The organism is Gilvibacter sediminis (assembly GCF_028561565.1).
GTDB lineage: Bacteria > Bacteroidota > Bacteroidia > Flavobacteriales > Flavobacteriaceae > Gilvibacter > Gilvibacter sediminis.
The window spans coordinates 141,017-198,687 of sequence record NZ_JAQQTE010000004.1; the positions used below are offsets into that span (position 1 = coordinate 141,017).

The 57,671-nt window shown below is 44.0% G+C and carries 55 protein-coding genes and 1 tRNA gene (1 of these 56 cut by a window edge); 30 read left to right on the plus strand and 26 right to left on the minus strand.

Annotation, left to right across the window (positions count from 1 at the left end; translation table 11 throughout):
• The 13 genes from POW22_RS07855 to POW22_RS07915 all read right to left on the minus strand — a co-directional run.
• A partial coding sequence (locus POW22_RS07855; RefSeq protein ID WP_336407714.1) for a DUF4421 family protein occupies nucleotides 1-932 on the minus strand: 932 nt, incomplete at its 3' end.
• A 9-nt stretch (nucleotides 933-941) separates the two neighbouring features.
• Nucleotides 942-1,928, minus strand: coding sequence for a hypothetical protein (locus tag POW22_RS07860; RefSeq protein ID WP_272832087.1), 987 nt, complete (start codon nucleotides 1,926-1,928; stop codon nucleotides 942-944).
• Between the two features lie 54 nt (nucleotides 1,929-1,982).
• A complete protein-coding gene (locus tag POW22_RS07865) occupies nucleotides 1,983-2,861 on the minus strand; it encodes a pirin family protein (RefSeq protein WP_272832088.1) in 879 nt (292 codons plus the stop codon).
• A gap of 2 nt (nucleotides 2,862-2,863) precedes the next feature.
• Nucleotides 2,864-3,220, minus strand: a complete 357-nt coding sequence (locus POW22_RS07870; RefSeq protein WP_272832089.1) for a hypothetical protein — start codon at nucleotides 3,218-3,220, stop codon at nucleotides 2,864-2,866.
• 78 nt (nucleotides 3,221-3,298) lie between these two features.
• Entirely contained in the window at nucleotides 3,299-4,012 is a 714-nt protein-coding gene (locus POW22_RS07875; protein WP_272832090.1) for a methyltransferase domain-containing protein, read from the minus strand.
• 11 nt (nucleotides 4,013-4,023) lie between these two features.
• Nucleotides 4,024-4,740: a membrane or secreted protein gene (locus POW22_RS07880; protein WP_272832091.1), complete on the minus strand. Its 717-nt coding sequence runs from the start codon at nucleotides 4,738-4,740 to the stop codon at nucleotides 4,024-4,026.
• 11 nt (nucleotides 4,741-4,751) lie between these two features.
• Entirely contained in the window at nucleotides 4,752-5,624 is an 873-nt protein-coding gene (locus POW22_RS07885; protein WP_272832092.1) for a YitT family protein, read from the minus strand.
• Between the two features lie 6 nt (nucleotides 5,625-5,630).
• A complete protein-coding gene (locus POW22_RS07890) occupies nucleotides 5,631-6,161 on the minus strand; it encodes a hypothetical protein (RefSeq protein ID WP_272832093.1) in 531 nt (176 codons plus the stop codon).
• Nucleotides 6,151-6,396, minus strand: a complete 246-nt coding sequence (locus POW22_RS07895) for a putative signal transducing protein (protein ID WP_272832094.1) — start codon at nucleotides 6,394-6,396, stop codon at nucleotides 6,151-6,153. Before POW22_RS07895 ends, POW22_RS07890 begins: the two co-directional genes overlap by 11 nt.
• A 10-nt stretch (nucleotides 6,397-6,406) precedes the next feature.
• Nucleotides 6,407-7,417 (minus strand): SAM-dependent methyltransferase, encoded by a 1,011-nt coding sequence (locus POW22_RS07900; RefSeq protein WP_272832095.1) that lies wholly within the window; start codon nucleotides 7,415-7,417, stop codon nucleotides 6,407-6,409.
• Nucleotides 7,418-7,505: 88 nt separating this feature from the next.
• The gene (locus POW22_RS07905; protein ID WP_272832096.1) at nucleotides 7,506-8,366 is read right to left on the minus strand and encodes an OmpA/MotB family protein; all 861 of its coding nucleotides are present in this window, start codon (nucleotides 8,364-8,366) and stop codon (nucleotides 7,506-7,508) included.
• Between the two features lie 79 nt (nucleotides 8,367-8,445).
• Complete coding sequence (locus tag POW22_RS07910) at nucleotides 8,446-9,438, minus strand: glycosyltransferase family 2 protein (RefSeq protein WP_272832097.1); 993 nt, start codon at nucleotides 9,436-9,438, stop codon at nucleotides 8,446-8,448.
• 10 nt (nucleotides 9,439-9,448) lie between these two features.
• Entirely contained in the window at nucleotides 9,449-9,892 is a 444-nt protein-coding gene (locus tag POW22_RS07915; protein ID WP_272832099.1) for a type I restriction enzyme HsdR N-terminal domain-containing protein, read from the minus strand.
• Nucleotides 9,893-9,919: 27 nt separating this feature from the next.
• Here POW22_RS07915 and holA point away from each other — a divergent pair, with 27 nt between their 5' ends.
• Nucleotides 9,920-10,918: a DNA polymerase III subunit delta gene (gene holA / locus POW22_RS07920; RefSeq protein ID WP_272832100.1), complete on the plus strand. Its 999-nt coding sequence runs from the start codon at nucleotides 9,920-9,922 to the stop codon at nucleotides 10,916-10,918.
• Between the two features lie 6 nt (nucleotides 10,919-10,924).
• On the opposite strand, the gene POW22_RS07925 is transcribed toward holA, so the two are convergent.
• Nucleotides 10,925-11,623, minus strand: a complete 699-nt coding sequence (locus POW22_RS07925) for a DUF6090 family protein (RefSeq protein WP_272832101.1) — start codon at nucleotides 11,621-11,623, stop codon at nucleotides 10,925-10,927.
• 42 nt (nucleotides 11,624-11,665) lie between these two features.
• Entirely contained in the window at nucleotides 11,666-12,046 is a 381-nt protein-coding gene (locus POW22_RS07930; protein ID WP_272832102.1) for a DoxX family protein, read from the minus strand.
• A 198-nt stretch (nucleotides 12,047-12,244) separates the two neighbouring features.
• On the opposite strand from POW22_RS07930, the gene POW22_RS07935 reads away from it, so the two are divergent.
• The 10 genes from POW22_RS07935 (at nucleotide 12,245) to POW22_RS07980 (ending at nucleotide 27,331) form a co-directional block, all read left to right on the plus strand.
• Nucleotides 12,245-15,043, plus strand: a complete 2,799-nt coding sequence (locus tag POW22_RS07935) for a choice-of-anchor I family protein (RefSeq protein WP_272832103.1) — start codon at nucleotides 12,245-12,247, stop codon at nucleotides 15,041-15,043.
• An 87-nt stretch (nucleotides 15,044-15,130) separates the two neighbouring features.
• The gene (gene menA / locus POW22_RS07940; RefSeq protein ID WP_272832104.1) at nucleotides 15,131-16,042 is read left to right on the plus strand and encodes a 1,4-dihydroxy-2-naphthoate octaprenyltransferase; all 912 of its coding nucleotides are present in this window, start codon (nucleotides 15,131-15,133) and stop codon (nucleotides 16,040-16,042) included.
• Nucleotides 16,043-16,081: 39 nt separating this feature from the next.
• Entirely contained in the window at nucleotides 16,082-16,762 is a 681-nt protein-coding gene (locus POW22_RS07945; RefSeq protein ID WP_272832105.1) for a metal-dependent hydrolase, read from the plus strand.
• Complete coding sequence (locus tag POW22_RS07950) at nucleotides 16,763-17,815, plus strand: o-succinylbenzoate synthase (protein ID WP_272832106.1); 1,053 nt, start codon at nucleotides 16,763-16,765, stop codon at nucleotides 17,813-17,815.
• Nucleotides 17,816-17,818: 3 nt separating this feature from the next.
• Complete coding sequence (locus POW22_RS07955) at nucleotides 17,819-18,772, plus strand: CPBP family intramembrane glutamic endopeptidase (RefSeq protein ID WP_272832107.1); 954 nt, start codon at nucleotides 17,819-17,821, stop codon at nucleotides 18,770-18,772.
• Between the two features lie 21 nt (nucleotides 18,773-18,793).
• On the plus strand, nucleotides 18,794-19,873 hold the full coding sequence (locus POW22_RS07960) for an AMP-binding protein (protein ID WP_272832108.1): 1,080 nt from the start codon (nucleotides 18,794-18,796) through the stop codon (nucleotides 19,871-19,873).
• Between the two features lie 66 nt (nucleotides 19,874-19,939).
• Complete coding sequence (locus tag POW22_RS07965) at nucleotides 19,940-20,389, plus strand: hypothetical protein (protein ID WP_272832109.1); 450 nt, start codon at nucleotides 19,940-19,942, stop codon at nucleotides 20,387-20,389.
• A 211-nt stretch (nucleotides 20,390-20,600) separates the two neighbouring features.
• Nucleotides 20,601-22,808, plus strand: coding sequence for a carboxypeptidase-like regulatory domain-containing protein (locus POW22_RS07970; protein ID WP_272832110.1), 2,208 nt, complete (start codon nucleotides 20,601-20,603; stop codon nucleotides 22,806-22,808).
• 67 nt (nucleotides 22,809-22,875) lie between these two features.
• Nucleotides 22,876-25,974 (plus strand): hypothetical protein, encoded by a 3,099-nt coding sequence (locus POW22_RS07975; protein WP_272832111.1) that lies wholly within the window; start codon nucleotides 22,876-22,878, stop codon nucleotides 25,972-25,974.
• A 34-nt stretch (nucleotides 25,975-26,008) separates the two neighbouring features.
• Entirely contained in the window at nucleotides 26,009-27,331 is a 1,323-nt protein-coding gene (locus POW22_RS07980; RefSeq protein WP_272832112.1) for a M24 family metallopeptidase, read from the plus strand.
• On the opposite strand, the gene POW22_RS07985 is transcribed toward POW22_RS07980, so the two are convergent.
• The 4 genes from POW22_RS07985 to POW22_RS08000 all read right to left on the minus strand — a co-directional run bounded on the left by POW22_RS07985 (nucleotide 27,328) and on the right by POW22_RS08000 (nucleotide 32,936).
• Nucleotides 27,328-28,884: an amidohydrolase family protein gene (locus POW22_RS07985; protein ID WP_272832587.1), complete on the minus strand. Its 1,557-nt coding sequence runs from the start codon at nucleotides 28,882-28,884 to the stop codon at nucleotides 27,328-27,330. The genes POW22_RS07980 and POW22_RS07985 overlap by 4 nt on opposite strands.
• A 69-nt stretch (nucleotides 28,885-28,953) precedes the next feature.
• On the minus strand, nucleotides 28,954-30,213 hold the full coding sequence (locus tag POW22_RS07990; RefSeq protein WP_272832113.1) for an MFS transporter: 1,260 nt from the start codon (nucleotides 30,211-30,213) through the stop codon (nucleotides 28,954-28,956).
• Between the two features lies 1 nt (nucleotide 30,214).
• Complete coding sequence (locus tag POW22_RS07995) at nucleotides 30,215-31,276, minus strand: AhpC/TSA family protein (RefSeq protein ID WP_272832114.1); 1,062 nt, start codon at nucleotides 31,274-31,276, stop codon at nucleotides 30,215-30,217.
• A gap of 31 nt (nucleotides 31,277-31,307) precedes the next feature.
• A complete protein-coding gene (locus POW22_RS08000; RefSeq protein ID WP_272832115.1) occupies nucleotides 31,308-32,936 on the minus strand; it encodes an acyl-CoA carboxylase subunit beta in 1,629 nt (542 codons plus the stop codon).
• A 147-nt stretch (nucleotides 32,937-33,083) separates the two neighbouring features.
• Between POW22_RS08000 and POW22_RS08005 the strand changes: the two genes are divergently transcribed.
• The 6 genes from POW22_RS08005 (at nucleotide 33,084) to POW22_RS08030 (ending at nucleotide 37,627) form a co-directional block, all read left to right on the plus strand.
• Nucleotides 33,084-33,620 carry an NADPH-dependent FMN reductase gene (locus tag POW22_RS08005; protein WP_272832116.1) on the plus strand — a complete coding sequence of 179 codons (537 nt, stop codon included), beginning with the start codon at nucleotides 33,084-33,086 and terminating at the stop codon, nucleotides 33,618-33,620.
• 3 nt (nucleotides 33,621-33,623) lie between these two features.
• Nucleotides 33,624-34,061 (plus strand): MarR family winged helix-turn-helix transcriptional regulator, encoded by a 438-nt coding sequence (locus tag POW22_RS08010; protein WP_272832117.1) that lies wholly within the window; start codon nucleotides 33,624-33,626, stop codon nucleotides 34,059-34,061.
• Between the two features lie 15 nt (nucleotides 34,062-34,076).
• On the plus strand, nucleotides 34,077-34,955 hold the full coding sequence (locus POW22_RS08015) for a pirin family protein (protein WP_272832118.1): 879 nt from the start codon (nucleotides 34,077-34,079) through the stop codon (nucleotides 34,953-34,955).
• Nucleotides 34,956-35,048: 93 nt separating this feature from the next.
• Nucleotides 35,049-35,231, plus strand: a complete 183-nt coding sequence (locus POW22_RS08020; protein ID WP_272832119.1) for a CAL67264 family membrane protein — start codon at nucleotides 35,049-35,051, stop codon at nucleotides 35,229-35,231.
• A gap of 12 nt (nucleotides 35,232-35,243) precedes the next feature.
• Nucleotides 35,244-36,935 (plus strand): energy-dependent translational throttle protein EttA, encoded by a 1,692-nt coding sequence (gene ettA / locus POW22_RS08025; RefSeq protein ID WP_272832120.1) that lies wholly within the window; start codon nucleotides 35,244-35,246, stop codon nucleotides 36,933-36,935.
• Nucleotides 36,935-37,627, plus strand: coding sequence for an HAD family hydrolase (locus POW22_RS08030; protein ID WP_272832121.1), 693 nt, complete (start codon nucleotides 36,935-36,937; stop codon nucleotides 37,625-37,627). Before ettA ends, POW22_RS08030 begins: the two co-directional genes overlap by 1 nt.
• A 2-nt stretch (nucleotides 37,628-37,629) precedes the next feature.
• On the opposite strand, the gene POW22_RS08035 is transcribed toward POW22_RS08030, so the two are convergent.
• Both POW22_RS08035 and POW22_RS08040 read right to left on the minus strand, forming a co-directional pair.
• On the minus strand, nucleotides 37,630-38,400 hold the full coding sequence (locus tag POW22_RS08035) for a hypothetical protein (RefSeq protein ID WP_272832122.1): 771 nt from the start codon (nucleotides 38,398-38,400) through the stop codon (nucleotides 37,630-37,632).
• Nucleotides 38,401-38,471: 71 nt separating this feature from the next.
• Nucleotides 38,472-40,988, minus strand: a complete 2,517-nt coding sequence (locus POW22_RS08040; protein WP_272832123.1) for a VPS10 domain-containing protein — start codon at nucleotides 40,986-40,988, stop codon at nucleotides 38,472-38,474.
• A gap of 92 nt (nucleotides 40,989-41,080) precedes the next feature.
• Here POW22_RS08040 and POW22_RS08045 point away from each other — a divergent pair, with 92 nt between their 5' ends.
• The gene (locus POW22_RS08045) at nucleotides 41,081-43,102 is read left to right on the plus strand and encodes a S9 family peptidase (protein WP_272832124.1); all 2,022 of its coding nucleotides are present in this window, start codon (nucleotides 41,081-41,083) and stop codon (nucleotides 43,100-43,102) included.
• On the opposite strand, the gene POW22_RS08050 is transcribed toward POW22_RS08045, so the two are convergent.
• Genes POW22_RS08050 through hutI form a run of 5 tightly spaced genes read right to left on the minus strand, consistent with a single transcriptional unit; the run spans nucleotide 43,095 to nucleotide 47,761 of the window.
• On the minus strand, nucleotides 43,095-43,523 hold the full coding sequence (locus POW22_RS08050) for a hypothetical protein (protein ID WP_272832125.1): 429 nt from the start codon (nucleotides 43,521-43,523) through the stop codon (nucleotides 43,095-43,097). The two genes, POW22_RS08045 and POW22_RS08050, sit on opposite strands and share 8 nt — an antisense overlap.
• Entirely contained in the window at nucleotides 43,513-44,283 is a 771-nt protein-coding gene (locus tag POW22_RS08055) for an MBL fold metallo-hydrolase (RefSeq protein ID WP_272832126.1), read from the minus strand. Before POW22_RS08055 ends, POW22_RS08050 begins: the two co-directional genes overlap by 11 nt.
• A gap of 57 nt (nucleotides 44,284-44,340) precedes the next feature.
• On the minus strand, nucleotides 44,341-44,811 hold the full coding sequence (locus POW22_RS08060; protein ID WP_272832127.1) for a GNAT family N-acetyltransferase: 471 nt from the start codon (nucleotides 44,809-44,811) through the stop codon (nucleotides 44,341-44,343).
• Nucleotides 44,812-44,823: 12 nt separating this feature from the next.
• Nucleotides 44,824-46,518, minus strand: a complete 1,695-nt coding sequence (ftcD, locus tag POW22_RS08065; RefSeq protein ID WP_272832128.1) for a glutamate formimidoyltransferase — start codon at nucleotides 46,516-46,518, stop codon at nucleotides 44,824-44,826.
• Nucleotide 46,519: 1 nt separating this feature from the next.
• Complete coding sequence (hutI, locus tag POW22_RS08070) at nucleotides 46,520-47,761, minus strand: imidazolonepropionase (RefSeq protein ID WP_272832130.1); 1,242 nt, start codon at nucleotides 47,759-47,761, stop codon at nucleotides 46,520-46,522.
• Nucleotides 47,762-47,857: 96 nt separating this feature from the next.
• On the opposite strand from hutI, the gene POW22_RS08075 reads away from it, so the two are divergent.
• The 12 genes from POW22_RS08075 to POW22_RS08130 form a co-directional block, all read left to right on the plus strand.
• Nucleotides 47,858-49,027 carry a trans-sulfuration enzyme family protein gene (locus POW22_RS08075; RefSeq protein WP_272832131.1) on the plus strand — a complete coding sequence of 390 codons (1,170 nt, stop codon included), beginning with the start codon at nucleotides 47,858-47,860 and terminating at the stop codon, nucleotides 49,025-49,027.
• Nucleotides 49,028-49,032: 5 nt separating this feature from the next.
• Nucleotides 49,033-49,749, plus strand: coding sequence for a bacillithiol biosynthesis deacetylase BshB1 (gene bshB1, locus POW22_RS08080; protein WP_272832132.1), 717 nt, complete (start codon nucleotides 49,033-49,035; stop codon nucleotides 49,747-49,749).
• An 88-nt stretch (nucleotides 49,750-49,837) separates the two neighbouring features.
• A tRNA-His gene (locus tag POW22_RS08085) sits at nucleotides 49,838-49,913 on the plus strand.
• Nucleotides 49,914-50,067: 154 nt separating this feature from the next.
• Entirely contained in the window at nucleotides 50,068-50,205 is a 138-nt protein-coding gene (locus tag POW22_RS08090; RefSeq protein ID WP_272832133.1) for a hypothetical protein, read from the plus strand.
• Between the two features lie 317 nt (nucleotides 50,206-50,522).
• Nucleotides 50,523-50,975, plus strand: coding sequence for a hypothetical protein (locus tag POW22_RS08095; protein ID WP_272832134.1), 453 nt, complete (start codon nucleotides 50,523-50,525; stop codon nucleotides 50,973-50,975).
• A 163-nt stretch (nucleotides 50,976-51,138) separates the two neighbouring features.
• Nucleotides 51,139-52,071: a 5'-nucleotidase gene (locus POW22_RS08100; RefSeq protein WP_272832135.1), complete on the plus strand. Its 933-nt coding sequence runs from the start codon at nucleotides 51,139-51,141 to the stop codon at nucleotides 52,069-52,071.
• Nucleotides 52,072-52,738: 667 nt separating this feature from the next.
• Nucleotides 52,739-53,911 (plus strand): restriction endonuclease, encoded by a 1,173-nt coding sequence (locus tag POW22_RS08105; protein ID WP_272832137.1) that lies wholly within the window; start codon nucleotides 52,739-52,741, stop codon nucleotides 53,909-53,911.
• A gap of 177 nt (nucleotides 53,912-54,088) precedes the next feature.
• Nucleotides 54,089-54,532: a hypothetical protein gene (locus POW22_RS08110; protein WP_272832138.1), complete on the plus strand. Its 444-nt coding sequence runs from the start codon at nucleotides 54,089-54,091 to the stop codon at nucleotides 54,530-54,532.
• Between the two features lie 152 nt (nucleotides 54,533-54,684).
• Nucleotides 54,685-55,419 (plus strand): hypothetical protein, encoded by a 735-nt coding sequence (locus POW22_RS08115; RefSeq protein WP_272832139.1) that lies wholly within the window; start codon nucleotides 54,685-54,687, stop codon nucleotides 55,417-55,419.
• Between the two features lie 190 nt (nucleotides 55,420-55,609).
• Nucleotides 55,610-56,131, plus strand: coding sequence for a GNAT family N-acetyltransferase (locus POW22_RS08120; RefSeq protein WP_272832140.1), 522 nt, complete (start codon nucleotides 55,610-55,612; stop codon nucleotides 56,129-56,131).
• Nucleotides 56,132-56,201: 70 nt separating this feature from the next.
• Nucleotides 56,202-56,897: a hypothetical protein gene (locus POW22_RS08125; RefSeq protein WP_272832141.1), complete on the plus strand. Its 696-nt coding sequence runs from the start codon at nucleotides 56,202-56,204 to the stop codon at nucleotides 56,895-56,897.
• 172 nt (nucleotides 56,898-57,069) lie between these two features.
• Nucleotides 57,070-57,671: the 5' portion of a hypothetical protein gene (locus POW22_RS08130; RefSeq protein WP_272832142.1), read on the plus strand. Its footprint extends 148 nt past the window's final position; 602 of the gene's 750 nt are visible here — the first part of the coding sequence; its start codon is at nucleotides 57,070-57,072; the stop codon falls past the right edge of the window.

Below are 57,671 nucleotides of genomic sequence, written 5' to 3' on the forward strand. Positions count from 1 at the left end.
TGATCGTTCAAAAGAGAACTGCCGCCACCAGTATCCGTAAAGGTGGACTCAAAGTTTAAAAAAGCACCAGCAATAAAGCGTTCTGAGCTGTATCCCAATTGCAAGCCGCCATCCAAGGCAATAGGGTAGCGGGTATCTGTCTCTCTAGCGCCGGTTTGCTCTAGTGTGGATTCGCTGAATTGTATTCCAAACCCCGGAGATAACTGCGGAGAAATAAACCAATGGGTATCAATCACCCAGGTGTAGTAGTAGGCTGCCAAAAGTTCAAATTCAAAATTATTCTCTACCTCTTTGCCCTGATCAAAGGTTGCAGATACTCTTCTATAGCCGTAGCGAAAGGTCGGTACAAAACTCCCTGCACTTTTAAGTTGCCACTGGGTATTATAAACTATGTTGCGTAGTGAGAATCTATCGTTCAAGACATAAGCGGTAGAGGCTCCCCAGTAAATGGTCTTGAGGTCGGGGAATTGAACAAAAGGGTCTGTATCAGGGTTCCAGTCGGTGATGAAATCTTCTGTGTTGGTTACATAAAAACCTTGATTTCTTTGATAGGTGAGCTCCTGAGCCCATTTCCCCAAAAAGAATCGAAAGCTAAAGTCGGTAAGATCACTTGCTCCTTTACGGGCGTCGTCTTTGTTGGAATTGAAAAAACGCGGAGCAAAGCCAGCGCTAAATCCTAAAAATTCATAATCTAAAGAAAGCGCTACTCGCAAACTGCTGTTGGTGCTTAGGAAAATATCCGGATTACCTCGGTCAAAGACTTGAAAATCCTCATTCTGTGTATCCAGGTTAAGCTTTAGAATGATTTTGTCTACATAGGATTTTATATACAGGCTGTCAGCTTCTTGAGCCTTTGCATTACTGCATGCCGCTAGCGCAATTGTTAGCAGTACACTTTTGATAAGGTTTGGATATGTAGTTGATTTAAAGATACAGTTCGATTAATTGAAACGAATAGATTCCAAGGTGGCTTTGTACTGTGGCAGTCGTTGTAGCGGGTCATCAAAGGCGCTTGAAATAAATACCAAGGCGCTGTTGCTTCCATTGAGAATAGCTGCAAAGAACACGCCGCTTCGGTCTCCAGAAACCACCGTAGTTTCTAGAACTGTGGCAGGCATTCCATTGATAACCAGCTGCTGTGTTGCGGCAGCGGTGATCTTTAATTGTCCCTGCTGACTTTCTTCAACCAACTGCTCAAAATACTTTTCTTGGGCCTCTACCGGCAGTACGGGGATCGGAGCAAAATTCATTGAGGTAGGAAGGCTTTTTTCTGCTTCTGGATCTCCATCCTTGTTGTAGATGTCTACTTGCTTGCTTAAAACGGCAGGTTTAAAACCGGTGATGTTTGGATCAAAGGTGTAAAACGGTCCGGAGAGGTCCTCCGCACTTTGCTCCTTATCATGAACCATGGTCTTAAATATTTCCAATACTTCATTGCGCGCCGTTGGGCTGTCACTGGGATATTCTCCGAAGATCAAACAAACAAAATCATCATCGCCAAAGACCATGGAGGCCTTTCGCTGCGTGGGTAAATTAGAAGGGCCGTCCAAAAAGATCCCGTCATAAGGGCCAAAGCGAATGTCACGTACAATATCAACCTGAGTGCCTCCAGCTTCTATATTTTCCCGACTAAAGGCTTTTTTCGCGTTCTCAAATTTGGCCGACGGCGTTTCGACGATTTGAATAAAAGTATTTTGGTCTTTTTGAATTTGATTCTGCGCTCGAACAAACTTAAACTGCTCCGGTAATAAGGCATAAACCTTGGAGCCGGGAATGCGTTTGTGAGCCTCTGTGAGTCTGGAGTTTATAGTATCGGGAAATCGTGTGGGATCTGCCTTGGTAGTTGCAGCAGCTTGCTTCTCTTCTTTACAAGCAGTAGTAACCGCAAAGGAAGCTATAAGCAATAGCATAAAAAAATTGATACGCATAGTAGTTCTGAGTTGCACCTCAAAACTAAAGAAAAATGCGCAAACCTCTTGTGTTTATTGCTTTAGTTGAGGAATGGGGATATAAGTGGAATCTCCAGGAACTTTCGGAAACTTCTTAGCCTCCCAATCTACCTTGGCTTGCGCCAATCGATCCTTATCTGAAGACACAAAATTCCAAAGTAAATAGTGCTCTTGTCCTAAAGGCTCCCCGCCAAATAGCATTAATTGGGTATCGGCACCCATACAGATCTCACATTGTTCATCGGTCTTGCTGATCAGCATTTGTCCGGCATCTACCTTTTGCCCGTCTAAATTGATCTGTCCCTTGACAATCACAAAGGCAACCTCTCCGCGCAATTGGCCCGCGAGTGAGAGCGTAGTTTCTTCCGCAGTGAATACATCCACCATAAATAAAGGCGAATAACCCTGCAATGGCGCTTTTCTACCAAATGCTTCTCCGGCGGCCAGTTTAAAGTGGATTGGGCCCTCTTGCCAATTTGGAATTTGATCCGCAGGATAATAATCAAAGCGAGGTTCCATGGTCTCTTTTTCTGGAGGCAATGCCACCCAGATCTGGTACCCATGCATGTCAAATTCTCGACCGTCTCGCAATTCTTGAGGGGTACGCTCCGTATGTGTAACTGCGCGACCTGAAGTCATAAAACCCACATCTCCCGGAGAAATCACTTGAACACTCCCCACACTGTCTCGGTGTTCAATTTGTCCTTTAAACAGATAGGTCAAGGTACTGAGGCCAATGTGAGGATGCTGGTCCACGTCCATATACCGCCCGGGACCCAGTGTTGCTGGTCCCATATGATCAATAAAAGTAAATGGACCTACCTGACGTTTTTTACGGAAAGGCAGCAAACGCCCAACCATAAAATTGCCCAGATCTGCTTGCCGCTCGTTGACTAAGAGGTCGTTGTTCATGTTTATTCTTTTTTCACTGGCCTGTAAGATACGGCAGCCTTGGCAATTACGTCGGTATCAAAATAGATCTCTAGACCTTTAGAAATGATAAGCTCTTGAGTTTGCTCGGGTTTAACGGCAAATTCCTGAAGGATCTCGCCCTCTTTTTGAACGCGAATGGAGAAGTCGCCTTTACCAATATTAGACACTACGATAATACTGTCCACATGCACAAAAGGGTTGATCGTTGCATCTTGCCCAGGGCCTTTCCCGGTGATGGACATGCTTTGATTTGGATCCAAATCAATAATTGCAGCCTCTTGGGCAGTTGCGCTCAGCATAAAACCAAATAAGGCGATCAGTGTAATTTTTATATTCATGATTGAAGTTTTTTTAAAGATAGTTTGGTTCTACAGGCCTGATTGCCAACAATATCACAATTCTTTTATAAAAGCCTCTTAATTCGCTTTGGCAAATACCATACAGTGTTGCCAAGGGAGGTTATCTATGTTTTCCACCAATTTAAAACCAGCAGCCTCCATTTCTTTCACGGCTTGAGCTTCGGTCATTTTATGAGTTTCTTTGATCGGTACCGTGGGATCCTCTCCGCGATATTCGATGAGGTATAATTTGGCATCAGGCCGCATAGCTTGATAAATAGAGGCCATCATCTCCACAGGAAAGCTAAACTCGTGATATACGTCTACGATAAGTACTTTATCTACGGAGTTCGCAGGCAAATTAGCAGTCTTCTCTGTAGATTTCACCAAATTAACGTTGCTAGCCTCTAGCGCTTCTTTGCGGTATTCCATAGCCGCCAACATCTCATTTTGAATGTCTACACCATAAACGGTTCCTTGACTGGCTAAAGGAGCCATTCTAAAAACGTGATAGCCGGAGCCGGCTCCTATGTCTGCAATATCGTCATTGGGCCCAATCTCCATATTGGCCAGCAGGGCAGAGACATTCTCTTCTTTCTCACGTTCCGGGCGCTCCAGCCAACCCATACCTTGATAGCCCATGACAAAGGCAATCTCTCGCCCCATATACCATTTGCCGGTCCCGTTGCGGTCTCCTGATTTAAAGGTATAAGGACCTTCTTGTTTCTCCGTTTGCCCTTGACAACTCCAAAGGGGAGCTAATAACAAAAGCAGTATTAATGTCTTTTTCATAGCTAAATTTTTTACTGCGGATTGCGGACACTCCAAACCTCGTATAGCGGATCGCCTTTACTAGAGAATCCGGAATGGTGCCAATGCCCGTCTATTAGTTCAAAGTCAAATGCTAAAGCGGCTCCCACGCGGGCTACGTCTCTAGAGAAGAACTCAATGTTTTCGGTGTATTTGCCATCTACGGTCGTATAGCTACCACCGCCGGTAGCCATGAATTGTTTGGTCTCGGTATTGTAGGCGATCCATTGAAAGCGCGTACCCGAAAGGATCTTCATGGTTTTGCGTGGACGCGTTGTATCGCGCTCTTGCATTTCACCGTTGCGTTTGCGTCCAGACATGAGCCAAGCGCCGTTCAAGGCGCCAGGAGTTCCATCGTCAATACGTGTGAATACCCGATCATCACCCACGATTTGCAGTTCTTTATCGGTTAAACGAATGTCAAAGCTGATGGAATTTCCTACGGCTTCGGGATTGTCTGAATTGAATTCCACCGTTTCTGTAAGTGTGTTTCCTTTTAGACTCCACAATCCCCCATTGGTATGAATAAAAGCGCCAGTCTTTGCATCGTAAATGGTCAGCACTTGATAGCCGTCAGCAAAGATGACCACTTGATGGATTTCTTGTCCTTGATCTGTGGTATGGTAATGTTCCCAAGCGCCGCGGAGGTTTTGGCCTTGGATGCTGAGCGCAATCAACATAAAACCTACTGCTAAAAGTAAATTTCTCATAATCTCTAGATTTATTTTTTAGACCGATCGCGACTGAGGTATTTCCTCAAAATACCCCCACGAACGTTGTTGACGTCAAACTCAATGACAAAGGCATCGGGGTCTACATGGTCAATCAACCGCTGTACGCGGCGAATATCAATACGATTGATCACCGAATGAATGATCTCTACATCGTCTTTTTCCCCGCGGCTCCCCACACCTTTGGTGCCTTTGTAGACGGTCATTCCAATACCGAGTTTCTCGGTAAAGGCTTGGCGTAAGTCCGCAGGATGTTCAGTGACGATCATCAGCCCCACATGATCTTCAAAACCTTCTATGGTGTAGTCTATGGCTTTTGCCGTCACAATGTAGGTGAGAATGGAGTAGAGGGCCACCTCCACAGAAAGCAGGAAAGCGGTTATTCCAAACAAGACAATGTTGAATACCAAAATTACCCGTCCAATACTGAGGCCCCATTTTTCGTTGATATAGATTCCAAAGATCTCTGAACCGTCCAAAACGGAACCGTTTTTAATGGCCAAGCCAATACCAGCTCCTAAAAACAGGCCGCCGAATATGGAGATGATCAGTTTGTCATCGGTGATGGATTGAAAATTCTCAAAGTGGATCATTACCGCTAAGACCAGCACAGAAAAGATCGACTTGATCAAGATCTTGCGCGCAACTGTAAACCAGCCGATAACAAAAAATGGAATGGTTATGATGGGTAGGGTATAGGAGAGCTCTACATGGAACAACTCAGCAATTAAAATCGCAATTCCCGTGACGCCGCCGTCTAAAAACCCATTGGGCAATAAAAAGGCTTTAAGACCAATACTTGCCAAACATACCGCCAAAGCAATTTGGAGCAATTCAAAAATCAGCGATCGATTCAAACTCATAGGGCTTTAAGGTCTGTTTTGGATATAACTCGCTGGTATAGGATTCTCTGGCCCTTCTTGGGTCCAATAGATATTGACGATCCACCAGCGGGTGCCGTCAAATTGCATTTGAATACTGTTAATGCCGCGCATAAAGGGTTCGGTATCTTTTTTGGAACGGAAGGATTCATAAGTGCTAAACACCTGCGCGATGGTCCCAAAACGATCTTCTTGCCGTCCAATCTCCTTCTCGTAAAAACCATTTTCCACCAACCAAGTCCCTGAGCGTTTTATATAATCTTCTGGACTCATATACACCACTTGATAGCTGCCGTCTTTGGTCTTGGCGGAAAAGATTAGTTTTGCCTCTTGTTTAAAAAGGTATTTAAAAAGGTCCCAGTCACGCGCTTCTCCTTTTTCACCACTGATCACTCCGTAAAGCGTGGCAATGGTAGCGTCTATGCTTTCTACTTTGGTTGGCTGGTCTGCCTTGTCTTGTGAAAAGCTGCTTTGACAGCCCAAAATAAAAACCAGCAGGAGGAGTGTTCTAAGCGTCATCGGTCTGTTGGTTGTTTATGAAATCTTCAATTACCGGCTTGGCCTTGGCCAGATCGTCTTGATGTATTTTTAGACGGACTGTATTTGGTGTTCCACCGCCAAATCCTGCAGTGATGCCCGCTTGATAATCATTTTGCACCATGGCGTCTACACCTGCTTCTGCTAATAATCCTTTTAACAGGATGACGCGTACTTCTGTTCCGGAATAGACGGTTTCAAATTCTTGTTCACTCATATGTTTTGTATTATGAACCTAGAGGCTCTAAGGTATATTTGAGTTCTATTTGTGGTTCGAGTTGATAATTAAAGGTTATTGTGCTGTCTGGAAAGGGTTTTTCTAAACGCATTTCCAAGGGAAGACTCAAGGAAGATTCCCCGCGTTCTAAAACAATATCTTCATGGATCTTCACCCGCGTGTCAATGATGAGACTCTCAAAGTCATCCATGGAAGCCAAGCTCACAGGAACTTCCTTGAAGACACTCGGTAAGCTATCTCCTTGAGGGATCTGGCCCAATAGATCACTTACGTTGACTATAGTCTTTTTGTGGAGTTCCTCACGATCCTCGCTACCAGCAGCTGCTGGTTTGATCAAACTCAGTTCCAAGCTCACATTCTCGGGTATGAGAATAATATCGTCATTAAACTGAGGTAACATGTTGTGGAGTATAGGCACATAGCATTCGCGGTAAAGCAGAGCATCTAAGGTCTCGCTAAAAAGTATATCGTATTGATCGGCTTCAGGAACCTTGAAGGTGACTGCATCGGCCAAATAAGCATCGATTAAATATTCTTCTAATTCTAAAGCTTGTATCAGCTTTTTTGCAGCCTCCAAAGAGCGCTCGTTGATCTCTAAAATACTAAAGGAAAGTTCTTCTGAGGAGTAGATCGCTGTGAGTAAGGTCATAAACGGGGCATAAGGTCCGCAGCCTGCATAAAACACTTTTACAGGTCTACCGCTAACTCTGGTCTTGGCCAATGCGATGGCTTGTTGCATACCCTGCAGGAATTTGCTTGTTCTTCTAAGGTCTAAGAGGCATTGTGCCGCGTGATTTATACCTAACGCCTTTCCGTAAGCAGATGGGACTGCAGCCATCATTTCCATCTCTTGATCCATACCCGACACCTGAGTGAGTTCGCTGAAAAGTCCGTGAATTTGCATTAAGCGTCCGTGTAGGTTTTGGTCATTCTGCGGATCTTCCAAAATGGAAAGTACTGCTGTTTTAAGTGTTTCTTTGTTGGATTGTTGATCGGTCATGGGTGTGATGTAGCTTATCCTTAAAGATAAGGTATTCGCATAAAAAAACCGCGCTTGTGGGCGCGGTTTGTAGTTTGTTAAGCGAAGACTAGTTATTGATCGCTGGATCTTTAAGTCCGTCTTCTATCATGTTGTAGAACTGATCGATCTTAGGCAATACCACAATACGGGTACGTCGGTTTCTCGCTTTTCCTTCTGCTGAGTCATTTGGCGCTACAGGAATGTATTCTGAGCGTCCACCAGCAGTCATACGCTTAGGATCCACCCCAAATTCATCCTGAAGCAGTCTTACCACTGCCGTTGCACGTAGCACACTTAAGTCCCAGTTATCTTTGATCCCTGCTCGGCTGATAGGGTCGGTATCGGTGTGACCTTCAACCAAGAATTCAAAGTCGGGCTTGTTGTTAACTACCTTAGCTACTTTTCCTAGCACTTCTTTGGCGCGATCGGTAATGGCATAGCTTCCGCTCTTGAACAAGAGCTTGTCAGAAATATTTACGTAAACCACTCCTTTTTCAACGCTCACTTCGATATCTTCATCATCCAAGTTTCCAAGTACACCTTTAAGACTTTGTACCAAGGCTAGGTTTACGGAATCTCTGCGTGTTACTGCATCTTGTAGTTTGCGAATGGTCAAGTCTTTTTCTTTGAGACTTTCTAATGATTTTTCAAGGTTGGCAGCACCTTGTTGGGTAAGTGTGGTGAATTCCCCAATTTGTTTAATCAGGTCTCCATTGGTGGCATTCAATGAATTTACCTGTGATTGCAAAGAGTTTGCTTTGGCAGTGAGTCCCGCTTTTTCTTCCAGACAGCTGTTGAGTTTAACAGTGGCTGAGTTTAACAGATCTTCCGTGTTGCGTTGTTTGGCTTCTAGTTCTGCGTACTGCTTTTTAGATACACAGGATACCGCAGTGAGGGCTATTGCGGCAATTAATGCTATTTTCTTCATAAATCTCAGTTTAGTTACGTAAAATTAGTGGTTATCCAGCGTTGCTAAAAATCCTTAACAATACTTTAGGTAAAGGTAGTTAAAGCTTGCTAAAAGTGCGCAGGCCTGAAACAAAATACTTCCACACTATACTGTTAATAACATAGTAGTTGTTCTTGTTGTAAACGGCTGGCTTTGTTTTGGTTATAGCGCTGTAGTTTCTGTAAAAGTCCATATGTGCTCTAAAGATCGCACTCACATGTGCAAATTGCCCTTTGATCAAAAACCGCAGGGCGGCAACTCCATCGAGTACCATACGAACAAAAATGCGCTTTTTAGCGGTGAATCCGTTGAGGTTTTTGGCCAGACAGTACAGAGAATTTCTGAAGTTGTAATACGTTTTCTTAGGATGCATGGTCGGTAAAGTACCGCCACCAAGGTGATAAACGGTACTTTGCGGGATGCATTTGACTTCTCGACCTAAATGAAACAAGCGCCAACAAAGGTCGATCTCCTCCATATGAGCAAAAAAGCGTTCGTCAAAACCTCCAGCAGTCTCAAAAGCCTCTTTGGTAATGAATAAGCAAGCACCTGTGGCCCAAAAGATATCGATCTCGGTATTGTATTGACCCTGGTCTTTCTCTAAGCTGTCAAAAATGCGTCCGCGGCAATACGGATAGCCGTATTTGTCAATAAAACCACCTGCGGCACCAGCGTATTCAAAACGGTCAGGATTACGGTGATCCAAGATCTTAGGCTGTGCAGCAGCGAGTTGTTGATTGTTTTGAAAGGCCGCAATCATTGGGTCGAGCCAATTAGGGCTTACTTCCACATCACTATTGAGCAAAACCCAAAGGGGTTCATCTACCTGCTTTAGAGCTTCATTATAACCACCAGCATAACCACTGTTGGTCGCGTTTTGTATCAAGGTGATCTGCGGATAACGCTCACGCAAAAAAGCCACAGACTCGTCTGTCGAAGCATTGTCGGCCACGTAAATGTGAGCTCCGGAGCTATTCGCCACCACAGAAGGCAAGTAGGTCTCCAGCAGTTGGCGTCCGTTCCAATTTAGTATGACTACAGCGACTTTCACAATTGCAAAGTTAGTTATACACCGGCAGTTCTGGTAAGAAATTATATCGTCCCGCAGTATAGTCTAATTGACAATAGTAGTGTGCCAAGCCGTTGGTGACCATCAACAGGTCTGCATTTAAAGCCAAATTATAGCGCGCAATCTGATCAAAGGTGTCTTGAGTGATGGCTACAGAAGGCGCTTTGCATTCCACCAAAACCCGAATTTTCCCATCGGGATGAAACACAACTACGTCATAGCGTTTCTTTAAGCCGCTCACTTCCAGTTGCTTTTCCACATTGATCAAACTCAAGGGGTAGCCTTTGTCTTGATGTAAATAATGCACACAGTGTTGACGCACCCATTCCTCCGGGGTGAGGACCACAAATTTTTTTCGGATCACATCAAATACGCCGGGCTTATTTTTGGTATTTTTGAAACGGAACTCGTATGGAGGAAACGCCAAAGGCTGCATGCAACAAAGGTGCAGTTTTTTTTTGAGATGGATGACGTAAAACGCATAGTGACCGATATTAGAAGCGGTAATTTCAAACCCATTTATTTTTTGATGGGTGAGGAGGCTTATTATATCGATCAGATCGCGGATTTCATTGAAGAGAATGCTTTAGATCCCACCCAAAGAGATTTCAATCAAATGATCCTGTACGGCCGCGACGTAAGCATTGACGATATTGTTGGGCAGGCCAAACGCTTCCCGATGATGGCAGACCGCCAGGTAGTCATTGTAAAAGAGGCTCAAGATCTATCACGCACCATTGAGCAATTGGTTGCTTATGCGGAGAACCCGCAACCTACAACCGTCTTGGTGATCTGTTATAAATACAAGACGCTAGACAAGCGCAAAAAACTCTACAAGACCTTAGGGAAGGCTGGGGAGCTTTTTACCAGTAAGAAACTCTATGAAAATCAGGTTCCGGATTGGATCCGCAGGGTACTTAAAGGCAGGGGTTACTCGATTGCACCGAAAGCTGCACAAATGCTGGTGGAGTTCATTGGAACGGATCTGTCCAAGATCAATAACGAGTTAGAAAAACTACAACTCATAGTACCTGTGGGTACAGAGATCAGTCCAGAGATCATTGAAGAGAACATTGGGATCAGTAAGGACTTCAACAATTTTGAGCTGCAAAAAGCCATAGGGGAGCGCAATATCAAAAAGGCTTATCACATTGCCAATCACTTTGCGCAGAACCCCAAGAACCATCCTTTAGTGATGACCGTAGCGCTGCTGTACAGTTTTTTTAATAAACTGCTCAAATATCACGCCTTGCCAGATCCATCTGCCGCTCCAAGGGTCTTGGGAGTGAACCCCTATTTTATTCGCGATTACCAAACTGCTGCGCGGAATTATCCAATGAAGCGCGTGAGTGCCATAATCAAAGGCATTCGCAAGGTGGATATGAAAAGCAAAGGCGTAGGAGCACACAATATGAGCCAAGCAGATCTTCTCAAAGAACTGCTGATCACCATTTTTGATTAAAACCTCTTATTCTAAAGCCTCAGGAAGCAGGCGCTCGTCTATTTTTGTCAGGGCTGTCGTGGCTTGCGATTTGTACTGTTTTAAAGCAGGCAACAAATTCTTGCAAGCAATGACATTGAAAAAGGCCACCCGATTGCGGTATTCCGGATCGTTGGTAATATAATCCAGATATTCTTCAGGTAATTTTCCACTTAAGATCTCAGAAAACCAAGGTTGTGTATTGCGCCAATGCTCTAAGGTTTCATAGGTGTCAGCTTCTACGCGAGAAGAGATCTCGTCTATGACATCTATAAATCCACTGTAAAATTGTACTAGCTCTATGGCCAAAGAATCTCTGTTCTCCTTACTCTGATTGAAGCTTCGGAGTTGCCCGTAGCCTTTGTCATTGAGTTTAAAGGGAACATAAGTAGTGATTATGGAATGACAATCATTACACTCCTCGTAATTCTGACGAGTAAAAGGTCCTTTAACAATACTGTCGGCCAGTTTTTCGCGCGCCTCATAATAAGGGATGATGCGCCCCACCAAGGTGGTGTCTATGATCAAGTCGGCTTTTACATCAGAAAAGATAGCGAGGAGTTCTTCCCGCTCCTTTTTCTTCTCATTGGCGTTGTTGATGGCTAAAGCGATTAAAATACCTGCTACCACTAGGACAATCTCGCCTAATGCGTATAAAAGGTATTTCCCGACTTTGCCTTTACGCATCGCGTCTAGTTTAGAGCGTTTGAATATCCGGCCGCTCAAGGACTAAAAGAGTTGTTTTATGGTGTACTTTCCACCGCCCATTAAAGCAATAGCTGTAAATCCTACCAAATAAAGCAGGGCCTTTTCCATATTGGAAAATGGGTCATTTCCGTGCACAATAAAGGCGGCGACAGCCATGGTAATGATAACAGGGATAGCTGCCAAACGGGTTCTAAGACCAAGGATGATCAATATTGGACAGATCGCCTCAGCAAAAACAGTGAGTATAAAACTCAAGGTAGAACCAATTCCCAAAGGATCTCCAAAGCTCATATCGCCTTGAATCAAATTCATCAATTTGGGAATTCCGTGAAAGAGCATGAGGGCAGACATACCCACACGCAATACCAAAAGACCAGTTTGGTAGTTTTTAGATACGCTCATAAATGTCAGTTAAGTTGTTCGAATTAAAGGTACGTAAATTCAGATAACCTTGTTTTTACCATTTCTTAAAAAATGTGTAAGTAAGCTGTTGGTAAACCTGCCAATAATCACAATAGGGTAATATTCTTCTAAAGTTCAAGCGGCTTTGCGGCGGTAATTTTAACGTGATTTAAATCCAACAATATTTATCAAATTGACATGAAAAAAATTACAACGACCTTATTATTACTCGGCGGGATCTTTGCTTACGGACAGGATGCTGGCGTAAGTACTGTCATTGCCGGTACCAGTTTTGAAGAGCCCGCTGCGGTTGGCGGTTCTTATACAGACACCGGTGATGCTGCAGTGGCTCACGATCTTGTGAACAATGCGGGAGAGCCTTTAGTGGATTATGTAGCAGCCGCTACTGAACTCGGTTTTGACGCTGTTTATGAACCTTACGACACTCCTGGTTCTGGCCTTACGGATGGTGACTTTGTAGGAGTAACTGATTTTACAGGAGCTGTAGGTGCTTATACCGATGGTACTCAAGGTTATCAGATCTCTGATTCCGACGGAAACATGATCACCACTTTTGATCTTGTAGACCTGGGTGGGTTTACCAACAATGAAGTATCCATGGACCTATTTATTAATAGCACCGGTTATGAAGGTGATGGAACTGTAAATGAAAGCGGTTCTGACCGTATCCGAGTATATGTAGTTGATTTGACAGACGGCAGTGAATACGATCTTTTAGACACTACTGGTTCAGATATTAATGACTTAGCCATTGAAGGCGCTTGGCAAAACCTAAGTGTTAGCTTGCCAGATAACGCTCAGGCGGAGTTGGTCTTTGAAGTTCGTACCAACTCTTCTTCAGAAGCGGTTTATATGGACAATGTGGTCTTTACTGGTGAGGAAGTTCCTCCAGCAGTAAGTTTTACTTTGCCTTTTAATTCAGTTCCAGAAGAAGGTGGAAGCATTGAAGTAGAAGTAGCAATTGCAGAAGCACCTGCCGCAGATGTTACTGTGGATGTAGTTTTGGTATCTGGTGGAACTGCTGCAGAAGGAGCTGATTTTACCTATGCCGCTACCCAAACTTTGACCTTTCCTTCAGGGAGTTCAGCTCCGCAAGCGCTCAACATTCCAATTATCAATAATACAGCTGATGGAAGTGATGTATTTTTTGTTTTAGAGCTGCAAAACCCCTTAGGAGTCTCTATTGATGGAGATGACTTAACTGCGATCTATATTTTAGACGACGATACCGTGGTTCCTACGGCAGACCCTGCTGTTTTGGACATCAACTTTGTTGACAGTTATTTGGTAGACGGTTCTGGAACTGCAGAGATCACTGCATATGACGCAGATACCCAACGCCTTTTTGTAACCAACTCCAACAGTGTGGAGATCCTTGATTTTAGCGATCCTTCAAACATTTCTTCTATTGCCACTGTTGATGTCTCTGGTTTTGGAGACGGCGTGCAGTCGGTAGCGGTAAACAACGGAATTGTCGCTGCGGCCATTGCTGCCGATCCTGCAACAGACCCTGGAGTGGTATTATTTATGGATACAGATGGAGGTTCTCAGTCTACAGTGACCGTAGGAGCCCTACCTGATATGTTGACCTTCACGCCTGATGGAACCAAAGTTTTGGTAGCCAATGAAGGAGAGCCTAATGATGATTACTCCATCGACCCAGAAGGTAGCATTGCTGTGATTGATGTTACCGGAGGTCTTGGATCTATTGATGATTCAGATGTGACGATCATTGACTTCAACGCCTTTGACGGTACAGAAGCGGCTTTAAATGCGGCCAATATCCGTATTTACGGCCCTGGGGCTAATGCTTCTCAAGATTTAGAGCCCGAATACATCACTGTTGCTAACGACAGCCAAACCGCTTATGTGGTGTGTCAAGAGAACAATGCTTATGCCGTTGTTGATTTGAACACCAATACGGTGACGGATCTTTTTAGCTTCGGGTTGAAAGATCACAGTTTGCCACAAAACTCTTTAGACGTTTCTGACGAGACTGACTTTGTATTTAATGCCAGTTGGCCAATTTTTGGAATGTATATGCCAGATGCCATCGATTTCTATGAAGTAGGAGGTACAGGCTATATCGTTACTGCCAATGAAGGCGATGCACGTGAATATGACACTTATGTTGAGGAATTCAAGATAGACGATGATGAATACACTTTAGATCCAGCTGTGTTTAGTGATATCGATATTTTAGAGCTAGAATCTAATTTGGCAGAGATCAATGTTTCTAACGCCTCTGGAGATACAGACGGTGATGGAGAATTTGAAGAGATCCACGTTTACGGAGCGCGTTCTTTCAGTATTTACAATGCAAACACTGGAGCACAGGTCTTTGACAGTGGAAACGACTTTGAAGTGATCACCGCCGCAGATCCAGTTTACGGTGGCATCTTCAATGCTAGCAATAGCAATAACAACTTCAAAAACCGTTCAGACAACAAAGGGCCTGAACCAGAAGGTGTAGTTGTTGCAGAGATAGGAACTTCTTTTTACGCCTTTGTCCTTTTGGAGCGTATTGGAGGTTTTATGACCTATGACATTACAGACCCTAACAATCCGGTATTCATTGAGTACAACAACTCTCGCGGAGCTGTACCTGGAGAAGATGAATCTGGAGACCTAGCACCAGAAGGTGTGGTTTATGTATCTGGAGAAGATAGCCCAACTGGGATTGCGCATTTGGTGATCTCCAATGAGGAGAGTGCCACTTTGAGCATTTGGTCTCTAGACAATGTATTGAGTGTGGATGAGTTCCAAACTACTGACGATAAATTCACCATCCATCCAAACCCCACAACCAGCACCGTTTTCTTTAGTACTCCTGGAGATTACACCATTTACGACATTCAAGGAAGATTGATCGTACAACTTAAGCAACAGGCATACTTTGATGCTTCTGGCTTGCAGACTGGCGTTTACCTGATCCAAGATCAAAACGGACAGATACAACGTTTGCTTAAGAATTAGTTTTACTAAATCTGCTATTTACTGAATTCGCCCCTTCACGAAAGTGTGGGGCGGATTTTTTTTGCCGTATTTTTGCAAAAACACTTTATGAGTACCACCAAAGCTTGGATCAGTGCAGCGCGCTTGCGCACCTTACCGCTTTCAGTTGCAGGCATCATTGCAGCTGCGGGCTTGGCCTTACGAGCTGATCTGTTTGATCTCTACATTTTTCTTGGATCACTTTTTACGGCCATTGGGTTTCAGGTGCTTTCCAACTTTGCCAATGACTACGGAGATGGTGTTAAGGGTACCGACAATGAAGATCGGGTAGGGCCCATGCGGGCCATGCAAAGTGGAGCCCTTAGCGCTGCGGACCTCAAAAAGGGAATGCTCATTACCGCTTTGATCACTTTGGCCTTGGCCATTGGGTTGATCTATCGTGCCTTTGGGTTGGAGCAATTGCTTTACGGGGTTGTGTTTTTGGTCTTAGGGGTAGCAGCCATCATTGCTGCAGTTAAGTATACCGTTGGTGATTCTGCCTATGGCTATCGCGGTCTCGGAGATGTCTTTGTGTTTATCTTTTTTGGATTGGTCAGTGTGGTGGGGGGCTACTTCCTTTATGCCCAACAAGTAGAGGTTTACGCTTTTTTGCCCGCCGTTGCTATTGGCCTTTGGAGCGCTGCAGTTTTGAATTTAAATAATATGCGCGATAGGGAGAGTGACGCCAAAGTGGGCAAGAATACCTTGGCTGTTAAGCTGGGCAAAAACGGTAGCTTAAACTACCACAGCTTTCTAATTCTTGGAGGTTGTTTAGCCGCGGTAATAGCCATTTATCTCAATTGGGAGCAATTTAGCTATTGGAGTTTGTTGCCTTTTTTAGCGGTCATTCTGCTCAATAAGCATTTAGTTGCGGTGAGAAAAACGGCTGATCACAAAAAGCTGGATCCACAGTTAAAGGTCGTGGCACTATCTACCTTTTGCTACGCCATACTTTTACTGATCTCTCACTTGGTTTCCTAAGCGGAGAGTGCGTATCTTTAGGTCAAAACAACAGCGAGCATGGAGATTCAATATTTGGGGCACAACACCCTTGCAATAAAGACCAGTACACACAACATTGTCATCGATCCTTTTATCAACGGAAATCCACTGATCGAGGACAAATCTATCTTAGATTCTTTAAAGGCTGATTTTATTCTGCTCACCCACGCCCATCAAGATCACGTTTTAGATGCGGAGGCTTTGGCCAAACGCACAGGGGCTACCATTGTATCCAACTATGAAATTGCCATGCACTATGGCGCAAAGGACATTCCGGTACACCCCATGAATCACGGCGGACATTGGAGTTTTGATTTTGGCCGCGTGAAGTATGTGGCTGCGGTTCACACCAGTGGTTTTGCAGACGGAACCTATGGCGGGGAACCTGGAGGTTTTGTCATTGAGGCCGATGGAAAAACCGTCTATGTAGCTGGCGATACCGCCTTGACCATGGACATGAAACTCATTCCTTTAGAATACAAGCTGGATCTAGCCATCCTTCCCATAGGCGATAACTTCACCATGGGTTATAAAGATGCGGTACACGCCAGTGATTTTGTGGAGTGTGACCGCGTAATGGGGGTTCACTACGATACCTTTGGTTATATAGAGATCGATCAGCAAGCAGCTCGTGATGCCTTTGCAGCGGCGAACAAGCAACTGGAACTCTTACCGATTGGCGGATCATTGACCGTTTAAATGAAAGCCAGTTATCAATCCTACATCTTAGACTTTAAAAGACCCAGCGGAACTTCTCGTGGGATCTTGACCCAAAAGCAATCCTATTTTCTTCAGCTTAGAGATGGGGAGCGATGGGGAATTGGCGAATGCGCTTTGCTGCGTGGACTGAGTATAGATGATCGACCCGATTATGAAGCCAAGCTGGATTGGCTCTGTGATCACATCAATGAGGATTTTGACTATCTCATGACTGAGTTGATAGAATTTCCATCTATCCGATTTGGTTTGGAGATCGCTTTGGCGTCACTGCGCAGTGAGGATCCTTATGAACTATTCCCTTCGGATTTTACGCAGAAAGAAACGCCCATTCCCATCAACGGACTTATTTGGATGGGAAGCCCAGAATTCATGACGGCCCAGATCGAAGAGAAATTGGAGGCTGGTTTTGATTGCATCAAGATGAAGATCGGCGCTATTGATTTTGAGCAGGAGCTAGCAATACTCAAACACATTAGAGATCGCTTTGATGCGAATACCATAGAATTGCGCGTAGATGCTAACGGCGCCTTTGCGCCAGAGCTGGCCTTGGATAAACTAAAAAGACTCGCGGAATTTGATCTGCACTCCATCGAACAACCTATAAAACCCAAACAGTGGGAGGCTATGGCGACCCTCTGTGAGCAAACGCCATTGCCTATCGCTTTGGATGAAGAACTCATCGGCATGCATGATCCGGCAGAACAAGAGCGAATGCTTAAGATCATCAAACCGCAGTATTTGATCTTTAAACCGAGTCTGCTGGGTGGTTTTGCGGCCACAGACGGGTGGATCGCTGCTGCAGCTAAGCAGGAGATTCCTTGGTGGATCACTTCCGCCTTGGAAAGCAACATCGGTTTAAACGCAATTTGTCAATATACCTTTTCAAAAAGAACTATCTTGCCCCAAGGTCTGGGAACAGGCAGTCTGTATACCAATAACACGGAGTCCCCTTTGGTGGTGGAATCTGGATTTATCAGATACAGTCAGGCAGGAACCTGGAACTTGAACATGTTGAACCTAAAGCCTTTATAAGTCATGTATATCGCACAGGCGTATAAATCACTTTACCAACCGTGGCGCTACCTTTTGGGGGTGGTCATGGTATTTATCGGAACCCAATTGGGTTCTATTCCTTTTGTTGTAGCCATTTTTATGAAGCAATCTGCAGAGGGCGGAAGCATGCTGGAACTCACTGACGAGACCGATATGCTCAACATTTTAGATTCCAACAGCACCTTCTTTTTTATGCTCTTGGGCTTTGCAGTAGGACTTTTGGCTTTGTTTCTATGGGTGAAATACGTTCATAAACAAAGCATTACCAGTCTAACTACTTCTCGTAAAAAGATTGATTGGGGCCGATTTTGGTTCGGCTTTTTACTCATTGGAGTGACCACAACGGTGCTCACAATTATGGATTATTACGGCAATCCGGACGATTATGTGTTACAGTTTGATGCCAAGCTTTTTGCCATCTTGGCATTGATCGCGGTGATCTTTATACCCTTACAAACCAGCATGGAAGAGTACTTGTTTAGAGGGTATCTCATGCAAGGAATCGGTGTGATGAGCAGAAACCGTTGGTTGCCGCTTTTGATCACTTCCTTTATTTTTGGAATGTTGCACTATTTCAATCCGGAGGTAGATAAGCTCGGGAATATAGTGATGGTGTATTATATCGGGACCGGTTTGTTCTTAGGAATCATCACCTTGATGGATGAGGGGATGGAACTCGCCTTGGGCTTTCACGCCGGTAACAACCTAATCGCAGCCCTTTTGGTCACTGCAGATTGGACCGTTTTTAAGACCAACTCGGTATTCTTAGATGTATCAGAACCCGCAGCAGGATTTGACGTATTGGTCCCTGTATTGGTGATCTATCCAATATTCATCGCCATAATGGCCTTCCGCTACAAATGGAAAAATTGGTCAGACCGACTCTTTGGGAAGGTACCGCCTCCCCCAGAGCGAGACCCAATCGACTTCCTGTAAACAAAAATTTCCCCCATTAAAATGTTTGTCCATCCTGATTTTAAACTCAACGGTCTGAGCTACGACAGTGCTCAGGATCTCTTGGAGTTTACTGCTGTTTTGCAACAGCAGGGAGCGGCTCATGAAATGGCGCTTGCCGCCTTTATTAGTGAGTGGGCAAATAATGAGGGCCACATCATAACAACAACCTCCGGTTCAACGGGAACTCCTAAGCCAGTAAAGCTCTCTAAAAATGCGATGGTTCACAGCGCAAAGACGACGGGTGAGGCTTTAGAGCTAGGCCCTAAAACAGAGGCTTTACTATGTTTGCCTTCTGATTTTATCGCTGGGAAAATGATGATAGTTCGCGCCTTGACCCTGGGTTGGCATTTGCACGTGGTTGCCCCTTCCATGGAAGCATTGACCGAATATGATTCGGCCTATGACTTTGTGGCTATGGTCCCGGCCCAGGCCATGCATTCCATCAGCGCCTTGGAAAAAGTAGGCACCTTGCTCATTGGCGGAGGAATGGTATCCAAGCAATTGGAGCAGGCCCTTCAAGATGTAGCTACCAAAGCTTTTGTTTCATACGGAATGACCGAGACGGTGAGCCATATTGCGCTCAGACGATTGAACGGAGCTGCTGCTTCTGCAAATTACAAAGCGGTTTCTGGGGTTAGTCTTTCTCTGGATCCTCGTGGCTGTTTGGTCATTGAGGCTCCTGGAATCTCATCAGTTCCTGTCGTGACCAATGATCTGGTGGAGTTGATCAGCGAAACGGAATTCAAGTGGTTGGGACGCATTGATAATGTCATTAATTCTGGTGGAATTAAGATCTTTCCAGAACAGGTAGAATCAGCCTTAGAAGAACAATTAGATGTTCCTTTTTTCATTGCAGCAGAGCCAGACCCTGTTTTGGGACAACGGGTGGTACTGGTAGTAGAGAGTCCTTCTCCAGACGGGAGTCCTTCTGGCGTCCATAAAGGCTTGTTTGACGGCTTGCCTAAATACTCTCGACCTAAAAAGATCTACGGGGTCTCTAAATTTAGATATACGGAAACCGGAAAGATCCGTCGTAATGAAATCCTATCCTTATTGCAGAATTACCCGAATAAAAGTTAATCCTTGGTATGGTTTTTGACTTTTCTAAGTGAAATTTAAGATATTTGTACTCTAAAAGATAGACTGATGAAGTTGAAGAATTTACTCCTGATAACAATTTTGATCTTCGGATCCTTAGGTACTGCCGCGGCACAAAACCTCGGACAGATCCAACGCGGACAACGCGGATACGTCCCGCCACCGCTTCCTAGAGATCAAGGGGCCATTGCCATTGAGAATACTTTAGAGGATATTGATGAGAAAATGGATCTGTATGCAACGGAGTTTGAACTAGACGCTTTTGAAAAGGCGGTGGTCAAGAATTTCATTGTGGAATATGAAAAGGAGAAAATGGGCATTATGGCTGACGAATCCATCGCTTATGATGTAAAGCAACAGTCCTACAAAAAGCTCAACGAGAAACTTTCTGGCAACTTGGTGACTGTATTGACAGAGGAGCAGGTAGCGCGTTTTGGGGAATTGCATTTCAGTGAGAAAAAGAAGAAGAAAAAGAAACGCAGAAACAGAAACAACTAATACAAAGGGCCTCAGGCCCTTTTTTTTATGCAGTATCTGGAGCATGGACTGCTGCGATTGACAGTAAGCCTTTAACGGATTTACCCAGCTTTTGGAAGATCATTCGTTTTTTTGAACTTAAGCGGAGGTCTCTAGCAACTAAAGAGAATATCAATTATCTTTAGGGAACTGGTATCATGAAATCCGCTTGGACTAACTAACCACTATTGACATGAAAAGACTTGCACTTCTCTTATCCCTTTCCTTTGTTTGTTTGGCCAATTCTTTGGCGCAAGATGCTGTTAAACAGCTTACCCTTTTGTACGATACCTCCTATGATATGCAGGACAAGGATTTTGCTGCCGAATTGCAGTTTCTGGATTCCTATTTCAATCAAAACCCTGAGGTGAAGGTGCGGTATATTGCGTTTAGCAATACCGTAATCCAAGAAGGGAATTATACAATAACGTCTGGGAATTGGAACGGACTGCGAAGAGAGTTAGAACAAAGTATTTATGACGGTGCTGGGAATTATGACAATCTTTTTGAGGGGATAAATTCTGATGTGATCTTGGTCACCAATGGCCGCGCAGATCTGCAATCGTTTCCATCTGATTTCAACCATAAGATCAACGTGATCTGCAGTGTGACCAATTCCAATCAAAAAGGTTTGGAAGGGCTTGCCTTGCGCACTGGCGGTACCTTTTTCAACGTTTTTGCAACTACTAAGGAAGTTCCTGCAGGGGATGGTATCATTACCGTGAGTGGAACGGTTGCCGATGCCAATGGACCTTTAGATGGTGTGTCGGTCTTTAATCGAGAAACGGGCGCCCGCACTATGACCGATGCCTCAGGAAATTACAGTTTGAATGCCAAGATCAATGGAATCTTAGAATTCACTTATGTAGGGAAGAACAGTCTTTTGACTCGCGTACCAGAAGATGGTGTAAAGAATGTGCAAATGATCGCTGGGAGTGAGGTTTTGGATGAGGTGATCCTTACGGCAACCTTAGAATCCAATGAAGATGAGGTCAATACAGGCAATATGCGCGTGGCTAGAAAACGCCTCGGATATAATATAGAAACCATTACCGATGAAGATATCAGCGATCAGGACATCACGCTAGAGACCGCCATTCAAGGGCAGTTTTCAAACATAAGCCTCAAACCCGATCAGGACATTACCCAGTTCTTATCACGTGGGAACAATATGACTATACTTTTGGATCAAACCGGGCTCATCGTAGTAGATGGTGTGCCCATTGAAAGCAGTCCTGGTGCTTTGAGTGGGGTTACCACCGGAAATAACGGAGTTGGAACGCTTAATGATCGATCTATTTTTGGTCAAGGCGGATTATTAGATCCTGCAAATATTGCAGACATCACCGTTTTAAAAGGTCTGGCTGCAACCAATAAGTACGGTACTTTGGGTAGAAACGGAGTGATCTTGGTCACTACTAAAACAGCTGCAGTGAGTAAAGGAACCACACGTGATAGCGCCATTCCTTTAGGAACTACCGCGACCTATACCGGAACCGCAGAAGATATGGCGGCCCTGCCAGATACCCCCTATATGAAAGCCCTGCAGCGTGCGAATAATATAGACGAGGCCTATAATATTTATTTAGATCAGCGTCAGCGCTACGGACGTAGTTCGTCATTCTTTATTGATGCAGCAAGTTATTTCAAGGATTGGAACAACGATGTATTGGTCTCTCGAGTTTTATCCAACGCAAAGCTCGTAGCAAAATCAGCCAGTGAATTACGCGCAACAGCCTATCAATACGAGAACCTCGGCCTATATAAGGAAGCCCTAAGTATCTATGCTGAGCTCGTGGAAGCTTGGCCAGAGCAGGTTCAAAACTACCGCAATTTGGCCTTGGCTCAAGAAGCAGCCGGCATGCCTAAGGAGGCTTTAGAAATTTACAAAGCCATTGACAACAAGACCTTAGCGCAAAACGGTCAATTGGGGAATTTGCAATCCACCTATGTGAAAGAGTATAAAAACCTTTTGTTCCGTCACAGACGCAATTTAGATCTTACCGGAGTTCGCGATTTTTTCAAAAGCAATGTGACTCACCGAGCACGAGTGGTCTTTGAGTGGAGTGATTACGACGCAGCTTTTGATCTGCAGATCGTGAACCCGCAGAATCGTTTTTTTACCTGGAAGCACGACCAAACTTCAGATGCCTTCCGCTGGGCAGATGAGCAATCCTTGGGCTATGGTCTGGAAGAGTTCTTCATGACCAATCAAGATGTGGGCGAGTGGCTGTTCAACGTCAATTACAAAGGCAAGATCACGGGAGACAATGCGCTGCCGACCTATTTGAAGGTAACGGTCATTTATGATTTTGGAACGCCAAACCAAAAGCAGGAAGTTCAACTGGTTCGTCTTGAAGATCTAGGCAAAGAACAAACGGTACTTAAGGTGAATCTATAGTCGTATCATTTTTTTTTCTACCTTGAGCTAAGCTTTCTGAATGTCCCTCCCCGCATAATTTTACACTATGCAAAAATGGTTTCTTAAAGGGCTCAATCCATTAGTCATCCTGTGGATACTTCTTTCACTGATCCTGCTCTTCTGTACAGCAAAATTTAGACTTAACGACTATATCGCTGCGCCCCAACACGGCAAATTTGAGAATTTTGACCTGATCACCAAATACATTGTCAACAACGGCAAACTGCTGTGGTATCGGGCCTTTTTTATCGTTGATTTTGTCTGGGCTCTGGTCTTTCTATCACTACTGGTCAACATAGTGATGAAGATGAATCGCATTAAAAGCAGCGACCTCAGAACCCGCAAGTTCGGATTGATCCACGTATTCACCATAGTGGTTTTCTTTGCCTATGTTTTTGATGTCATTGAAGGCTTTGCTTATCTTTTTTATTGGAAGGGTTGGGCGTCATTCTTTTCAGATGCTAAGGTTGTGGCCTATGGACTTACCATAGGACTCTTTCTCTATTGGGCCTTAAAACGGTTTGTTTTTACAGATTTCCGTTCGTGGTTCCGATTCTTCCAAACCTCCATTTTAAGCATACTCTTTATAGCGATCGTTTACCTCTTGCTCACCGCCATGCCGCAAGGAGGAACGCTCATTGTGGATTTGTTCAACAACCCTTGGAATATTGTTTTATTGTTCGCTTTGTTGACCTTTTTAGCAATCATTCTGAGTCATTTCCCCGTTTATGTCGATATATGGCTCCACGGTCATAATACCGGGATCAAACTTTTTATGGCAAAGACCTGGCACCGGTTTGCAGGTTGGGGGATCATCTATTACGGAACCCAATTATTACCTGGAGAGAAGCCAGCACTAAGCTTTGGTAATAAGCGCGTAAGTTCGCTGAGAAGGAGCTTGGGGATCTTGCTGTACATCGCTATGTTTCACATCATTCTCGGGGTGGCAGAAGGCTTTTACGGCTTGTATTTCAATGCATCGCAGATCACAGCCTTCTTGTTGATCCTATCCTTGATCATCTACGCGGCAAAAGGGCAGGAGTATACCTTTTGGAAGGAGACCTTGACAGATCCAAACTGTTCCGATCTGCAGAAACAGGAAGTGATTAAAACCATAGTTCGTTATGTAGCTCGTTTTCCAAAATACTTTGCCTTTTGTTTGTTCATGGTTGCATTGACTACGGTTTGCGCCATCTATTTCGGGTGGAGCCGCTGGACAGTTCTATTTTTCTTAGTCACCTTGGGCTTGCAGCTGTTCTTATACATCTACTTTAAACTGTGCCGAACCTATTTTAAGTATGTCTTCTATTCTCAAGCCTTGTATGATTACAATTCGGACATGTTTGACGAGAATCGCAGACAGCTTTTTTTAAAATATCATCCCAAACCCAAGTTGGGGGAGCAATGGTACCTCAAGCAATATGGGAAACTCAGTGATAACGTCCGCTATTTGATCTTGATGCAGATCAGTGGGGTGTCTTCATTTGTGATCTTGTTGGCGGCTAATTTTAGTTTTGAACTCGCACAAGCATTGAATCCCTTAGTGATTATCCTGCTCTACATCATTTTGTTCTACTCGATCATCATCATCACCTTTAAACACATACTGTTCTATCAGCGCAGCGCTACGAGTGTTAAGAAATATCGCGAATGGTTCCGTTATGGAATACCTGTGTTGGTCATCCTGCTTATTGGGTGGGCCTTTTACAGCACCTCCTTGCCTAATGATTTGCACGAGTTAGCGGTAATAGAAAGGGAGCAGCCTCAGATCAATTCCGATAAGTATCTGGAGAGGCGCACCAAAGATATTCCCAATGGTGGCAAACGCAACTTTTTCTTTGTAGGGTCCTACGGAGGAGGGCTTAAGGCCAATTTGTGGAATATGCTACTGTTCAATGAACTGGACAAGCGCAGCGACGGTAATTTCAGTGCAGAGACCTTGGTGATGAGCGGTGTTTCTGGTGGTGCTGTGGGGATTGCCAATTACGCTTCCATTGTCAATGAGAACGATGATCCTGCGGCTAGAGCGGAAGCCATATACAATATCGGAACTTCCAACGTATTGAGTAATGAGCTTGTGTATCTATTGGGTAAGGATTGGCTTAGAGAATACATTCCGCTAACCTATAACGGCAAGGACAGATCTTATAAGAGTATGCAGGACCATGCGCGCTTTACGGGTATGGGAGATCGCTACCACACCAAAACCTTCTCTGATTATTGGTGGGAATTACAGCAAAAGCGCAAAGGCAAGTTTCCTATACTAATCATGAATACTACCTCTACCATTGGTCGCCAAGGGGTAGTGAGTACGGTTAATTTTGCGCCAAACACCTTCCCAGCGGCAGACAACCTTTCAGACTTTAAAGACAGCTGTGGAGAATGTGGTTTGACCTATTTTGGTGCAGTCTCTACCACCAATCGTTTTCCGCTCTTTAGCCCATCTGCAGAGATCCGTGGTAAGGGAACTTATGTAGACGGAGGGTATTTTGAGAATTCCGGTATGCTCAGCACCTTGGAGATCTATGAGACGCTCCAAGCAGAATCCGGGGATTATCACACCAAGATCCAGCCGGTTTTTGTCAATATTATAAATTCTTTGGATTATTACGTAGCCTATAAAGTGCTCGAGGATTGGAATTTTAAAAAGGTTACTCAAGAGAAATCCGGAGAGCTTGCAGCCATCTTAACTACTGTGGTCTCCATTGATAAGTTGCCACGCTATGTTTTTGATAAGATCGAAAAGAAAGGATTTGTGGTGGAACCCATTATGATGCCCCATCGCATTACCTATGAGCGGGTAAAAGCGGTTTTGCGCGGCGATGTGGATGACCCGGTCAGGCTTATGAAGTACATCAAAAGACATAACGACACCATAAGTTGGGTGCTGCGTGATTATGAGAATTATAACCTGCGGCAATGGGGCGTGGTAGAACCGCCTTTAGCGCGTGTTTTGAGCGAGCCCGCGGTTCGATATCAGGAAGCGATGGTGTTCTTTCACCCGGAGGTACAGCGGGCCCTTGCGCGCATTGATGCCTACCTGAATACTCCAGAGATCATTGACAATTCCTTCAAGCAGCGCATACAACGCAGTATGAAAACGGACAGTCTGATCAATCCGTATCAGAACATAAAGAAGCAATAGTTGTTTTGTATCTTTAGGCTTTAATCCAGCCATCATGAGAATTCTATTTTTCGTCGCTTTTTTGCTGACACAGTCTGTTTTTGGTCAATACGAGATTCTTTCAGAGCGTGACCGTGCCACCCTTAAAGATGAGATCCTTGCAGATCGATTCAACAATCTGCTACCCGAACTCATGGATCGAGCTGGGATCGATATGTGGATCCTAATTTCTAGAGAGTATAATGAAGATCCAGTAATGCGCACCATGTTGCCTGCTAAGTGGTTGAACGCACGCAGACGCACCATTTTGGTTTTTTATCGAGACGCTGCTAATGGGACTATTGATAAATTGGCCGTGGCGCGTTATAACGTGGGAGAGAACATACAGTCTGCTTGGAATAAAGAAGAGGAGCCGGATCAATGGAAGGCTTTGGTACGTTTGATCAAAGAGCGCAACCCTGAGAAGATCGGGATCAATACTTCAGATTACTTCGGAATTGCTGATGGTCTTGTCAAGACCGATTACGAGGGACTCTTGGGGGCCTTACCTCCCGAAGAAGAAGCTAAATTGGTATCCGCAGAAAAGCTCGCCATAAGTTGGATAGAAACCCGTACGGAGATGGAAATGGAACTCTACAACACCTTGGTGCAGATCACTCACGATATCATTGCAGAGGCATTCTCACGCAAAGTGATCACTCCTGGAGTAACAACTTCTGATGATGTGGTTTGGTGGATGCGTCAAAAGGTGACCGACCTTGGGTTGGAGACTTGGTTTCACCCAACTGTGGATATTCAACGCAGTGATGAAGCGCTAAAGAGTCATATAGAGTCTTTTTCCAATGGCTATAAAGACAAAACCATTATGCCTGGAGACTTGCTACATTGTGACTTTGGAATAACCTATATCGGGCTCAATACAGATTGCCAGCAACACGCCTATGTTTTACAAGAAGGGGAGACCGAGGTTCCTAGTTATTTAGCGGATGCTTTTAAACTCGGAAATCGATTGCAGGACATACTCACCGGCAATTTTGTGACCGGTCGTAGCGGGAACGAGATCCTTTTAAAATCATTAGGAGAGGCCAAAGCAGAAGGACTGCGCCCATCCATCTACACACATCCTTTAGGAACTTATGGCCACAGCAGTGGTCCTACCATTGGTATGTGGGATTCTCAAGGTGGCGTTCCTGTTAATGGGGATTATCCTTTATATCCCAATACGGTCTATGCCATTGAACTCAATACCACGGTGCGTATTGAACCCTGGGATAAAGACATTCGCGTAATGTTAGAAGAAGCTGGATTCTACGGCCCTAAGGGCTTTAGATACGTCAATAAGCGCCAAGAGGCCATCATTGCCATTCCCGGTAATTAATCTTTGATTCCAGGTTGCTGTAAAGTGAAGCCTTCCGCTTCTTTGGCGGCGTCTACCATGGCTTTTACGTCTGCCAATAAGGCTTTGGCGTCATAGATGATGCCGTCTTTGATGGTGTATTTTACCCCGCCAACACGAACCACTTCGTTGTCTTCTGTAAGTTTGATGGCACCCGTGCCGTAAAGCACTTTGAGATTTTCAAGCGGATTTTCTTCTACGATCACAAAATCTGCCAGCTTACCGATCTGTATAGAACCGAGATCTTGATCGGCACCTAAGGCCTCTGCACCGTTTAAGGTAGCAGATCGAATTACTTCTAAAGGATGGAATCCGGCCTCGCGCAACAATTCAAGTTCTCTGATGTAAGCAAAACCGTAGAGTTGAAATATAAAACCGCTGTCAGAGCCTGCGGTAACGCGGCCTCCACGATTTTTGTATTCGTTGATGAACGTCATCCAAAGGCGGTAATTCTCTTTCCAGGCCACTTCCTGCTCAGTTCCCCAAAAGTGCCAATAACTCCCGTGAGAGATCTTACTGGGTTGGTAAAAACGCCAAAGAGAAGGCAAGGTGTAGTCCTCGTGCCATTCCGCTCTACGCGCACGCATCAGATCCCGACTGGCCTCATAAATATTGAAGGTTGGATCTAGTGTAAAGTCTAGCGAAAGCAGTTCTTCCATAACCGCATTCCAATGCTCTGAATAAGGCTCCGCAGCTTGTTGCCAGAGTTTACCGGCTTCTCCAAAACGATGTTGTTCATTCTGATAGTTATAATCCAGCGGATAGTTTTGAACCGTCCTATCGTCAAAAAGTGCTTCGGGCAAGCCGTACCAATGCTCCATACTGGTCAATCCGGCACGAGCGGAGTGTAATACATTCCAACGCGCAACACTCATCTGCGCGTGATGCATTGCAGAACGCAAACCAAGCTTGCGGTTTTCATCTAAGGCTGCTGTCATGATCTCAGGTTCTGCGCCAAAGAATTTGATCCCGTCCGCGCCGCGTTCCGCATTGGCTCTAACCCAGCGTCGGGCCAATTCTGGCGTGCTGATCGGTACATCATCCAAAGGGTTAAAACTGCTTGAAGTCTGTCCGAATCCTGTATATGCAAATATTCTAGGGGCGATGATGCTGTTGGCTGCAGATCTCTTTTTTAAGTCTAAAGTCCAGTCAATGCCACGCCCAGAAGGTTCCCGAACCGTCGTTATCCCATGAGCCATCCATAATTTGAACACATAGTCCCAGTCTGCGCCTTGAGCCACACCACCGATATGTCCGTGCATATCGACAAATCCAGGAAGCAGATACATGCCTGTGGCATCTAGTTCACGCCCACCGGCTTTGAGTTTTGGTCTGCTGGAATCTTTAATTTCCACCCCAGGATATCCCACAACTTGAATTTGGGTGATCCGGTTTCCTTCTACGACGATGTCAATAGGACCTCTAGGAGGAGAGCCGTCTCCGTTGATCAAAGTAACTCCGCGAATGATTAGTTGGTCGTAAGGCCCTTCACCTTCGGTTTGGGCATAAGAAATTAGTGTGAAGCATAAAGCCATGAAAAGGCTAAAGCGTTGTGTGAATGATTTCATGAATGGTTGTATAGTTGCAACCAAAAAGGTACGGATTTATTTTCGGTTGATCCGCAGCAGCACCAAAGAAGCCAAAAGCCCCACAAGAGCAAAACCTCCAAGCATTAAGAATACATAGCGGTATCCTTGAGCTCCCGGCCAAGTGTCAATCAAATAGCCCATGGCTGGGCTGGTAAAGATATCGGGAGTATATCCGATCAGTGAAATTAAACCTACCGCTGTACCTGTGAGGAGCACAGGAACCTTACTCTCTTTAAGTGTTGCGAAGTACAGAGCGCGAGCCCCGTAAATACCTGTAGCGCATAGCAAGACTCCCATAACAAAGAAATAGGTAGCATCAGCTTCAATGAATCCGAAGCCAAACAAAGCAGCACCAATCACGCTCAGCACAAAACTGATGGTCAACCAACCGGTCACATGAGATCGGTCTGCTAAAAAGCCAAAGAGCAAGCCGGTTATTGGACGTAAATAAAGAAGTGTAGCGCCAGTCTTTGCAGCCTCTACCTCATTAAAGGCCATAACGTCTCGCGCGTAGCGTGAGAATACATCGGTCAATTTATAGCCTACGTAAGCAGACAGTATGATGATCATTAAAAGCCAAACTGCAGGAATTTTAAGAACCGTCCAGATATCTTGCCAACTGATCTTACTGAGTGTGGTTTCTCCTTCGGTGTCGGATTTCATAAAAAACCAAACCAAAACTCCAATTACACTGACAATGACCGTGGTAGTGTAGATCACGTATGAGAATACCTCTTGCCGCTCTGCCGGGCTTATTTCAGTGATATCCGCAGAAGAAAATGCAGCTAATATCCAAATACCCATAGAGGCGAAAAGCGCTCCGACCAAGCCGCGTCCGCCGTCAAGAATACCAAAAGCACGGCCCTGACTTTGATTGCCACCCCATACACGCGTGGCCTTGATCATGGCAGCCCAAAACAAAAAGATGGTCGTAAAACCCCAATACCCAAAAAGGATCTTTAAGCCTATTATAGAAGGATAGCTAGCCATATACAAGCCTCCAGCTGCAGTGGCCCAAAGGGAAACGGCCATTAATTTTCGAGCGGGATATTTATCGGCGAGTGGTCCGCCAAAAACATAGGCGCCAAAGGCTACAATTCCATAGATGGATTGGGCAGTGCCAATTTGAAAGTTGGTGATCTCAAAGGCATCTAAAAAAGTCTTTCCAAAGACGCGTATCAAAACAAAAGGCAGAATAAAGACCGCCTCTCCTGCTAAGATCAACAGCAAGAGATAGACGCTTCTTTTAATGCCTGGAGATAGGGTGGTGCTCAATTTATTTTAAGAATCGTGCTTGTAAATCATGCAGTTTGATATCGGCTTCAACCACCGTACCCGTGCTGTCAATTAAGATGTTTCTCGGAATGGAAAGCAGATAAAACTGTTCTGCTGTTGGACTGTCAAAGCCTAAGGTGTCCGCAACCTGCTGCCAATTGAGTTCGTATTTCTCAATAGCGGCTTTCCAAGCTCTGGTATCCTCATCTATGGAAACTCCAAAGATCATAAGGTCTTTGCGCTCGGTATTGGAGAGCAATTCCACATATTCTGGCATTTTCTCCAAGCAGGGTCGGCACCAGCTCGCCCAAAAATCCACTAGCGTATATGCACTCTGCGTGGGATCTAAGGCAGTGAGTTCTCCCTCAGTATTGATGAGCTCAATCTTACCAACTGGCTTTCCTGGCGCATAACGGGTATCCTTTATGATCTTATTGTCAATCAACATCAGGTCGTCTGGGCTTTGAACGTCTTTATCCAAAACGGCCAATAGCTCCTCAGTTCTCGCGACTGTTAAGAATTTTGGATCCATGGTGTAATCGGCCAATAATTTCCCAGCAAAGGGATGGGAGGGATTGGCGTTTACAATTTCCGCCACCTTGTCAATGATTAGCGTATTGTAATCTGGATTGTCTTTGATGCTTTTGCGATAGGTTTGAAAGTTATCGGAGAGCTGATCTCCGTAGGAACCGACTATAGAATCCGAAGTGAACATATAATAGGTTTCGTTTCCTGAGGGCTGAGAGGCAGTAGTTAGAAAGACCTCACTTTCTCCGGGCTCAACGTAGAGGTAAGCTACGCCAGAGGGCGGCTGCATATGCAGATAGCCTTGAACAGGGTAGGGTACTTCACCATTAAAACTAAAGCGTCCATTCTCAACTTTAACGGAATCTTTTACCCGATAGGTCGAGTCTCCTGGATGGGTATAATTCAAAAAGAGATAACCGTCATAATCACTGATGGTTCCACTAATTGCATAGGTTTTGGGTTCTTCTGCTTCTTGACAAGCAAAGAAGGTGACTGCCAGTAAAAGAAGGGCAGTCCTTTGGATTGATGAGTTCATAGATTGTTTAGCTAGTACCCTAAGATACAAACTAAACTTGAAGCACTCCCATGTTGAAAGGCTTTTCTATAGGTGCGTGGTTCGCGGCTTCAATCCCCATACTGATCCAGGTTCTGGTGTCCATCGGGTCGATCACTGCATCCGTCCAAAGACGTGCCGCAGCGTAATAGGGAGAGATCTGCTCGTCATAACGCGCTTTGATCTTGTCGTAAAGGGCAGACTCTTCTTCTTTAGAGATCTCTTTTCCAGCCTTTTTAAGCGATGCCGTTTCAATTTGCAACAACACCTTAGCTGCTGAGTTTCCACTCATCACAGCCAGTTCTGCACTTGGCCAAGCGGCAATAAGTCTTGGGTCATAGGCTTTACCGCACATGGCGTAGTTTCCAGCTCCGTATGAATTTCCAATAACGATGGTGAACTTAGGCACCACACTGTTGCTCACAGCATTCACCATTTTAGCACCATCCTTAATGATACCGCCGTGCTCACTTTTGGACCCTACCATAAATCCGGTTACATCTTGCAGGAACACCAATGGAATTTTTTTCTGATTGCAATTGGCTATAAAACGCGTGGCTTTATCTGCGGAGTCGCTATAGATCACTCCCCCGAATTGCATTTCACCTTTTTTGGTTTTGACGATCTTCCGCTGATTGGCAACAATACCAACGGCCCAGCCGTCAATTCGGGCATAACCGGTCAAAATGGTTTGTCCATAACCCGCTTTGTATTCTTCAAATTCTGAATTGTCAACCAAGCGCTCAATGATCTCGCGCATGTCATATTGCTCGGCGCGAGAGGCGGGGAGCAGGCCAAAGATCTCTTCAGCGTCTTTGGCGGGTTTGCTTGCCGCTATTCTATTAAAGCCAGCCTTGGGATTCTCTCCCAGCTTGCTCATTAGGTTTTTGATAGTTATTAGCGCGTCAGCGTCGTCTTTGGATTTGTAATCCGTAACTCCAGAGATCTCGCAATGGGTAGTGGCTCCGCCCAAAGTTTCATTGTCTATGGATTCACCAATGGCGGCTTTCACTAAATAACTTCCCGCAAGGAATATGCTTCCCGTCTTATCCACGATCAAAGCCTCATCGCTCATGATAGGAAGGTAAGCTCCACCGGCTACGCAGCTTCCCATAACAGCAGCGATCTGTACAATGCCCATGCTGCTCATAACCGCATTGTTTCTAAAGATGCGTCCAAAGTGTTCTTTGTCTGGAAAGATCTCATCCTGCATCGGTAGATAAACACCGGCACTGTCCACCAAATAGATAATAGGCAGACGGTTCTCAATGGCAATCTCCTGTGCTCTTAAATTCTTTTTAGCGGTAATGGGGAACCAAGCTCCAGCCTTCACAGTAGCATCGTTGGCTACAACTACACATTGTACGCCCTTCACATATCCAATCTTTACCACAACGCCTCCAGAAGGACAACCGCCGTGTTCTTTATACATACCGTCTGCAACAAAGGCACCGATCTCAATACTCGGTTTTTTGTCATCCAATAGGTAGTCAATACGCTCACGAGCAGTCATTTTACCCTTAGCATGAAGCTTTTCAATACGCTTTTCACCGCCTCCTAATTTGACTTTTGCCAGGCGATTTCTGAGGTCAGAACGCAGTAATTTATTGTGGTCTTCGTTTTTATTGAAGCTTAGATCCATGAATGTGGATTTTGTCAAAATTACGAAATACCAAAGGATTCCAGAGGTTTGCTAACCATAAATCCTTCCTAAATATTTACATGGAAATAGTTACCTTGGAAAATAAATTTATTCTTTTTAAATTTGTACCAGAAACACAATCACATTATGAAAAAGATAATCGCCTTTGGGGCAAGCAACAGTAAAACCTCAATCAATAAACAACTCGCAACGTATACGGCCAATCAAGTAGACGGAGCAGCGGTAGAAGTACTCGACTTGAACGACTATCCACTGCCTATTTACGGAATAGATCTAGAGCAGGAGGCCGGAATTCCTGAGAACGCTCAGGCCTTTTTGGATAAGATCAAAGCAGCAGATGGCATTGTGATCTCTTTTGCAGAGCACAACGGAGCTTATGCTACGGTATTTAAGAATCTCTTTGATTGGATGTCGCGTATTGACGGAAAACTGTGGTCTGAAGTTCCTATGTTCTTGATGGCTACCTCTCCTGGAGGTCGTGGAGGACAAACGGTCTTAGACATTGCCGCTGGACGATTCCCGTATATGGGTGGAAACATTGTGGCTCAATTCTCCTTACCGAGCTTTGGAGATAATTTTAGTGAGTCTGGAATTGTTGATAATGATCTAGCGGCCACTTTTAAAGCGCAACTTGAATCCTTTGAAGCAGCCGTTAACGGGTAGGATATGGGCGATATTTCTAAAGAAATACAATCGAAATTCAGCTCAGAGCGGGTCAAGGCTTTGATCAATGTGATGTACACGGCCAATTGGATCAACAATCATTTGAACGCCCGATTCAAACCTTTTGGCATCTCTCCGCAGCAGTACAACATATTGCGAATCTTGAGAGGAGCAGGCGGCCCGATGCCTACACAAACCGTTAAGGAGCGTATGATAGATAGAGCGCCAAATGCCACGCGGCTTATGGATAAACTCTGCGGCAAGGGCCTTATGGAACGCAAACCTTGCGCTACAGACAGACGTGTGGTGCATGTAGAAATAACCAAAGCCGGTTTGGCTTTGTTGGATGAGATCGGAAGCGATCCGAATACTCATCTGCTTAAAAACTTAAGTCAGGCAGAAGCGAAACAGCTCAGCGCGCTGCTTGATAAAATTAGATAAGAAAGGAAAAACAAAATGAAAAGAGCAAGTGTAAAACAGTTAGGACAGAGTCCTTTTGTAAATATGGGACCGATTGAACTTCGGCAACCCATCCCAACGCGCAGTATTGAAATGGTTGATCCCTTTGTGCTGCTGCACCATTACGGACCTTATGAGATCAGTGCGGAATCGAATCCCTTTGATCTTGGGCCACACCCACACCGCGGCTTTGAGCCCATTACTTTTTTGATCCAGGGAGAGCAACTCCACCGCGATTCTTTAGGTAATGAGAGTGTTGTGAAAAGTGGAGACGTGCAATGGACCACCGCCGGGCGCGGTATCATCCATGCGGAAGGCCCTACCAAGGAATTCGTTGAGCGCAGCGGAACTTTAGAGGGAATTCAGCTTTGGTTGAATCTGCCTGCATCTAAAAAAATGATGCCTGCCAACTATCAGCACGTACGCGATGAAGATTTTCCAGTATTTCAAGGTGAAGACGGATTGTCTAGCGTGCAGGTCATTGCAGGTGAACTTGACGAATTACAAGGCAAGATCGAAACGCAAACTCCTGTGAACGCTTATATGATTAAGCTCAAAGAAGGTGCTGAATTGAATTTGCCTTTGGCGCAGTCGCATTACTCGCTTTTGTATCTGTTGCATGGAGCTGTGAACGTCAATGAACAATACAATTTGATGGAGAAGGCAGATCAGTTGGTCACCTTTGAACAAGACGGTGATGGCTTTACGTTAAAGGCCACAGCAGACGCCCAACTCTTGTTTTTGAGTGGCGAACCTTTCCATGAGGAGATTGCCAGTTGGGGTCCGTATGTGATGAATACACAGACGGAGATCATGGAAGCGCTCAGAGACTATCAAATGGGCAAAATGGGATACCTGTCTGCAACTGCAGGATAAGGATTAGGATCCTCCACATCAAAGCAGCCTTCGGGCTGCTTTTTTTGTTAAAAATGTGCGATATTTGTCTTCCTCGCTAAAAAACTAAAACGTATGGGAATGAACAAGAACACTGTCTTGGCTTGGGCCACGACCATCATGATCTTGGTGGGCTTAGGGCTAATAGCCATGGGTGCCTTTAAGTATGATGATGTAGCAGGCTGGGGCTTTGCAGCCGTGGGTATAGGATTTTTTTGTATTGCCTGGGTATTCAATGCCCTCAAAGGACGCGTATAACACACCAAATATATGAGTGACGATAAAAAGGTCATCTTTTCGATGTCCGGGGTTTCTAAAACCTACCAATCAACCGGAAAACAAGTATTAAAAGACATTTATTTAAGCTTCTTCTACGGAGCCAAGATCGGGATCTTGGGTCTGAACGGAAGTGGTAAATCCACCTTGATGAAGATCATCGCGGGAACGGAGAAGAACTACCAAGGCGATGTGGTCTTCGCTCCAGGCTTTACTGTGGGGCTGTTGGAACAAGAACCACAATTGGACGAATCCAAAACGGTCATTGATATCGTGAAGGAAGGAGTCCAAGAAGTAGTGGACGTCTTGGACGAGTACAACAAGATCAACGATATGTTCGGTTTGCCCGAGGTTTATGAGAATGCTGATAAGATGCAGGAACTCATGGACAAACAAGCCAAACTTCAAGATAAGATTGACGCGACCAACGCCTGGGATATAGACACCAAGTTGGAGATCGCTATGGATGCGCTGAGAACGCCGCCGTCAGATACACCGATAGGCGTACTCTCTGGAGGGGAACGTCGCCGTGTTGCCTTGTGTAGATTGCTTTTGCAAGAACCGGATGTATTGCTGTTGGATGAACCTACCAACCACTTGGACGCAGAATCTGTGCACTGGTTGGAACACCATTTGGCGCAGTACAAGGGAACGGTGATCGCGGTAACGCACGACCGTTATTTCTTAGACAATGTTGCGGGATGGATCCTTGAACTCGATAGAGGCGAGGGTATCCCATGGAAGGGTAATTACTCTTCTTGGTTGGATCAAAAGTCAAAGCGTTTGGCCCAAGAGCAAAAGCAGGCGAGCAAGCGTCAGAAGACCTTAGAGCGCGAATTGGAGTGGGTGCGTATGGCGCCAAAAGGACGTCAAGCCAAACAAAAGGCGCGTCTCAACAATTACGATAAACTGATGAGTCAAGATCAGAAACAACTTGACGAAAAACTGGAGATCTACATTCCTAACGGTCCGCGTTTGGGAACCAACGTTATTGAGGCTTCTGGGGTTTCAAAAGCCTACGGCGATAAATTACTTTATGAGGATCTAAACTTCAATCTGCCTCAAGCCGGTATTGTGGGGATCATTGGTCCTAACGGTGCGGGTAAGACCACCATCTTTAGAATGATCATGGGTGAGGAGAACGCAGACAAAGGAACCTTTAGCGTTGGAGACACCGTAAAACTCGCTTATGTAGATCAGAGCCACTCCAATATTGACCCAGAACGCAGTATTTGGGAGAATTTCTGTGACGGGCAAGAACTCATAATGATGGGTGGGAAGCAAGTTAATTCTAGAGCTTATCTAAGCCGATTTAACTTTGGTGGAAGCGATCAGAATAAAAAGGTGAGCACCTTATCTGGTGGAGAGCGCAACCGCTTGCACTTGGCCATGACCTTAAGAGAGGAAGGCAATGTATTGCTGCTGGATGAGCCGACCAATGACTTGGATGTTAATACCCTTAGAGCCTTGGAAGAAGGTTTGGAGAACTTTGCGGGTTGTGCTGTAGTGATCTCTCACGACCGTTGGTTCTTGGATAGAATTTGTACACACATCTTAGCTTTTGAAGGAGACAGTCAAGTCTATTTCTTTGAAGGTAGCTTTAGTGATTACGAAGAGAACAAGAAGAAGCGTTTGGGCGGCGATCTGATGCCAAAACGTATCAAATACAAAAAACTGATCCGCTAGTGGATTTACAGAATGTCAAGGCCATTGCCTTTGATGCAGACGATACCCTTTGGGTGAACGAACCGCTTTTCAGGCAAGCCGAAGAGCGGTTCTGTGAACTCATGGAACCCTTTGCTGATAAGGAAGACTGCAATCGAGAGCTCTTTGGGTATGAAATGCAGAATCTTCCGCTTTACGGTTACGGCATTAAGCCTTTCGTGCTATCGCTCATTGAGGCGGCCATGCGTATTTCAGACGACAAAGTTCCGCTTAAGGTAATTGATCAGCTCATCGCCATGGGCAAAGAGATGCTGGAAGCTCCTGTAGAGGTTCTTGACGGAGTGGAAGATACCTTAGAAGGCCTGGTAGGCAAATACCGCTTGGTAGTGGCCACTAAAGGCGATCTGCTGGATCAGCAGCGAAAACTGATTAAATCAGGCTTGGAGCCGTTCTTTCATCATATTGAGATCGTATCCGACAAAACCCAAAAAGAGTACAATAAATTGGTGCGTCATTTAGACGTTCGCAACAAAGAATTCTTAATGGTCGGAAACTCTGTAAAGTCAGATATACTGCCTGTTTTGGAGATCGGAGCCTATGCCATTCACATTCCGTTTCACACCACTTGGGAGCATGAAATAGTTAGAGAGCCCGTCGTTCACCCCAACTTTAAAGAATTGTATCAGGCTTCAGAATTGCTCGAATTATTGTAGCATCAATTGCCTGGCGCGGCCAATAGGCCTTTGAGTCTTGTAATAATACTTTGCAGGACGGTAAAGATGGCATCCGAAGAAAATCCGCCTAAGAGCGCCAATACGCTTTTGTCAAAAAGACTGACCGAGTCTGCCGCTCCGCCTGCTGGCACTACAATGATCTCCGAAACCAAAAGCCCAGCAATGACTCCAAGAACAATGAGCGCCATATAGTAGATGGAATCTTCTGCGATCAAGGTGCCGTTTTTAACTGCTGAACTCACGGTTTTGAGTAAATAGAACGCGACGCCCAAGCCAGAGATGGAAGCCAAAAACAGCAAATTCAACAGCAAGCTGCGTCCCTCGTTATCCAATACTCCTTTGTCTAGCGAGTCATTATTGACCTCTGGAGATAGGGCAGTGAAAACAAAACACACCAAAAAGACTAAAGCAAGCAGCATCAGGTTGCGCACCAAAGGAAGCCTTCTAAAAATGGACTTCTGTTGATCATCCTGAACCAAAGCACGCGTATAACGTATACTTTTAGGTGTCGCTGGACTGATGTTTTTCACCAATACATTATGCGCGTTGATCAGATCCTCTACAGAGCTATTTTCTATAAGCCCTAACAATTGAGTGTCTATGGGAATGGCGTTGCGCGAGGCATAGCCCAGCATACAGTTGATGTCACTGCTGAGTTGTGCGGTGGTCTCTGGACTGATTCCAGATTTGGTCGTGGTAGTTTTAGTGGTTTTTGGTTTTGCTGCGGATGCGGCTGCGGTAGTTGTAGTCATGTTGATCAGTTAAGGCTTGGCAACTAAAGTAGCTGCCAAGCCTTAACCAAACACGCGTGTTTTCACTCGATTTAACGCTGTACCAAAAGTTGTTTAGAGGCAGTCTTTCCGTCTTGCTGCAGTTTAACTATGTACTGCCCAACTTGTAAATCATCAATGCTAACTTGAACAATTCCATTTTGTGGGAGCTGCTCAAAGGATTTTACAACCCTACCATTAAGGTCATAGATCTGTCCTTTTACGTTAGTGCTAGATAGCATGCGAAGCTCCACAGAAGAACTCGCCGGGTTCGGGTACAGAATCACCTGCGCCTTTAAAGCTTCATCGGGAGTACTCAATACCAGCTGATCCAAGTCATAGCTGTACATAGAGCGCCCAAAGGTCCCAACAAACAAGCGGCTGGTGGGTACGTGAAGTTTTAGATCTCTAATGATCGTTGGAGGTAAATTGGTTCCTAAGACCTCCCAACTCGCTCCATCGTTTTGAGAGTACCATACACCGGCATCTGTGCCCACAAAAAGCACATCAGCTTCATTGTAGATCACAATTTCATTGACCGGAATGCTAGGCAAATTACTGGAAATGTCCGTCCAATTTTGACCGCCGTCCGTCGTTTTAAAGACATGCGGATCGTAATCCAATAAACTAAAACCAGAGAAGGTGATATAAGCGGTCATATCATCGTCTGGATCAATGGCAATGGCCGTCACGTATCGGTCTGGCAAACCGTCATTGATGGATTCCCAATTGGCACCGCCGTCCGTGGTGATGTACACGTTACCGTCATCGCTCCCGGTATAGATCACGTCTAAATTGTTATAAGATGGTGCAATTGCCGTTAAAGTCCCGTAGGAGAAAGATCCGCTGGGATGTTCGCCATCGGTAAGGTCTGGACTGATGATCGACCAACCTACGGCATTGTCGGAAACGTATAAACGATATGCGCCATAAAAGACCTTGTTAGAATCAAAAGGGGAGAGCACAACCGGGGTATTCCAGTTTCTACGGTCCGATGGATTGATCCCCGTGGTGGCCGGAACAAAGCTGAATCCGCCATCTGTAGAACGTCCTAATCCGCCAAATTGAGACTCGGCATACACCAAAAGGTTGTTGTTGGGATCTACAGCACAATGAAATCCATCGCCGCCCCAAATTGAGGCCCAATCACTGTCTCCGTCCGTGATGGTGCGTATAGTATTGTTGTCTTGAGTTCCCCCATAAAGCCGTGTAGGGTCTGTAAAATCAACCTCAATATTGTAGAATTGGGTGATGGGAAGGTTTAGAAATTTATTCCAAGTGCTTCCTCCGTCTGATGAGGTATAAGCGCCGCCATCGTTCCCGGCGAGTATAAAGTTCGGATTGGAATTGGAGAAAGCCATCGCGTGATGGTCCACATGCATGCCAAAGACCTCATTCCAATCGGCTCCGCTGTTGTCAGTTCTAAACAAACGCTGTCCCAATACATAGACCTGATCAGGATCGGTAGGAGAGACCCTCAAGTTTCCAAAATACCATCCAAAGGAGGCATTAACGAATGAAATATCTTCTAAGGCCACCAGTGTCCAAGTGTCTCCTGCGTCTTCTGATTTATAAAGCCCGTCAAAGTTGTTGGTAATCGGGTTGGTGGTGTAAGAGGCGTAAATAATGTTAGGGTTTGAAGCAGAAATACTCAAACCGATTCTTCCTGTTTCTGTAGATGGCGCCGGAAGCCCATTGCTTAGCAATTCCCAAGTGTCCCCGCCATCTGTGGATCTGTGAATCCCTGAGGTCACGCCGGCATAGTCGCGCTGCCAAGGTTTGCGCGTGCGTTCCCACATGGCGGCATAGAGAATGTCTGTATTTACCGGATTCATAACCACATCGATCGCGGCTGTTGAATCGGTCACAAAAAGTACCTTTTCCCAGGTGTCACCCGCGTTAAGACTGCGGTAGATCCCACGTTCGCTGTTGTAACCGTATAATTTACCCGTAGCTGCTGCAAAGATGCGGTCTGGGTCTGCAGGATCCACAACTATACGTCCAATATGATCGGTATTTTCAGGACCGATGGATTCCCAATTGTCTCCGCTGTCTGAAGAACGATAGATCCCATCGCCAAAAAACGCTCCTGAAGTGGCGCTGGCATTGGCCTCTCCCGTACCTACATAAACGCGAGACGCATCACTGGGTGCAATGGCAATACTCCCTATGGAAGGCTTTCCAACCACATCAAAAATCGGCGTCCAATTGGCTCCACCATCTACGGTTTTAAAAACACCACCTACAGCCGTTGTGATATACATAATATCGTCACTGTCTGGAGAGATGGCCGCATCGGTAATACGTCCTCCCGTATTAAGAGGACCTTTAAGGGTCCAAAGGTCAGTGCCTGTAGAAGCTTTACTGGCTAAGGCCTCTTGATATTGCTCAACAGCGGCATCCATAGCCTTGGCGTTGATCAAATTTTCTGGATAGGCGCGTTGGAGATACATCCATTCGTTGGGATAGGTCTCCACATCTGGGCCTTGGGCTATGGGTTCTGTATTTTCAGAACAGCTGATTAAGGTAGCGCCCAGCAATAAGGCGAGTAGTGTAGGTTTCAAAAGCATCTTTTTTCTTTAAAGATATTAATTCTCAGGAATTTATAAATAGGGGTTTTTCATTGCTTTGACATTGATTATTTTTATACAAATTTTAAACTATGCGGATCTTACTAAGCCTCACCCTTTTATTTTTTGTTGCTGATTTCAATGCCCAAGAGGTATTTGAACCTTTAGATGTCTTTGAATTGGAATATGCCGGAGATCCGCAGATCAGTCCAGACGGCAGTCAAATTGTCTACCGACGTACTGGTTTTGATATCATGAAGGACCGCTCTTTTGGCAACCTTTGGATAGTTTCTACAGATGGCAAGACCCATCAAAAGCTTACGCCCAATGATGTCAATGAAGGCAGCGCACGCTGGTCACCTTCTGGGGATCGCTTGGTATACCGAGGCAGCTCAGACAAAGGTTCCGAACTCTTTGTGATGTGGATGGACAGCGGCCGCAGTGCCCGTTTGACCCAATTAGAGAAATCGCCTTCTAATTTGAGTTGGTCGCCAGACGGACAGTGGATCGCCTTTACCATGAAGGTAGATGCAAAAGCTCCAGTAATTGCTCAAATGCCCGCAAGACCAAAAGGCGCGCAATGGGCGGATGCCCCTAGAATTACAGATCGACTAAAACACGAGGCCGACGGCGCGGGTTATCTCAAGCCGGGATTCACCCACGTCTTTGTGGTGCCAGCAAGTGGGGGAACTCCGCGACAAATCACCAGTGGAGACTTCAATCACAGCAGTTCACTCAGTTGGACCGCAGACGGAAAGCACATTTTGTTCTCAGCTAACAGAAATCCAGATTGGGAGTACGATTTTAGAAACTCAGAAGTATACAGCGTTGATGTGAATTCTGGGGCGATCAAACAACTGACAGATTCTCCAGGGCCAGACAGAAGTCCAATGGCCTCGCCAGATGGGAAGCGTATTGCGTTTTTGGGTTATACCGATAAGGTACAGACCTATCAAACTACGAGACTCCGCATTATGAATGTGGATGGCAGCGAAGTGCAAGAGGTCTTTCCAGGTTTGGATCGATCGGTAAAAAACATCCAATGGAGTAAGGATGGAGGCAGTATTTACTTTATGTATGATGAATACGGGGAGACCAAGATCGCTCGCTTTAATCTTAAAGGAACTTACACTGATTTGATCGGTTCCGTTGGAGGAACTACCCTAGGACGTCCATATGCAAGTGGAAGCTTTAGCGTTTCTGAGGCCGGAAATATTGCCTATACCTTGTCCAAGCCAGACCGACCAGCAGATGTAGGTCTGTTCACGGCTAAGAAGGGAAATAAGCAGCAATTGACCGCTTTGAATGAAGATCTTTTGGCCAATAAGACCCTAGGAAAAGTTGAAGAGCTATGGTACAAGGCCTCTACGGACGGACGTGACCTGCAAGCTTGGGTAGTGTATCCGCCCAATTATGATCCTGCGAAGAAATACCCAATGATGATTGAGAATCACGGAGGTCCTATCTTGAACTATGGCGACAGATTCTCTGCAGAGATCCAATTGTATGCTGCGGCTGGGTATATTGTTTACTACCCAAATCCGCGTGGAAGTACCGGTTACGGGGAAGAGTTTGGAAACCTACTATTCAATAACTATCCCGGAGACGATTACCAAGACGTGATGGATGGCGTGGATGTCTTGATCAGCAAAGGGATTGCTCATGAAGATCAACTCTTTGTCACGGGTGGGAGTGCCGGAGGTATTATGACCGCTTGGATCATTGGCAAGAACAACCGCTTTGAAGCCGCTGTGGTGGCTAAGCCGGTGATGAACTGGATCAGTAAAACCTTAGTTGCTGATAACTATTACGGCTACGCCAACAGCCGTTACCCGGGGCAACCATGGGAAAACTTTGAAGGTTATTGGAAGTTCTCTCCACTTTCTCTTGTGGGGAATGTGGAAACCCCAACAATGGTCATGGTGGGCATGAATGACTTGAGAACGCCTCCAAGTGAAGCCAAGCAGCTCTATCACGCACTTAAGCTCCGTAAAATAGAAACGGTATTGGTTGAGATTCCAGAGGCCTCACACGGCATTGCGTCTCGCCCCAGCAATTTGATCACCAAGGTGATGCATACGCTGGCTTGGTTTGATAAGTTTAGAACTAACTAGAAGTAGCCGTTTCTTTTTTTCTGCGGACTCTACCGATGAGTTTGTAACTCAATATGTGACTGATGGCTAATAAGGCGGCCGCCCAAGCAAAGGTTTCTCTAAAATAGGGCGCTAGATAATTGGTTTGCCCGTCTGTGGCCTTCCACAGTTCAAAGGTGACCAAAAAGGCAACCCAAGACATTAGGCGTATACCCAAGCGTTTATAGCGCTCGTCTACGCTGTAAAGCAGAAAGTGCACCAGTACCATAACGAGTAGCGAGGGAACACTCACCACAAAGAAGATCCAAAGCAGCAACATCCAAACGCTGGGGTCAAAAAACTTAGTTGGCGCATTGAAAACCAAATAGACCAGAGAGATCATCAGTATATGAGTGATCCAGAAGACCACCAATCCATCTGTAGACTTGATCTTATTTCCCATACCAATCCAATTGAATAACGTTTATGTCTTTACCTGCAGCATCGACCAAACTTTTAAACTTGCCAACATCACTGAGGCCGTTTGCTCCTCGGTAATGGTAAGGATAAACGTGAGTTGGCGCAAATTCAACAACGGCATCGGCAGCGCTTTCTACCGTCATGGTATAAGGCAAATTCATACACACAAAAGCGATCTCAATATTCTCTAAGGCGCGCATTTCCGGAATGTCCTCAGTATCTCCAGAGATATAGACACGACGGCCATCTTGCTCCATTACATAACCATTTCCACGACCTTTTACGTGCTTGTTCTTGTCTTCTTCTCTCAGATTATACATCGGGATTGCTTCTATAGCTATATCATATCGAACCTTGCTCTCTCCATTACCGAGTACATCCAATTGAGGCGTAAAACTTTCTTCCAAACGATCTGCGCAGGCTTGCGGTAAGATGATCTTAGTTTTATCTGTACTTACAGCGGCTAGTGTTTCTGCGTTTAAATGATCTCCGTGCACGTCGGTCACTAAGATAAGATCAGGACGATTGTAGTTGGCAAAGCGTTCTACACCGCCTACAGGATCCACATAAATAGTGGTATCTCCCCATTCCAAGACCATGGTGGCATGACCTATTGGGTGTATTTTGAGTTCTTTTACTTTCGGGGTCTCTGCAGTGGTTTCACTGGCTGCGGATTCTTTGGTCTCATTTTTACAGGACACGAATGCCAGGGCCAAAAGAAGGCCTAATGCGAGTTTTTTCATTGTGTGGGAATTGATGCTACACAAAGATACGCAGAATCTAGCTTAGCTGAAATTCAGCTAGTTGAGCGGCAAATACATTTTGATATTGCTGCGCTCATAAGGAGAGTCTGGTTCTACTGGAATTTCCTCAAAGCCGTATTTACGGTAGATGTGAATGGCGTTCTCTAAAATACGGTTGGAGTAGAGTAGCAGTCCTTTCCATTCTTGTTCTTTAGCAAAGCCGATGCAATGTTGCATGAGCTTTTGCCCCACACCTTTACCACGCGCCTCAGGCGGGACGGCCATTTTGGTGAGTTCAAAAAGATCGTCTTCAATTTTTTTTAGGGCGACACAGCCCAAGACTTTATCATTTTCTAAGGCGTAGAAAATATGACCCCCAGGATCCAAAATATATTGCTGAGGTTTGCTCAGCACTTCCCGATCAAAATCCTCCACATAAAAATAAGTCTCCAGCCATTCAATGTTGAGATCATAAAAGGCTTGGCTAAAAGAGGGTTCGTGGGCTTTTATTTCAAGACTGTGTTCCAAAAGTTAAGTGTGCTATAGTTTCTCGTTGATCAGCGCGATAACCTCGCTTTCTGCCGTGGCGGCCTGCTCACACAGGGCAGCAGCACGAGCCAAAATATCTTCTGCAAAAGCGCGATCTTTCAAATCCTTCGCATTGATCTTTACGTTGAAATAGGCGCCAAAAACAGCAGTTTTAGCACAAAGGATCCCAACTGCGGTATCTGACAGTGAACTCTGCAAGCCGTCTTTAAGCATGGCGTGCATGACTTCCATAGAATCCAAAGCGGTTTGCATCACCTGGAAAGGAACCTTTGTCGCGTATTGCGTAGCAGCTTCTATGGCCGCTTTGCGGGCAGCTACATCTGCTTCACTGTCCTTAGGCAATCTAAAGGCATCCATGATCTTGTTGAAGGAATTGGTGTCTTCATCCACCAAGAAAAGCAGCTTGTCCTTGTAAGCTTGTCCTTTTTCTGCCCACTGGGAATAGAACTCCCATTTATCATCCCAGCCAGCTTTGTGTGCCGATAGGTTAGCCACCATAGTTCCAAGGGCAGCGCCGAGTGTACCTACATAGGCAGCAATGGAACCTCCACCGGGAGCCATGGATTCTGAGGCAGTTTCCTCAGCAAAACCACTAACCGTGAGATCGATCAATTTGTCGGCGGAATCATCCGCGAGCATATATTCAATAATACGTGCTTTGGGATCAAAGGGTTTTAGATCGTCTAATCCAAGGGATTTTACAGCGATCTTTATCTTTTCACTTTCTGAGATCCCTAAGGAACGACTCTGTTTGGTCAGGTAATAATCCGCAGCATCTAACATCGCCTTAAGTGGCACTAATCCAACCAATTCCGATCCCGTAACACGCAAACCACGACGATCCGCAGCTTTACAGGTCTCGTCAAAAGCAATGTGCATGGGCGTAATGGAAACATTGGTCAAATTGTAAGAGATCTGCGCAATGCCGTACTCTTCAATATACCAACCAATACCCTTTACAGCCTTTAGCTTTCCGGGGATGAGTACCGGCTCTCCGTGCTCATCCAATACTTTCTTTCCAATAATTGGATTACCCTCACGTTTTACACGCCCGCGTTCGCGAATATCAAAGGCGACAGCGTTAGCGCGGCGGGTTGAGGTGCTGTTGAGGTTAACGTTATAAGCGATCAGGAAATCGCGAGAGGCGATGGCCGTAACTCCTGTCTTGGCAACCTTCTCGTTGAACTCCGCAGGGCCAAAATCAGGCGTCCATGCAGGATCTACCAATTTGGTGGCCAAACCTTCATATTCCCCTTCACGGCAATTGGAGAGGTTTTTACGCTTTTCTTCTTTAGCAGCCGCTTCATAGAAATAACCCGGAATACCCAGTTCTTTCCCAACGCGCTTGCCTAAACGGTGGGCGTAGGCCGCAGTTTCTTCCAAGCTGATGTTCGCAATAGGCACCAAAGGACAAACGTCCGTAGCTCCAAAACGCGGATGTTCCCCGCTGTGTTGGCGCATATCAATGAGTTCGCTGGCCTTTTTGATCAAGAGGAACGCAGCTTCAATTACAGGTTCAGGCTCCCCAACGAAGGTGATCACCGTTCTGTTTGTGGCCGCTCCGGGATCTATATCCAAGAGTTTTACGCCAGGCACGGTCTCTACAATATGAGCGATTTCTTGAATTTTGTCTGCATCGCGTCCTTCACTGATATTAGGAACGCATTCAATGAGTTGTTTTTGCATTTTAGTTGGTGGGTTTATAGCTGTAACCGCTAATAAGTACTTCTTGGATATGATTTTGTCCAAACGAATAAGGCAAATAGCCTATGGATGGAATGGGTTCGGTGATGATCAAATTGGCGCGTTTGCCAACAGTAATACTGCCTACTTCTGTCTCAAGGCCCATGGCATAGGCTCCGTTTATGGTGGCCGCATTGATCGCCTCTTCTGGCGTCATCTTCATTTTAGAGCACGCTAGAGCCACGACCAAATTCATATTGCCGCTCGGGGCAGAACCTGGATTGTAGTCTGTGGCGAGCGCTAAAGGCAGGCCAGCATCTATGATTCGGCGGGCAGGCGTGTAGGGGATTCCTAAAAACAAACTGCAACCGGGTAGGGCCACAGGCATGGTTTCACTGCCTTTTAGAGCCTGAATATCCTCTTCGGTGAGTTCTTCCAAATGATCCACACTCAAGGCATTGTGCTTAACGCCCATGGCCACGCCGCCATTGGCTGTGAATTGATTCACGTGGATCTTGGGTCTTAAACTGTACTGGGCTCCTGCGGCGAGGAGTCTGTCCGTATCTTCTAAAGAGAAATACCCGTCCTCACAAAAAATGTCTATATAATCCGCCAAACCGCTTTCTGCAATGGCTGGGAGCATATCACTAATGATGTGATCAATATAAGCTGCGGAGTTTTCAAAGCCGGATGGAACGGCGTGAGCCGCTAAAAAACTGGTACGTACGGGAATGTCATAATCATAGGCAAAACGCTTGGCGATCTTGAGCATCATGCGCTCGGTCTCCATGGTAAGGCCGTAACCGCTTTTGATCTCAATGGCTCCTGTCCCCATTTTGATCACGGCATTCATTCTTTTAACCGCCTGAGCGTAGACCTCGGTAATGTCTGAGGCGCCCATGGCCTTGGCAGAATTCAGGATGCCTCCGCCAGCCTCTGCGATCTCTTGATAGCTGGCTCCTTTAAGACGCATATCAAATTCCTTTTCACGGTTGCCTGCATACACCAAGTGGGTGTGGGAATCACACCAAGTAGGCAGCACATAACTTCCTTTGACGTCTTTGACTTCTGTGAATCCATCGGTAGGGCAGCTGTCCATGGTTCCAAAACCACTGATCTTTCTGTTCTCTATGGTAAGCCAAGCATTTTCCAGTTGAGGAAGCTCTTGCATTTGCGCTCCGCTAAGGTAGCGCACACCTTGGTCTCTCACTTGCACCAAGGCTTTGATGTTCTTGATCAGGATCATGAAAATTTAGCTGCAGTTCATGGGTAAAGATAACAAAGCTCCCGCGATTTTGAGTCTGACAATTTTCGTAATTTAGAAGCACAAAAAGACAATCCCATGGCTCAAGGAAAATTAGGTTTAAATACCGTTTGTACCCATACCGGAGAAGTGCCTGACGAGCAGTTCCAAGGGGCAATATCGCCCATCTATCTCAGCAGTTCATACGCCTATGAAGGCGTTGATGTAAAGCGTTATCCGCGCTATTTCAACACACCCAATCAAGAAGGACTCTCTAAAAAAGTAGCCGCTTTAGAAGGCTGTGAAGCCGGGATGATCTTTGGAAGTGGAATGGCCGCGGTAAGTACTACGCTTATGGCCTTTTTGCAAAAAGGAGATCATGTAGTCTTGCAAGAGGCGCTTTATGGTGGAACTTACAATTTAGTCGTTGAAGAATTTGAGAAGTTTGGGATTGAGTACAGCTTTACCGAGGGTCTGAGTGAAGCGGCTTTTGAAGCTGCTGTGCGTGAGAATACCAAGGTGGTTTATGTAGAGACTCCGTCCAACCCGCTGATGAAGGTCACGGACCTTGCGATGATAGGCCGTTTGGCAAAGAAGCACAATTTGGTCAGCATGATAGACAATACGTTTGCTTCTCCCGTAAATCAAACACCTAAAGACTTTGGAATTGACATTATGATCCACAGTGCTACCAAATATATGGGCGGACACAGTGATATCTGTGCGGGAGCTGTTGCGGCCTCTCAAGAGCATATTGATCGTATTTGGAACCTGGCCAAGAATTTTGGTGGGAGTTTGAGCGATATGACTGTGTGGCTGTTAGAGCGCAGCATGAAGACCATGGCTTTGCGCGTGAAGCAACAAAACGCCAATGCTTTAGCCATGGCCGAGTGGTTGGATAGCCGAGAAGAAGTTGAACGCGTCTATTACCCCGGCTTAGCATCTCACCCAGATCACGAATTGGCTAAAAGCCAAATGCGCGGATTTAGTGGGATGATGTCTTTTGAGTTGGCCGATGGGATTGGCGCAGAAGCATTTTTAGAGGCTTTACAACTGATAAAACCCTCCATGAGCTTGGCGGGTGTGGAATCTACCATGCTGCTGCCGAGTAAGACCTCACACTTCCTTTTGGGAGAAGAGGAGCGCGCTAGACAAGGCATTTCTGAACAGTTAATTAGATTCTCTGTGGGGATAGAAGAAGTGGAAGATCTGCAAGGCGATATTGTGGCTGCTTTAAAACAAACCGCTCAAGTACAACCTGTAAACTAAAGGCATTGAAATTAGATATACTCGCCATTGGGGCGCATCCGGATGATGTAGAATTGGGCTGTGGAGCTACTTTAGCCAAAGAGATCGCCGCTGGGAAAAAGGTTGGGATCTTAGATTTAACCCGAGGTGAACTCGGCACGCGCGGCACGCCGGAGATCAGAGATCAAGAGGCTAAAGCCGCTGCAAAGATATTAGGAGTGGTAGTGCGGGAGAACATAGCAATTCCCGACGGCTTTTTTACCAATTCCAAAGAGAATCAACTGAAAATCATTGAAGTATTGCGCAAGTATCAGCCTGATATTGTGCTTTGCAACGCGGTAGACGACAGACATATTGATCACGGCAAAGGCTCTAAACTTGCCAGTGATGCCTGCTTTTTAAGCGGCTTGAGACGCATTAAGACCAGGCATAATGGCGAGGCGCAAGAAGCTTGGAGGCCTAAACTGGTCTATCATTATATCCAATGGAAGAACTTGGAACCCGACTTTGTGGTAGATGTAAGCGATTATATTGAAAAGAAGCAGGAAGCGGTCTTTGCCTATACCAGTCAGTTCTTTGACCCGAAGAGTGATGACCCGTCTACGCCCATAAGCAGTTCTAACTTTAAGGAGAGTATTGCCTACCGCGCCAGAGACTTAGGACGTTTGATAGGGGTGGAATACGCAGAAGGATTCACGGTAGAACGCTACGTAGCCGTGGACAGCCTCTTTGATTTGAAGTAAATTTTTTTGGCCCGCATATTGCGCTAAGGAATTAAAGTGATTATATTTGCCTCCGCTTATTAGCAAACCAGTATGATAAGCGATAAATGGTGGTTGTAGCTCAGCTGGTTAGAGCGCTGGATTGTGGTTCCAGAGGTCGCCGGTTCGAACCCGGTCTTCCACCCAGTAAAGCCTTTGCGCAGATGCGCAAGGGCTTTTTTTGTTCGCGTCCGCGAAGCTCGCTTCAGCGGAAAGCGTAAAAAAAGCCCTGCAGTTGCTTTGCAACTGAGGCTTTACTAGCAGGTTTCCCTTCACGGATCACGCGCATTTGTAACACAAATGCGTGTAACCCACCGACCTCTGGGTTCAGTCTGTTTCAACGGAAAGCGTAAAAAAAAGCCCACCAACGGCGGAGCCGTTGAGGCTTTATTGGCAGGTTTCTCTTATCCGGATCACGCCTCGCAATGCGAGGCGTAACCTTTTTTGGAAGCTTTACAGAATGATTTTCTATAACTGCCGGCGCGGCAGGCTGGCTCCTTCGCTAAAAACATCCACCGGATGTTTTTTAAACGCTCGGCCCCCTCACGGATCACACGCATTTGCCCGGCAAATGCGTGTAACGCGAACCTTTGATTTCAGCTTGTACCAGTTATTGATGTTTTTGCTAACTTTAGTGTCTCCCCGAGAAATATTCCCCAGACAATTAAGAATTAACATCGTTAAGTATAAAGCTCATCTAATGATTAGCAATGCGTTTATAGTGGGAGGTTACCAACAAACTAAAAGTACTAAGAATGAAAATTATCAATTTAATCTTGGCCATAACTATTTTGATCAGCTGCGGAGTGCCAAAAGACGATTATGAAAAGGTTGTTGAAGAAAGAGATAGCCTTAAATTGGAACTTGAAGGATTGAAAGTTATTAATGATAAAAATATCAATGATAACTTGTTATTAGAGAAAGAACTTCAAGCTTACAGAGAAAAGGAGCGTCAAGAAAATGAGGTGCCCTATGTAACAGAGACAAGGGCATTAGAGGTTTTAAAGTATGACTATTCATTTAATAGAAGAGATGATGTCTATAAGGATGTTCAAATAATGAGGTTAGCTAAAAATAAGTTTAGAATCAGCTTAATGGAAAAGAGCCGTACAGCACCGGAACGAAGTGATGATTTTTTCTACCATAATAAAAAATTAGTTCTAACCATTTTTAAAGGTGACAAATACACACTGACTAGTAGTTGGTAAATTTTAAACTTTGGCTAATCAAGGCATGAATACCATCACTCTTAAGGCCATGGTGGAAGAGAAGAAAATTTAATTTAAAAAGATAAAACGCAACGTGTAGCGCGCGTCGGATGGTTCGCACGACTTTTATATGACGACGTTGTAGCTAATTAAAATAAAATAAATGCCAGTAGATTTTTCAGACATATTAGTAATCGGAGTTTCTTCAAGAGCACTCTTCAATTTAGAAGAAGAAAATGCTGTATTTGAAAAAGAAGGAATACAAGGGTATAGAAAATACCAGCAGGAACGGGAAGATGAACCCTTAAATCCAGGAACAGCATTCTTACTGGTGAAAAGTTTACTTGAACTTAATAATCAGGCTGAGAAAAGAATTGTAGAGGTTGTAGTAATGTCCAGAAACAGCCCAGAAACTGGGGTGAGAATGTTGAATTCAATAGAAAATCACAAGTTAGATATCACAAGAGTTGCTCTTTCCGGAGGGGAGCCATTAGCACCATATATTGAAGCCTATGATGTGGATTTATTCTTATCTAAGGATGATAAAGATGTTCAGGCGGTAATTGATTCGAGGGCTTCCGCTGCCGCTACTATTTATGAACCACCCACTGAATTTGACCCTAAAGATAATAGAGTGAAAATTGCATTTGATGCAGATGCAGTCCTATTTTCAGAAGAATCTGAATACCGTTACAAAACTGAAGGCATGGATGCATTTCATAAACATGAATCTGAGCATGTTGACGACCCTTTAAAAGAAGGTCCTTTTGCCAAGTTACTAATTAAACTCTCAAAAATTCAAGAGCATTTACCAACAACAATCGAGCTAACTCCCTTAAGACTCTCAATTGTTACCGCACGAAATGCACCGTCACATATGAGAGTAATTAAGACTTTGCGGAAGTGGGGTGTTTATGTTGATGAAGCACACTTTTTAGGTGGTTTGTCTAAAGATAAAGTGCTGAAGGCATTTGGAGCACATATATTTTTTGATGACCAAGAAACCCACTTAGAAGCTACGAGTAAAGTAGTGCCTTCAGGAAAAGTGCCATATAGTTCTGATTCCAAAATGCAAGTAATAAACAAGAATAAGTAAAGCTGGCTACAACAACGCATATTCTGCGAAAATTAGAGTAAAGTGGACTTCATTACGAGGGGACGTTGCGAAGCAATTATCACTCACAAGTCTATGGTGGAAGAGAAGGAATTTTAATTTAAAAAGAGACAACGTTACGTAAACTGAAAACAGAGTAAAGGCCTTCCCTTCGGTGGGTACCTCATACAAACATCCACTGGATGTTTGGTTTTGCAAAGGCAAAACTAGTACTCGGTAACCTTCACCAAATGTCCACCGGACATTTGCTATTGCTACGCAATAGTTCGTTGCAGCAGTATACAGGGACGTTGTGTGCAATGTTGGAAAAAATCTAGATTATGTCAAGACAAAGTGAAACAGGATGTATGATTTGGCTAGGAATTGGAGGGTTTCTACTGCTTATAAACTTTCTAAAAGAAAATCCGATGATAATCGTGTACTTAATACTCGGATTAGCTTGTATTTCATTGATATTGTTTTTCCTAAATTTCCTACATACTATATATCTTATAAAATTTAACTCTACAATTAAGTCAATTTTAAAATTCAACGAGAAAGAATCGAGAACACATTTTGAAAATTTAATTCAAATCAATCGTACAGAAAAAATCGAAATTGATGAGAGATATCTTCGTTTCATTTTATCATCCAAAATATTCGATTGCTAATGAAACTTTTCGGAATTAGTTTGTTTAAAGAAAAGCAGGAAAGCCTTGAAATTTTGTACAAGGATTTAAAAAGAATTCAAAAGGAAATAAATCAAAGTTCAAGAGAGAATCTAGAGACTTTGAAGAAAATTCAACTTGCCAAAAAAGATTTGTCGGACAGGCAAAAATCTGTAGAATTACTTAAAAAGGAGCTTTCTGAAGGCAATCCATATTTAGCTAGAATAATAGCGGACTTTTATCATTACAGAGACATTAAAGTCGCTGAATATTTAAGAAGTAAAAAATATCCAGCGATTAAGGCATCAGAAAAAGTAAAGGATTATGCTTCCGAGAATAGAGAATTAAGAAGAAAATTTAAATTGACCTATAATCGAATAAAACTTTACGAAGAAGTTTTTCCATTCATTTCCGATTTAGAACCAGACGATATTGACTTTATTCTAGAACAGAAAAAGAAAAAGAGTAAAATATCTGATAACGATGACCCAGTTCGGGAATATGTTCCTGAATACGACAAGCTTACTGAGGAGGAAAGAAACCAAAGAGCATTGAATCGATATTTAAAAAGCAAAAAAAGCAATTGGGAAGTTGGAAAAATGTATGAACGTTATGTTGGCAGTTTATATGAGTCAAAAGGTTATAAGGTTGAATACGTAGGAATAGAGAAAGGATTTGATGATTTAGGGCGTGATTTAATTTGTAGAAATGCAAAAGAAACTCTTGTTATACAATGCAAATATTGGGCATCCCATAAAGAAATTAGAGAAGCTCACATAAATCAACTTTACGGTACAACAGTTAAACATTTTATTGATGAATTTAAAAATCGCTCTGAAATACTAAAAAACACACTATTTCCAGAATTGCTTGCAAGAGATGAAGTAAAAATAAAACCCGTATTTTTCACGTCAACAAAATTGTCAAAAACAGCAGAAGATTTTGCTATTGCATTAGGCATACAAATAATTCAAGAGCATCCATTTGACCAAAATTATCCAATGATAAAATGTAATTTAAACAGCCAAACAGGAGAAAAAATATACCATTTGCCAATTGACCAACAATATGACAATGTTCTAATGCAAAACGAGGAAAGAATTTATGTGAGAACCGTAAAAGAAGCAATGGAACTCGGTTGCAGAAGAGCATACCGATGGAATCCGAACAAATGAAAACAAAAAAACACTGCTCACATCATTGGCTATGAACAATTGGGACTTAAGTGATAAAGCAAAAGTATAAACATAATAAAAAGGTCGGTGCTAAACCGAACAGTTAGGGCATAAACCCCAACTGTTCATAGCCGTTACCGTTGTGCAACATTGAATTAAAACAAGAAAATATATAATATGAGAAAAATTACATTGATTTTATTCTACCTTTTAACATTAACTATATTCGGATGTAAAGAAAATGGACAAAAATCATCGGCTGAACTAAGAATGGAGCTGAAAATGCAGGAAGATAAGAATCCAATGCAATACCTAGAATTAGAAGATGTTAATATGAAAGGTAATAAAATTAAAGAAGCGAGTTTATTTTCAAGTGCGAAATACGACGGATACTTAGTCACTGGTCAAGTTAAAAATAGGGCTTCAATCGCAAAATATAAAGACTTGGAAATTACTGTTGAATTTTACTCAGAAACTGAAACGTTAATTGGAAGTGAATCGTTCATAATCTATGAATATTTTGAGCCGAATTCAACACAAAGTATTTCATTGAAAATTCAACCACCAAAGGCAATGAAGGCGTTTAAAGCTGGTATAACAGGGGCTTTACCAGCTTATTAATATGATTTGGCTTTGGACGAAAAACGTTGCTTAACAACCCATATCCCACAAAGAGAAAGGTCTAGTAGACCTTTTGATGAGCGGACATTACACAGCAATCATCGCTGAAAAGGCGAGGGCTGGTTTGAATCTTCAAAAAAAGAAAATTAACAATGAATGACCTTTTGAACTTTATAGATAAAAGTAAAGAACTGATTTCAATCATTCTAACAATAGGAATCTTCATTCTTGGCTACATCTTGGAAAGAAAAGCTAGACGTATTCAAAGAACGATGACATGGAAAGAGTATCGAACCCCAATTTTAGAATTCGCTAATGAAACAATTGATGTAATGTCCGAACTTGAAGGTCTTTGCGAAATGGATCCGGAAAAATTAGAACAAGAGTTTTATAACAAACGCAATGAATTAATAAACAAATTATCTTCTTTAAGAGATAAAGGGAAATTAATAATCCCTAATCAAGCACCAAACCTTCACGGTAATTGGAAAAGAGAGGCGTATAAAGGAGAAAGGCACGTAAGTCTCGATTGCATAATATCTACTTACTACTTGGCAATTGCGCTTGATTTTAAAAAAGGACGCTACAATAAACAATCTTTCAATCTTATCAGGATTTCTGAATTAGATTTTACAAATAAATCGATTGGTTGGAAAAGGCATCCGAATATTATTCAGGGAATTAAAATATTGAAGGCATTAAATGATTTACCACATCAATATAGTTATGAAGGGTTTGAAAAAAGGGGATGGTCAGTAAAAAAGGGGATTGTTGAGTCAAAAAGGCAATTTACCTCAATTATCCAACAAATGGTGAACACCCAAGCATGGGTTGATGAAACCAAAAAATACGAACCAAAATCAATAAAGCCAGAGAACGCCCGTTAAAGTTCCCCCTCCCCAAAACACTAAACTCTCTTTTTGATAAATAGATCCCAAACCAAGCACCCCTTCAAAACCTCCCCAGAAACAACTAACTTAGAACACCTACGCAGTTAATATACTATTGTCCCGAGACAGGGTATTACAGCAGCATAAGAGACCGTCACCCCCAACACCTCACAACCTCCAACGACCAGTGAATACCATTGAAATCAGATTAGCGAAAAAAGAAGATGCACAATGTATTGCGCTACTTGGGAGAGTAACGTTTACGGAAACGTTTGGACATTTTTTTAGAGATCAAAAAGATCTGATCGATTACTACAATTTGACATTTTCAGTTCAAAAAATTGAAGATGGAATTAAGAAACCAAACAACATTTTCTGGATAGCTTTTGTAGACCGATTACCTGTAGGATATGCAAAACTTAAACTGCATTCCAGTTCAGAATTTATTGAATCAAAAGACGTTTGCCAACTTCAGAAAATCTACGTTTTGAAAGACTTTCTGTCAATGAAAATTGGATTTAAATTACAAGATCATCTATTAAGAAAAGCAAAGGAATTGAATTTTAATAAAGTTTGGCTCTCCGTGCTTAACAGCAACGAGAGAGCAATAAATTTTTACAAAAAAAACGGGTTTGAAAAAATCGGTAATCACGATTTTCAAATTGGAAAAGAAAATTTCGAGTTTATTGCAATGAAAAAAGAACTTTAAAAGACAGTGGTTAATAACGGCTAGAAGAATTGCTTTAAATCGACTCTCAGCCATAACTTGAACCAAATTTATGATAAACAAAACCTCTCTAATATTAATTATGGGAATATTAAGCTTCTTTGGTTTTAAATCTAGTAGAACCGAGACTGTCACTTATGAAGAGCAAATTGAAGTTTTTAAAACACTAGGATATGAATTTGCAGGGGGTGTTACGAAAGAAATGATTTTGACTGATGGTTATGGAGAAGCGATGTGGGATCAAATCCGAAAGGAAAGGCTGCAACAGATAGAGGAGAAACCCTTCTCTCGACTCTATTTTTATTATGGTTGGAGCAGTCCGAAAATTCCAAGCTTGAATTTTAGCGACAAATGCATTTGGTTTGACCTTGAATTTATCGACTCGCCGGATCAGTATATCCATTTTATGGAAAGAATGGGAACTATAACTGAAGGCGAAATTGAATACACTGAAATTTCTATTGTAGTTGATGATGAAAATTATGAATGGATTCACTTTAAAGTAAATGGAATTAGTAAAAAATGGAAATTGCAAAAAGTAGGTTTCATTGCTGATTCATTTTTTAAAAGGTTTTCGTATTTAACAGATGAATTGAATACAAAGGGTAAATACACGTATTATGATGAAGGTGGACAACAATTTGTAATTGACTATGCTACAGAAAGTGAACAAAAGGAATTCAATGAAAAAACTGGCTTGAATAGAGAATGGTTGGATGAAGGAAATCATTTTACTGAGCCAAAGTAAAAACTGCGGTTAATAACACATGCTTTACCAAAAACTCAGCTAACATTCGCCATCACTCACAAAACCTTGATGGCAGAGAAGAAAGTTTAATTTAACAAGAAACAACGCTGCGTGTAGCGTAGCACGGAAGGTTCGCATGGTGTTTAAACATGAGCGTTGACAACTATTGTAAATGAAATACTGTTTTTATTTTATACTAATATTCGCGTTTGGCTGTGATCAAAATAGAGACAGCACAAATGGTACAACATTAGAGGTTCCAGGTACTTATAAAATCATTCAAAATGAGGGTGTAGAAAACGCAGACTCATATATAGAACTGAATGATTCTACAGCTGTTGTATATTATCTTTCTGAATCCAGTAATCATCCATTTGTTCTTCATAATTATTCAATTAATAATGTAGATAGTAATAATTACCTGCAGTTACCATTGTCTACAAATAGGACGTTTCTTATTCAGAGCACGGAAAACGGAAGTACCTTACTTTATCCGACTTTTGGGAGTAAAGACACTCTGGAATTGGAATACCAAAGTAAAAAATGGAAGCTAGAAGATATTGAAGGTTCTTGGGTAAATTCCATTTACTTAGAAAGAGAGAAAAGTAGCTTTCCTCCACCACCAATAATTTTGGATTCTATCGATGAGAGCGCACTATTACCGTGGCCTCCTAATATTGTTTTATCTAAGGACACAATTATTTTTAATGAATACATATCGAAGAAATCATCAATACAATTTGATCCCTCGAATCAGTTGATTAAAATGAGCTT

Coding starts and splice junctions, on each gene's coding strand:
- POW22_RS07965 (WP_272832109.1), top strand. CDS start 19,940: ATGAAGTTGAAGAATTTACTCCTGATAACAATTTTGATCTTCGGATCC.
- POW22_RS07860 (WP_272832087.1), bottom strand. CDS start 1,928: ATGCGTATCAATTTTTTTATGCTATTGCTTATAGCTTCCTTTGCGGTT.
- POW22_RS07880 (WP_272832091.1), bottom strand. CDS start 4,740: ATGAGAAATTTACTTTTAGCAGTAGGTTTTATGTTGATTGCGCTCAGC.
- POW22_RS08055 (WP_272832126.1), bottom strand. CDS start 44,283: ATGAAAAAACTCGCATTAGGCCTTCTTTTGGCCCTGGCATTCGTGTCC.
- POW22_RS07955 (WP_272832107.1), top strand. CDS start 17,819: ATGTATATCGCACAGGCGTATAAATCACTTTACCAACCGTGGCGCTAC.
- POW22_RS08015 (WP_272832118.1), top strand. CDS start 34,077: ATGAAAAGAGCAAGTGTAAAACAGTTAGGACAGAGTCCTTTTGTAAAT.
- POW22_RS07945 (WP_272832105.1), top strand. CDS start 16,082: ATGGAGATTCAATATTTGGGGCACAACACCCTTGCAATAAAGACCAGT.
- POW22_RS07890 (WP_272832093.1), bottom strand. CDS start 6,161: ATGACGCTTAGAACACTCCTCCTGCTGGTTTTTATTTTGGGCTGTCAA.
- ftcD (WP_272832128.1), bottom strand. CDS start 46,518: ATGCAAAAACAACTCATTGAATGCGTTCCTAATATCAGTGAAGGACGC.
- POW22_RS07935 (WP_272832103.1), top strand. CDS start 12,245: ATGAAAAAAATTACAACGACCTTATTATTACTCGGCGGGATCTTTGCT.
- POW22_RS08110 (WP_272832138.1), top strand. CDS start 54,089: ATGAGAAAAATTACATTGATTTTATTCTACCTTTTAACATTAACTATA.
- POW22_RS07915 (WP_272832099.1), bottom strand. CDS start 9,892: ATGCAGCCTTTGGCGTTTCCTCCATACGAGTTCCGTTTCAAAAATACC.
- POW22_RS08045 (WP_272832124.1), top strand. CDS start 41,081: ATGCGGATCTTACTAAGCCTCACCCTTTTATTTTTTGTTGCTGATTTC.
- POW22_RS08020 (WP_272832119.1), top strand. CDS start 35,049: ATGGGAATGAACAAGAACACTGTCTTGGCTTGGGCCACGACCATCATG.
- hutI (WP_272832130.1), bottom strand. CDS start 47,761: ATGATCCTGATCAAGAACATCAAAGCCTTGGTGCAAGTGAGAGACCAA.
- POW22_RS07930 (WP_272832102.1), bottom strand. CDS start 12,046: ATGAGCGTATCTAAAAACTACCAAACTGGTCTTTTGGTATTGCGTGTG.
- POW22_RS08100 (WP_272832135.1), top strand. CDS start 51,139: ATGCCAGTAGATTTTTCAGACATATTAGTAATCGGAGTTTCTTCAAGA.
- POW22_RS08040 (WP_272832123.1), bottom strand. CDS start 40,988: ATGCTTTTGAAACCTACACTACTCGCCTTATTGCTGGGCGCTACCTTA.
- POW22_RS07950 (WP_272832106.1), top strand. CDS start 16,763: ATGAAAGCCAGTTATCAATCCTACATCTTAGACTTTAAAAGACCCAGC.
- POW22_RS08005 (WP_272832116.1), top strand. CDS start 33,084: ATGAAAAAGATAATCGCCTTTGGGGCAAGCAACAGTAAAACCTCAATC.
- POW22_RS07900 (WP_272832095.1), bottom strand. CDS start 7,417: ATGACCGATCAACAATCCAACAAAGAAACACTTAAAACAGCAGTACTT.
- POW22_RS07865 (WP_272832088.1), bottom strand. CDS start 2,861: ATGAACAACGACCTCTTAGTCAACGAGCGGCAAGCAGATCTGGGCAAT.
- POW22_RS08125 (WP_272832141.1), top strand. CDS start 56,202: ATGATAAACAAAACCTCTCTAATATTAATTATGGGAATATTAAGCTTC.
- POW22_RS08035 (WP_272832122.1), bottom strand. CDS start 38,400: ATGACTACAACTACCGCAGCCGCATCCGCAGCAAAACCAAAAACCACT.
- POW22_RS08090 (WP_272832133.1), top strand. CDS start 50,068: ATGCGTGTAACCCACCGACCTCTGGGTTCAGTCTGTTTCAACGGAAAG.
- holA (WP_272832100.1), top strand. CDS start 9,920: ATGGATGACGTAAAACGCATAGTGACCGATATTAGAAGCGGTAATTTC.
- POW22_RS07980 (WP_272832112.1), top strand. CDS start 26,009: ATGAGAATTCTATTTTTCGTCGCTTTTTTGCTGACACAGTCTGTTTTT.
- menA (WP_272832104.1), top strand. CDS start 15,131: ATGAGTACCACCAAAGCTTGGATCAGTGCAGCGCGCTTGCGCACCTTA.
- POW22_RS08010 (WP_272832117.1), top strand. CDS start 33,624: ATGGGCGATATTTCTAAAGAAATACAATCGAAATTCAGCTCAGAGCGG.
- POW22_RS07875 (WP_272832090.1), bottom strand. CDS start 4,012: ATGAAAAAGACATTAATACTGCTTTTGTTATTAGCTCCCCTTTGGAGT.
- POW22_RS07975 (WP_272832111.1), top strand. CDS start 22,876: ATGCAAAAATGGTTTCTTAAAGGGCTCAATCCATTAGTCATCCTGTGG.
- POW22_RS07885 (WP_272832092.1), bottom strand. CDS start 5,624: ATGAGTTTGAATCGATCGCTGATTTTTGAATTGCTCCAAATTGCTTTG.
- POW22_RS07995 (WP_272832114.1), bottom strand. CDS start 31,276: ATGAACTCATCAATCCAAAGGACTGCCCTTCTTTTACTGGCAGTCACC.
- POW22_RS08105 (WP_272832137.1), top strand. CDS start 52,739: ATGAAACTTTTCGGAATTAGTTTGTTTAAAGAAAAGCAGGAAAGCCTT.
- POW22_RS08075 (WP_272832131.1), top strand. CDS start 47,858: ATGGCTCAAGGAAAATTAGGTTTAAATACCGTTTGTACCCATACCGGA.
- ettA (WP_272832120.1), top strand. CDS start 35,244: ATGAGTGACGATAAAAAGGTCATCTTTTCGATGTCCGGGGTTTCTAAA.
- POW22_RS08050 (WP_272832125.1), bottom strand. CDS start 43,523: ATGGGAAATAAGATCAAGTCTACAGATGGATTGGTGGTCTTCTGGATC.
- POW22_RS07970 (WP_272832110.1), top strand. CDS start 20,601: ATGAAAAGACTTGCACTTCTCTTATCCCTTTCCTTTGTTTGTTTGGCC.
- POW22_RS08095 (WP_272832134.1), top strand. CDS start 50,523: ATGAAAATTATCAATTTAATCTTGGCCATAACTATTTTGATCAGCTGC.
- POW22_RS07870 (WP_272832089.1), bottom strand. CDS start 3,220: ATGAATATAAAAATTACACTGATCGCCTTATTTGGTTTTATGCTGAGC.
- POW22_RS07985 (WP_272832587.1), bottom strand. CDS start 28,884: ATGGCTTTATGCTTCACACTAATTTCTTATGCCCAAACCGAAGGTGAA.
- POW22_RS07925 (WP_272832101.1), bottom strand. CDS start 11,623: ATGCGTAAAGGCAAAGTCGGGAAATACCTTTTATACGCATTAGGCGAG.
- POW22_RS08115 (WP_272832139.1), top strand. CDS start 54,685: ATGAATGACCTTTTGAACTTTATAGATAAAAGTAAAGAACTGATTTCA.
- POW22_RS07905 (WP_272832096.1), bottom strand. CDS start 8,366: ATGAAGAAAATAGCATTAATTGCCGCAATAGCCCTCACTGCGGTATCC.
- POW22_RS07960 (WP_272832108.1), top strand. CDS start 18,794: ATGTTTGTCCATCCTGATTTTAAACTCAACGGTCTGAGCTACGACAGT.
- POW22_RS07895 (WP_272832094.1), bottom strand. CDS start 6,396: ATGAGTGAACAAGAATTTGAAACCGTCTATTCCGGAACAGAAGTACGC.
- POW22_RS08000 (WP_272832115.1), bottom strand. CDS start 32,936: ATGGATCTAAGCTTCAATAAAAACGAAGACCACAATAAATTACTGCGT.